Annotated in this window: 58 protein-coding genes, 1 other RNA gene and 1 pseudogene (2 of these 60 running past the window's edge); 18 read left to right on the forward strand and 42 right to left on the reverse strand. The window is 32.8% G+C overall.

Annotated features, from left to right (window positions below):
- Positions 1-1,025, forward strand: the 3' portion of a protein-coding gene (locus EB819_RS08685) for an efflux RND transporter periplasmic adaptor subunit (RefSeq protein WP_069798889.1). Its footprint begins 166 nt before the window's first position; 1,025 of the gene's 1,191 nt are visible here — the last part of the coding sequence; its start codon lies beyond the left edge, outside the window; its stop codon occupies positions 1,023-1,025.
- Positions 1,026-1,084: 59 nt separating this feature from the next.
- Here EB819_RS08685 and EB819_RS08690 read toward each other — a convergent pair whose 3' ends face one another.
- The 6 genes from EB819_RS08690 to EB819_RS08715 all read right to left on the reverse strand — a co-directional run bounded on the left by EB819_RS08690 (position 1,085) and on the right by EB819_RS08715 (position 7,646).
- On the reverse strand, positions 1,085-1,672 hold the full coding sequence (locus EB819_RS08690) for a hypothetical protein (protein WP_069798887.1): 588 nt from the start codon (positions 1,670-1,672) through the stop codon (positions 1,085-1,087).
- Positions 1,673-1,720: 48 nt separating this feature from the next.
- Positions 1,721-2,368, reverse strand: coding sequence for an HD domain-containing protein (locus tag EB819_RS08695; RefSeq protein WP_069798885.1), 648 nt, complete (start codon positions 2,366-2,368; stop codon positions 1,721-1,723).
- A gap of 9 nt (positions 2,369-2,377) precedes the next feature.
- Complete coding sequence (locus EB819_RS08700; protein ID WP_069798883.1) at positions 2,378-3,220, reverse strand: alpha/beta hydrolase family protein; 843 nt, start codon at positions 3,218-3,220, stop codon at positions 2,378-2,380.
- A gap of 99 nt (positions 3,221-3,319) precedes the next feature.
- Positions 3,320-4,210, reverse strand: a complete 891-nt coding sequence (locus tag EB819_RS08705) for a ribokinase (protein ID WP_069798881.1) — start codon at positions 4,208-4,210, stop codon at positions 3,320-3,322.
- A 93-nt stretch (positions 4,211-4,303) separates the two neighbouring features.
- A complete protein-coding gene (locus EB819_RS08710; protein ID WP_069798909.1) occupies positions 4,304-4,945 on the reverse strand; it encodes a DUF4241 domain-containing protein in 642 nt (213 codons plus the stop codon).
- A gap of 85 nt (positions 4,946-5,030) precedes the next feature.
- Positions 5,031-7,646: a valine--tRNA ligase gene (locus EB819_RS08715; protein WP_069798879.1), complete on the reverse strand. Its 2,616-nt coding sequence runs from the start codon at positions 7,644-7,646 to the stop codon at positions 5,031-5,033.
- Positions 7,647-7,847: 201 nt separating this feature from the next.
- On the opposite strand from EB819_RS08715, the gene EB819_RS08720 reads away from it, so the two are divergent.
- The 3 genes from EB819_RS08720 to EB819_RS08730 all read left to right on the forward strand — a co-directional run bounded on the left by EB819_RS08720 (position 7,848) and on the right by EB819_RS08730 (position 10,047).
- Positions 7,848-8,252 carry a DUF1573 domain-containing protein gene (locus tag EB819_RS08720; protein WP_069798877.1) on the forward strand — a complete coding sequence of 135 codons (405 nt, stop codon included), beginning with the start codon at positions 7,848-7,850 and terminating at the stop codon, positions 8,250-8,252.
- An 84-nt stretch (positions 8,253-8,336) separates the two neighbouring features.
- A complete protein-coding gene (locus EB819_RS08725; protein ID WP_069798875.1) occupies positions 8,337-9,212 on the forward strand; it encodes a polyphosphate kinase 2 family protein in 876 nt (291 codons plus the stop codon).
- 211 nt (positions 9,213-9,423) lie between these two features.
- A complete protein-coding gene (locus tag EB819_RS08730) occupies positions 9,424-10,047 on the forward strand; it encodes a CPBP family intramembrane glutamic endopeptidase (protein WP_158005955.1) in 624 nt (207 codons plus the stop codon).
- 13 nt (positions 10,048-10,060) lie between these two features.
- Here the strand turns inward: EB819_RS08730 and rnpB are convergent.
- An RNA gene (rnpB, locus tag EB819_RS08735) (RNase P RNA component class A) lies at positions 10,061-10,390 on the reverse strand.
- A 389-nt stretch (positions 10,391-10,779) separates the two neighbouring features.
- Between rnpB and EB819_RS08740 the strand changes: the two genes are divergently transcribed.
- A complete protein-coding gene (locus EB819_RS08740) occupies positions 10,780-11,316 on the forward strand; it encodes an RNA polymerase sigma factor (protein ID WP_069798872.1) in 537 nt (178 codons plus the stop codon).
- Positions 11,309-11,986 carry a DUF8845 family protein gene (locus EB819_RS08745; protein ID WP_069798870.1) on the forward strand — a complete coding sequence of 226 codons (678 nt, stop codon included), beginning with the start codon at positions 11,309-11,311 and terminating at the stop codon, positions 11,984-11,986. Before EB819_RS08740 ends, EB819_RS08745 begins: the two co-directional genes overlap by 8 nt.
- Before the next feature lie 38 nt (positions 11,987-12,024).
- Here the strand turns inward: EB819_RS08745 and rpoN are convergent, their stop codons facing one another.
- From rpoN to EB819_RS08785, 9 genes and pseudogenes are all read right to left on the reverse strand, one after another.
- Entirely contained in the window at positions 12,025-13,491 is a 1,467-nt protein-coding gene (rpoN, locus tag EB819_RS08750; RefSeq protein ID WP_069798868.1) for an RNA polymerase factor sigma-54, read from the reverse strand.
- Between the two features lie 78 nt (positions 13,492-13,569).
- Positions 13,570-13,845 (reverse strand): hypothetical protein, encoded by a 276-nt coding sequence (locus EB819_RS12890; protein ID WP_245993261.1) that lies wholly within the window; start codon positions 13,843-13,845, stop codon positions 13,570-13,572.
- Positions 13,846-13,890: 45 nt separating this feature from the next.
- Positions 13,891-14,115, reverse strand: a pseudogene (locus EB819_RS12895) (ORF6N domain-containing protein); the annotation flags it as partial.
- 69 nt (positions 14,116-14,184) lie between these two features.
- Positions 14,185-15,633: an asparagine--tRNA ligase gene (gene asnS, locus EB819_RS08760; RefSeq protein WP_069798866.1), complete on the reverse strand. Its 1,449-nt coding sequence runs from the start codon at positions 15,631-15,633 to the stop codon at positions 14,185-14,187.
- A 102-nt stretch (positions 15,634-15,735) separates the two neighbouring features.
- Positions 15,736-16,281, reverse strand: a complete 546-nt coding sequence (gene rimM, locus EB819_RS08765) for a ribosome maturation factor RimM (RefSeq protein ID WP_069798864.1) — start codon at positions 16,279-16,281, stop codon at positions 15,736-15,738.
- Between the two features lie 127 nt (positions 16,282-16,408).
- Positions 16,409-16,969 (reverse strand): 30S ribosomal protein S16, encoded by a 561-nt coding sequence (locus EB819_RS08770; protein WP_069798862.1) that lies wholly within the window; start codon positions 16,967-16,969, stop codon positions 16,409-16,411.
- 115 nt (positions 16,970-17,084) lie between these two features.
- Complete coding sequence (locus tag EB819_RS08775; protein WP_069798860.1) at positions 17,085-17,594, reverse strand: nitroreductase family protein; 510 nt, start codon at positions 17,592-17,594, stop codon at positions 17,085-17,087.
- Positions 17,595-17,694: 100 nt separating this feature from the next.
- On the reverse strand, positions 17,695-18,144 hold the full coding sequence (locus EB819_RS08780; RefSeq protein ID WP_245993127.1) for a GreA/GreB family elongation factor: 450 nt from the start codon (positions 18,142-18,144) through the stop codon (positions 17,695-17,697).
- Between the two features lie 100 nt (positions 18,145-18,244).
- A complete protein-coding gene (locus EB819_RS08785) occupies positions 18,245-18,763 on the reverse strand; it encodes an SRPBCC family protein (protein WP_069798856.1) in 519 nt (172 codons plus the stop codon).
- A gap of 84 nt (positions 18,764-18,847) precedes the next feature.
- On the opposite strand from EB819_RS08785, the gene EB819_RS08790 reads away from it, so the two are divergent.
- The gene (locus EB819_RS08790; protein ID WP_069798854.1) at positions 18,848-20,863 is read left to right on the forward strand and encodes a M3 family metallopeptidase; all 2,016 of its coding nucleotides are present in this window, start codon (positions 18,848-18,850) and stop codon (positions 20,861-20,863) included.
- 53 nt (positions 20,864-20,916) lie between these two features.
- Complete coding sequence (locus EB819_RS08795) at positions 20,917-21,297, forward strand: YchJ family protein (RefSeq protein ID WP_069798852.1); 381 nt, start codon at positions 20,917-20,919, stop codon at positions 21,295-21,297.
- Here the strand turns inward: EB819_RS08795 and EB819_RS08800 are convergent.
- The 5 genes from EB819_RS08800 to panD form a co-directional block, all read right to left on the reverse strand.
- Positions 21,294-21,536, reverse strand: a complete 243-nt coding sequence (locus tag EB819_RS08800) for a VF530 family protein (RefSeq protein ID WP_069798850.1) — start codon at positions 21,534-21,536, stop codon at positions 21,294-21,296. The two genes, EB819_RS08795 and EB819_RS08800, sit on opposite strands and share 4 nt — an antisense overlap.
- Before the next feature lie 51 nt (positions 21,537-21,587).
- A protein-coding gene (locus tag EB819_RS08805) for an IS3 family transposase (RefSeq protein ID WP_124878624.1) occupies positions 21,588-22,942 on the reverse strand; the annotation gives its coding sequence in 2 pieces (ribosomal slippage) (positions 21,588-22,468 and positions 22,468-22,942; 1,356 coding nt in all).
- Between the two features lie 108 nt (positions 22,943-23,050).
- Positions 23,051-23,551, reverse strand: coding sequence for an FKBP-type peptidyl-prolyl cis-trans isomerase (locus EB819_RS08810; RefSeq protein WP_069798636.1), 501 nt, complete (start codon positions 23,549-23,551; stop codon positions 23,051-23,053).
- Between the two features lie 193 nt (positions 23,552-23,744).
- Positions 23,745-24,776, reverse strand: a complete 1,032-nt coding sequence (locus EB819_RS08815; RefSeq protein WP_069798634.1) for a lysylphosphatidylglycerol synthase transmembrane domain-containing protein — start codon at positions 24,774-24,776, stop codon at positions 23,745-23,747.
- 11 nt (positions 24,777-24,787) lie between these two features.
- Complete coding sequence (gene panD / locus EB819_RS08820) at positions 24,788-25,138, reverse strand: aspartate 1-decarboxylase (protein ID WP_069798631.1); 351 nt, start codon at positions 25,136-25,138, stop codon at positions 24,788-24,790.
- Positions 25,139-25,540: 402 nt separating this feature from the next.
- On the opposite strand from panD, the gene EB819_RS08825 reads away from it, so the two are divergent.
- Positions 25,541-25,831 (forward strand): HU family DNA-binding protein, encoded by a 291-nt coding sequence (locus EB819_RS08825; RefSeq protein ID WP_069798629.1) that lies wholly within the window; start codon positions 25,541-25,543, stop codon positions 25,829-25,831.
- A gap of 48 nt (positions 25,832-25,879) precedes the next feature.
- Here the strand turns inward: EB819_RS08825 and pdxH are convergent, their stop codons facing one another.
- Positions 25,880-26,524 (reverse strand): pyridoxamine 5'-phosphate oxidase, encoded by a 645-nt coding sequence (gene pdxH, locus EB819_RS08830; protein ID WP_069798627.1) that lies wholly within the window; start codon positions 26,522-26,524, stop codon positions 25,880-25,882.
- Positions 26,525-26,549: 25 nt separating this feature from the next.
- Here pdxH and EB819_RS08835 point away from each other — a divergent pair, with 25 nt between their 5' ends.
- Entirely contained in the window at positions 26,550-27,098 is a 549-nt protein-coding gene (locus tag EB819_RS08835; protein ID WP_069798625.1) for a YqgE/AlgH family protein, read from the forward strand.
- Positions 27,099-27,233: 135 nt separating this feature from the next.
- On the opposite strand, the gene EB819_RS08840 is transcribed toward EB819_RS08835, so the two are convergent.
- The 9 genes from EB819_RS08840 to EB819_RS08880 form a co-directional block, all read right to left on the reverse strand.
- Complete coding sequence (locus tag EB819_RS08840) at positions 27,234-28,043, reverse strand: aminotransferase class IV (RefSeq protein ID WP_069798623.1); 810 nt, start codon at positions 28,041-28,043, stop codon at positions 27,234-27,236.
- 85 nt (positions 28,044-28,128) lie between these two features.
- Positions 28,129-28,515: an START-like domain-containing protein gene (locus tag EB819_RS08845; protein WP_069798621.1), complete on the reverse strand. Its 387-nt coding sequence runs from the start codon at positions 28,513-28,515 to the stop codon at positions 28,129-28,131.
- A 137-nt stretch (positions 28,516-28,652) separates the two neighbouring features.
- A complete protein-coding gene (locus EB819_RS08850; protein ID WP_069798619.1) occupies positions 28,653-29,828 on the reverse strand; it encodes an aspartate aminotransferase family protein in 1,176 nt (391 codons plus the stop codon).
- A gap of 316 nt (positions 29,829-30,144) precedes the next feature.
- Complete coding sequence (locus tag EB819_RS08855; RefSeq protein WP_069798617.1) at positions 30,145-31,890, reverse strand: OstA-like protein; 1,746 nt, start codon at positions 31,888-31,890, stop codon at positions 30,145-30,147.
- Positions 31,890-32,363, reverse strand: a complete 474-nt coding sequence (locus tag EB819_RS08860) for a Fur family transcriptional regulator (protein WP_069798615.1) — start codon at positions 32,361-32,363, stop codon at positions 31,890-31,892. Before EB819_RS08860 ends, EB819_RS08855 begins: the two co-directional genes overlap by 1 nt.
- Before the next feature lie 105 nt (positions 32,364-32,468).
- Positions 32,469-34,469, reverse strand: a complete 2,001-nt coding sequence (locus EB819_RS08865; protein ID WP_069798613.1) for a KUP/HAK/KT family potassium transporter — start codon at positions 34,467-34,469, stop codon at positions 32,469-32,471.
- A 132-nt stretch (positions 34,470-34,601) separates the two neighbouring features.
- Positions 34,602-35,609, reverse strand: coding sequence for a pyruvate dehydrogenase complex E1 component subunit beta (locus EB819_RS08870; RefSeq protein WP_317126158.1), 1,008 nt, complete (start codon positions 35,607-35,609; stop codon positions 34,602-34,604).
- A gap of 110 nt (positions 35,610-35,719) precedes the next feature.
- Positions 35,720-36,139: a DUF2147 domain-containing protein gene (locus EB819_RS08875; RefSeq protein ID WP_069798609.1), complete on the reverse strand. Its 420-nt coding sequence runs from the start codon at positions 36,137-36,139 to the stop codon at positions 35,720-35,722.
- Between the two features lie 114 nt (positions 36,140-36,253).
- The gene (locus tag EB819_RS08880) at positions 36,254-37,882 is read right to left on the reverse strand and encodes an ArnT family glycosyltransferase (protein ID WP_069798607.1); all 1,629 of its coding nucleotides are present in this window, start codon (positions 37,880-37,882) and stop codon (positions 36,254-36,256) included.
- 69 nt (positions 37,883-37,951) lie between these two features.
- Between EB819_RS08880 and EB819_RS08885 the strand changes: the two genes are divergently transcribed.
- The 6 genes from EB819_RS08885 to EB819_RS08910 all read left to right on the forward strand — a co-directional run bounded on the left by EB819_RS08885 (position 37,952) and on the right by EB819_RS08910 (position 42,522).
- On the forward strand, positions 37,952-38,905 hold the full coding sequence (locus EB819_RS08885; protein ID WP_069798605.1) for a glycosyltransferase family 2 protein: 954 nt from the start codon (positions 37,952-37,954) through the stop codon (positions 38,903-38,905).
- A complete protein-coding gene (locus tag EB819_RS08890; RefSeq protein WP_083250166.1) occupies positions 38,886-39,752 on the forward strand; it encodes a lysylphosphatidylglycerol synthase transmembrane domain-containing protein in 867 nt (288 codons plus the stop codon). Before EB819_RS08885 ends, EB819_RS08890 begins: the two co-directional genes overlap by 20 nt.
- Positions 39,749-40,459, forward strand: a complete 711-nt coding sequence (locus tag EB819_RS08895; protein WP_069798603.1) for a CDP-alcohol phosphatidyltransferase family protein — start codon at positions 39,749-39,751, stop codon at positions 40,457-40,459. Before EB819_RS08890 ends, EB819_RS08895 begins: the two co-directional genes overlap by 4 nt.
- A 37-nt stretch (positions 40,460-40,496) precedes the next feature.
- Positions 40,497-41,261 carry a 3'-5' exonuclease gene (locus EB819_RS08900; RefSeq protein ID WP_069798602.1) on the forward strand — a complete coding sequence of 255 codons (765 nt, stop codon included), beginning with the start codon at positions 40,497-40,499 and terminating at the stop codon, positions 41,259-41,261.
- 145 nt (positions 41,262-41,406) lie between these two features.
- Positions 41,407-42,015, forward strand: a complete 609-nt coding sequence (locus EB819_RS08905) for a fumarylacetoacetate hydrolase family protein (RefSeq protein ID WP_069798600.1) — start codon at positions 41,407-41,409, stop codon at positions 42,013-42,015.
- A 69-nt stretch (positions 42,016-42,084) separates the two neighbouring features.
- A complete protein-coding gene (locus EB819_RS08910; protein WP_069798598.1) occupies positions 42,085-42,522 on the forward strand; it encodes a universal stress protein in 438 nt (145 codons plus the stop codon).
- A gap of 72 nt (positions 42,523-42,594) precedes the next feature.
- Here EB819_RS08910 and EB819_RS08915 read toward each other — a convergent pair whose 3' ends face one another.
- A complete protein-coding gene (locus EB819_RS08915; protein ID WP_069798596.1) occupies positions 42,595-42,828 on the reverse strand; it encodes a DUF6341 family protein in 234 nt (77 codons plus the stop codon).
- Positions 42,829-42,870: 42 nt separating this feature from the next.
- Between EB819_RS08915 and EB819_RS08920 the strand changes: the two genes are divergently transcribed.
- Together EB819_RS08920 and EB819_RS08925 are read left to right on the forward strand one after the other, a co-directional pair.
- Positions 42,871-43,785 (forward strand): DUF6427 family protein, encoded by a 915-nt coding sequence (locus EB819_RS08920; protein ID WP_069798594.1) that lies wholly within the window; start codon positions 42,871-42,873, stop codon positions 43,783-43,785.
- 2 nt (positions 43,786-43,787) lie between these two features.
- Positions 43,788-44,369, forward strand: a complete 582-nt coding sequence (locus EB819_RS08925; protein ID WP_069798592.1) for a DUF3109 family protein — start codon at positions 43,788-43,790, stop codon at positions 44,367-44,369.
- Here EB819_RS08925 and EB819_RS08930 read toward each other — a convergent pair.
- The 10 genes from EB819_RS08930 to EB819_RS08975 all read right to left on the reverse strand — a co-directional run.
- On the reverse strand, positions 44,359-45,153 hold the full coding sequence (locus EB819_RS08930; RefSeq protein ID WP_069798590.1) for a hypothetical protein: 795 nt from the start codon (positions 45,151-45,153) through the stop codon (positions 44,359-44,361). The two genes, EB819_RS08925 and EB819_RS08930, sit on opposite strands and share 11 nt — an antisense overlap.
- Before the next feature lie 11 nt (positions 45,154-45,164).
- Positions 45,165-46,385 (reverse strand): hypothetical protein, encoded by a 1,221-nt coding sequence (locus EB819_RS08935; protein WP_069798588.1) that lies wholly within the window; start codon positions 46,383-46,385, stop codon positions 45,165-45,167.
- 29 nt (positions 46,386-46,414) lie between these two features.
- Positions 46,415-47,314 carry a hypothetical protein gene (locus tag EB819_RS08940; protein ID WP_069798586.1) on the reverse strand — a complete coding sequence of 300 codons (900 nt, stop codon included), beginning with the start codon at positions 47,312-47,314 and terminating at the stop codon, positions 46,415-46,417.
- A 12-nt stretch (positions 47,315-47,326) separates the two neighbouring features.
- Complete coding sequence (locus EB819_RS08945) at positions 47,327-47,860, reverse strand: hypothetical protein (protein ID WP_069798585.1); 534 nt, start codon at positions 47,858-47,860, stop codon at positions 47,327-47,329.
- Positions 47,861-47,872: 12 nt separating this feature from the next.
- Complete coding sequence (locus EB819_RS08950; protein WP_069798583.1) at positions 47,873-48,583, reverse strand: hypothetical protein; 711 nt, start codon at positions 48,581-48,583, stop codon at positions 47,873-47,875.
- 68 nt (positions 48,584-48,651) lie between these two features.
- Positions 48,652-49,302, reverse strand: coding sequence for a response regulator (locus EB819_RS08955; protein ID WP_069798581.1), 651 nt, complete (start codon positions 49,300-49,302; stop codon positions 48,652-48,654).
- On the reverse strand, positions 49,302-51,059 hold the full coding sequence (locus EB819_RS08960; RefSeq protein ID WP_069798579.1) for a tetratricopeptide repeat-containing sensor histidine kinase: 1,758 nt from the start codon (positions 51,057-51,059) through the stop codon (positions 49,302-49,304). Before EB819_RS08960 ends, EB819_RS08955 begins: the two co-directional genes overlap by 1 nt.
- A gap of 164 nt (positions 51,060-51,223) precedes the next feature.
- Positions 51,224-54,640, reverse strand: a complete 3,417-nt coding sequence (locus EB819_RS08965; RefSeq protein ID WP_069798577.1) for a M16 family metallopeptidase — start codon at positions 54,638-54,640, stop codon at positions 51,224-51,226.
- Between the two features lie 148 nt (positions 54,641-54,788).
- Positions 54,789-56,123 carry a trigger factor gene (locus EB819_RS08970; RefSeq protein WP_069798575.1) on the reverse strand — a complete coding sequence of 445 codons (1,335 nt, stop codon included), beginning with the start codon at positions 56,121-56,123 and terminating at the stop codon, positions 54,789-54,791.
- 141 nt (positions 56,124-56,264) lie between these two features.
- A protein-coding gene (locus EB819_RS08975) for a TonB-dependent receptor (RefSeq protein ID WP_069798573.1) crosses the window boundary here: on the reverse strand, positions 56,265-57,671 show its 3' portion. It continues 963 nt past the right edge of the window; only the last 1,407 of its 2,370 coding nucleotides appear in the window; the start codon falls outside the window, past its right edge; it ends in the stop codon at positions 56,265-56,267.

Genomic DNA, 57,671 nt, shown 5'->3' on the forward strand with positions numbered 1-57,671 from the left:
CTACTGGTAAAATAGTTCCGAGAGAAGAAGTAGAAATTAAGCCGAATATGTCTGGGATTATAGACAAAATCTTGGTAAAAGAAGGCGACCATGTTTCTGCGGGAGAACTTATTGCTACCCTTAAAATTGTACCGAGCGTTCCTCAGGTAAATGCTGCTCAACAAGAAGTGCAAAATGCAAATCTTCAAATTAACAATGCTAAAATTAATTTGGCAAATCAGCAACAGCAATTTGCGATGCAACAACGTTTGTACACTCAAGGTGTAATTTCTAAGCAAGAGTTTCTTACTGCTCAACAGCAATTGCAATCGATGCAAAATCAATTGAAAAACGCGCAACAACAATTGCAAACCGCTCAAAAAAATCTACAAATCGCTAGAACTGGTGTTGCCGAAGGTTTACAAAGTCTTGCTACTACTCAAATTCGTTCTAAAGCCACTGGAACGGTACTAGAAGTTCCTGTAAAAATTGGTTATCAGGTAATTGAAGCCAATCAGTTTAACGCTGGAACTACTATTTGTAGTGTTGCAGACCTTAACTCTCTTATTTTTGAAGGAAAAATAGACGAAGCTCAAGCTGGAAAAATTAAGGAAGGCATGGAGATGAACATCGTCATCGGTGCTTTACAAAATAAAACTTTCCCAGGAAGAGTAACCATGATTGCTCCAAAAGGAAAAGATGAAAACGGAACCATCAAATTCCCGATTGAAGGAGACGTTTTTAACCCGAGTAATGAATACATCAGAGCTGGATTTTCTGCCAATGGCGAAATTGTTTTGAGCTCTCAGAAAAATGCTTTGCTTCTAGACGAAAGTCTTATTCAATATGAAAAACAAAATGGTAAAGATGTTCCTTTTGTAGAAGTAAAACAGAAAGACGGAAAATTCAAAAAAGTGACCGTAAAACTGGGTGCATCTGATGGAATTAATGTTCAAATTCTTTCAGGAATTACTAAAGATTCTGAAGTAAAAGTTTGGAACCCATCTGATAAAGACAAAGAAGAATTGAAAGAAAAGAAAAAATAAAAACCGCTTAATAGCATCAATGAAAATAAAGAACTTCTAGAAATTTTAGAAGTTCTTTTTTATTTTTTCCTTGTTAAAAGCACTACATTTAAGAACAAAACCAATAAAGTAAGAGAGACAAAAATGCTTTGATTTACGTTTTCTAGTTTATTCTTTTCTATCACTTTTTCGGCGATGTCTGATAGTTTTTGACTTTGGTTTAAAAAGGTTCTCACCTCTATTTTTTGGTCTTCTTCTTTGTTCTGAACACTGTGTTGTGAGAAGTAAACCAGTTTATTTTTAATATTGTAAGCAGCCACCCAAAATTCATTAGAATTGCTCATCACAAAATAGTCTATTTGATAGTGATTGGTTCTTACTTTGCCTAAATGTTTGGTGAGAAATTTATTTTGGTCTTTGTCAATGACTTTTATGGCATAAATATCAAGCGGTTGGTTCACTCTATTGATGACCTGAATCGACATGGATTTTTCTAAAAAATTGCTAAAACTCTTTTGAAAAAACCAATATCCGAAAAATGCTAAACCTAAAATCACAATAAAAAATCTGATATTTTTAGCCCATTTCGCTCTAGCTCCTATTTTAAATAAACTTAAAATAAGAGCTAGAATTAAGAGAAAAAGTAAAACAAAATTGAGACTATTCATTCTAACAAAGATATTGTTTTTGGTTGACTTTTGAAAAAATCAGAAATTCTACAATTCCACATTCCATTCTTTATAAAATTCATCTAGAAATTGCAACATGAAATCGTGTCTTTCTGACGCGATTTTTTTTGCCGTTTCGGTGTTCATTAAATCTTTGAGCAACAATAATTTTTCGTAAAAATGGTTGATGGTGGTTCCGTTTGATTTTTTGTATTCTTCTTTGTTCATGCCTAGATTCGGCTTGATTTCTGGATGATACATCAAATTATTCTTGAATCCACCAAAATTGAAAGTTCTTGCAATCCCAATTGCACCAATCGCATCCAAACGGTCTGCATCTTGTACAATTTGTAATTCTAAAGGAGGATTTTCTGGAGCTTCTGCTCTATTTTTGAAGGAAATATTTTTGATAACAAACAACACTTGCTCTATTAATTCACCCTCTACATGAATTTCTTCAAGAAAATCTTTAGAAATTTTGAGCGCCAAAGTTTCATCACCGTTGTGAAACTTAGGGTCTGCAATATCGTGCAATAGCGCAGAAAGTTCTATTACTTCTAGATTTCCGCCTTCTTTTTCGGCTATTTTTTTAGAGATTTTCCAGACGCGTTCTATGTGAAACCAATCGTGTCCTGCTTCTGCACCTTCTAGTTTTTCTTTAACAAAATTTATGGTAAGGGTAATGTGATTTTTCATGTTCCAAAACTACGAAAACCAATCGAAAACAATGCTCCAAAGTTTACTGTGTTTTGCTCTAAAAAAATTAATGTGCCCTATTTCTTCTCCATTGCTTTCGTGAGGATGCACGGTTCTGTAAATAGGTTTCATATTGACATAGGTTTCGTTCATGAGCAGTTTCATTCCCGTTTCTGTAATCCAATCATCATCTTGCATGTTGAGATATAAGACTTCTTGATGTAAATTTTTAGAGAAATTCTCCGTTTTTTCGAGTAATCGATTTACGGATTTTCGATTCATGATGAGAGTTCGCCAATCATCTGAAACACCTTTGGGTAAAGATTCGCCTAAATTCACAAAATACGTCTTGAAATATCCTTTTACCCGAGTAAGTAATGGTTGATACAAGCCAAAACCCAATAATCCCAACATTTTAATTCTTGGAGAAAGATGTCCAAAATAAGTATTTTGAGTGGCCACGAAACAGAATTTTTCAAAAATTTCTGAACCTTTATTCATTCCGAGGATTAAAGCGCCCACAGAATGACCGATTAGAAATTTTCGGTGATTTGGATAATGCTCCTCTATAAAATCTGTAACGGCTTTATAATCTGTATTTCCCCAAGTTATCATGCTCGCTTTAAAACCTCTGAGCTGGTCTGGTTTAGAAAGCGCCACTCCTCTGTAATCATAGGTTATCACCACAAATCCCAATTCTGCAAAATGTTGTGCAAAAGCATAATACGTTTGTTGCTTCACGCCAGTTGCAGAATTCACCAACAGTAGTTTCCCATTCGCATTTTCTGGCTCAAAGAGAGTTGCGATAATAGGATATTGGTCTTGAGTATGGATGGTAATGGTATTATTCATAAGAGAAAATCTATTGAAATTCTGTTTCCAAAAATATCTAAAAAAAGAAGAGAATTCCAAAAATTTGAAATTCTCTGCATATTATTCTATGGTTTACTGCTACAATCCGAAATCTTTTAATTTGGGCAATCCTGTTTGAGAACCTCTTTTTTGTGCCACTTTTAACGAAACATCATTCCCGAATTTCACACAATCATCTATCTCATTTCCATGACATAATGCGATGGAAAAACCAGAAGTGAAAGCGTCTCCCATTCCCATTTTATTGGGCATGTCTTCTGGGTCGTTTCTGTGGTATTTCATCTCTGAACCATTGTGATAAATGGTAGAATTAGCATCATCTCTTACAAAAAGTTTATTGGGATATTTTCTCAGAATTTTTTCTCTAGATTCTTCTCCAAAAATAATGGAAAGTTCATTGCTTTTTGCCACGATAAAAGAAGCATACTCTAGAATCTCTTCTGAAATTCTGGCAGCTGGAGAAGCATAAATTCCCAGTTTCTTGTTGTATTTTTTGGCAAATTCATACGTTTTTTCTACCACATTCATCGGAATTTCTAACTGAGTTAGTACTAAATCTGCTGTAGAAAAAAATCTTTCTGCGCTCTCTAAATGCTTTGGTTCTAGGCAATAATTGGCTGAAGGAACTACTACGATGGCGTTTTTACCGTGCGCTGCAGTTACATAAGCCGTTCCTGTAGCGTGGTCTAAATCTTCGTGTACAAAACCTACATTTACATTTTCATCTACTAAATTTCTAAGAATTTGTTGACCATAAGGATCCATTCCTACGCAACCAATAAAAAACGTACTTGCGCCTAATCTCGCTGTTCCTACTGCTTGATTGGCGCCTTTTCCTCCAAAAAAAGTTTCAGATTTTTGGGCGATTACCGTTTCATTAGGTTCTGGGTGAAATGATGTATTGAGGACTAAATCAATAGAAGAACTTCCTACTACTATAATTTTGGGCTGTTCTGCACTTACTTTCATTGAAGTTTAATTTTTAGAAATTTTGAAATAGGTTTAAAATTTCAGTGTTAGGTCTACAACAAAATTAGTCTTTTTTTGTTTCGATAAGAATAATTATTCAGATTTTATTTCAATAAACTCCGTTATAATTTTAACCGGTTGATTTTCTGCACCAAAACCAATATAGCTTGCATAAAAACCTTCTCCATATCCTGTTTCGAAAGCAAAAATATTTCCTGGTTTTTCTTCGTCTGGTTTTAGGAAAGCAAATTGGTCAATCGCTCCATTTTCATCAAAGAAATGCCCATGGAAAAACTCTTCATAAATGCCCATAAAATCTGCTCCTTTTCTATGGAACAGTCTATTTTCTAGATGATTAAGAGCATCCTGAGTTTCTGCATCCATAAAACAACCCATCCCCGATTCTACAGGATACCCGAAAACTTCTTCTCCTTGTAAATCTTCAATATGTTGACCTTCTGTAGTTGCCATTTTAAAAGAATCTACGTGTTCATTACTGAACACTATTTCTACATAAGCAATACAATTACTATCTCTTTCTTTGTGTACAAAAACAGGAAAATCACCTACAGGAAAATGAATCACAAATTCCTTCATGTCATGGGTAATCAATGGGTCACAAGCGACTAACTTTCCGCTAGGAAGATGAATTTTTCCTGCCTCAAAAGTTTCTAGCATTGGATTTTCTACAAAATTTTTAGAAAAAAGTTTTGATATGTTTTCTAGGTGTGACATGATAATGATGGATGTTTGATGAAAGGAAGTTGGGTGTGGTCTCATGCAAAATGCAAAAGAGCACCTCACATCAGACTTCCAATCCCTACAATGTTTTTAATTTTTCTTCTAAAATTGCAATTTTATCTTGCGCATCTTTTTGTTTTTTGCGCTCATTTTCTACTACTTGAGCAGGAGCACCAGCAACAAATTTTTCGTTAGATAGTTTCTTTTCTACCGAAATTAAGAATCCTTTTAAGTATTTTAGTTCTTCTTCTGTTTTTGCTTTTTCTTCGCCTAAATCAAGGTTTTCACTCAATGGAATAGAAACTTCTGTAGCTCCTACTAAGAACGTGAAACTTGGTTTATCTGTTTTATTTCCGAAATTAATTTCAGAGATGTTGGCTAATTTTTTTACCACCGCTTCATTTTCAAAAGCAACAGCATTGGTAAATAATTCTACGGCTTCTCTAGGCGAAATCCCTTTGCTTTGACGGTAGTTTCTAACGCCAGAAATCAATTCTTTAGCCGTTTCAAAGGCTTTTATATTTTCTTCGCTGAAAGGTTCTGCTTTTTTCTGTTGAGCAATCACCAAAGCTTCTTCTGCGCTTCTTTCCGAAATTGCCTGGTACAATTCTTCCGTTAAGAAAGGCATGAAAGGATGCAACAATCTCATTAATTCCTCAAAATAAACGATGGTTTTATCATAAACTTCTTGAGAAATTCCTTCTCCATAATTGGGTTTAATGGCTTCTAAGTACCACGCACAGAAATCGTCCCAAATCAGTTTATAAATCAAATGCAACGCATCAGAAATTCTGAATTTTGAGAATTGGTCATTGATTTCGGCAATGGTTTTATTCATTTGATTTCCGAACCATTCTATGGTTTGCAAATCTGCTTCATTGGCTGGTTTGTCTTCTTTTTTCCAACCTTGAATGAGTCTGAAAGCGTTCCAGATTTTAGTCGCGAAGTTTCTTCCTTGCAACATTAAGTCTTCATCAAAAAGCAAATCGTTTCCAGCAGCAGAACTCAATAAAATCCCAACTCTAACTCCATCTGCACCATATTTTTCTATCAATTCAATTGGGTCTGGCGAATTACCAAGAGATTTAGACATTTTTCTGCGTTGCTTATCCCTTACAATTCCTGTAAAATATACATTTTTGAAAGGAACTTCGCCTTTAAATTCTAATCCTGCCATAATCATTCTGGCTACCCAGAAGAAAATAATATCTGGACCTGTTACCAAATCAGAAGTCGGATAATAATACTTGATGTCTTCATTGTTTTCGTCTAACATTCCATCAAAAACGGACATCGGCCATAACCAAGAAGAGAACCATGTATCGAGTGCGTCTTCGTCTTGTTTTAAGTTGTCAGTTGTTAGTTGTTGGTTGTTGGTTTTTTCTTTGGCTAAAACCAAAGCTTCTTCTATATTTTCGGCAACTACATAATCCTCACTTCCTTCTCCGTAATAATACGCTGGGATTTGTTGGCCCCACCACAATTGACGAGAAATATTCCAATCGCGGATGTTCTCCATCCAATGTCTGTATGTATTTTTGAATTTTTCTGGGTGGAATTTCACCTCATCATTCATTACTACATCCAAAGCTGGCTTCGCAATTTCAGACATTTTCAGGAACCATTGTTGAGAGATTTTTGGTTCAATTACAGCTCCAGTTCTCTCAGAAGTTCCTACTTTATTTACATAATCTTCGGCTTTTACCAAAAGATTATTTTCTTCTAATTCTTTAGCAATCAGTTTTCTAACCTCAAATCTATCTTTTCCGTTGTAATGCAATCCGTGTTCATTGAGTTTACCATCGTCATCTAAAGAATCAATCATTGGCAAATTATGCTTTTGACCAATTTCGTAGTCATTGATATCATGTGCAGGAGTGATTTTCAACGCTCCAGTTCCGAATTCCATGTCTACATATTCATCTTCAATAATTGGAATGACTCTATTTACAATCGGAACGATTACGTTTTTACCTTTCAGATGAGCATATTTTTCATCATTTGGATTTACGCAAACTGCAACGTCTCCAAAAATAGTTTCAGGACGAGTCGTTGCCACAGAAATAAACTCTTCAGAACCTTCAATTTTATATTTAAGGTACCAAAGTTTCCCGTTAAGTTCTTTGTAAATTACCTCTTCATCAGAAATATTGGTTTTGGCTTCTGGATCCCAGTTCACCATTCTATAGCCTCTGTAAATCAAACCTTTATTGTATAAATCAACGAAAGATTTGATGACTTGAGCAGATAGTTTCGGTTCCATTGTGAAACGCGTTCTGTCCCAATCACAAGAACAACCTAATTTCTTTAACTGTTCAAGAATTGTTCCGCCATATTTATGCGTCCAATCCCAAGCGTGAACCAAAAATTCATCTCGGGTAATATCAGATTTATTAATCCCTTCAGATTTCAGTTTTGCCACCACTTTAGCTTCAGTAGCAATAGAAGCGTGGTCGGTTCCCGGAACCCAAAGTGCATTAAACCCTTGCATTCTGGCTCTTCTGACCAAAACATCTTGAATGGTATTGTTTAACATGTGTCCCATGTGAAGAATACCCGTCACGTTTGGTGGCGGAATTACAATCGTATAAGGAGGTCTGTTATCTGGAGTAGAATGAAAATAATTATTTTCTAACCAGTAATTGTACCATTTCTGTTCTGTTTCCTGAGGATTATATTTTTCTGAAATTTGCATAAAATTTTAAATAAAAATGAGTTTGGCTTGTAATTTGCAAAAATACGATAAAATGTGAATTTTTAAATGGTTAAAAGTCTTCTTTTTGAGAATTTTGGAATAAGAATGAGACAATGTAAAATAAAAAAAAAGAATTTGAATTTAATTACAGAATTTATTTATAATTTTGAACTTTAATTTACAACAAAAAACTTTCTAAATATGAAAAAATTTATTGGCGGTTTGTTGCTTATCGGAGGTTTTGTTTTCTCTTCTGCACAAACTATTTCTTTTGAAAAAACAACTATTGATTACGGTACTGTTCCTGTGAATGCAGATGGAAACAGAGTTTTTACTTTTAAAAATACTGGTAACAAGCCTTTGATCCTTTCTAACGTACAGCCTGGATGTGGTTGCACCGCTTCTGAATGGCCAAAAGAGCCAGTGATGCCTGGAAAATCTGCACAGATTAAAGTTCATTATAGCACTGCAAATGCTGCACCTTTCAAAAAATCTATCGATGTATTTTCTAACGATCCAGTAAACGGAAGAGTGGTTCTATACATCCAAGGAACGGTAGATGCTAATGCTAAAACTGAAGAAAAAACTTTAGCTCCAAAAAAATAATTCTTTTTAAAATTATTATACAAAAACCGACTGTAACCAGTCGGTTTTTTTTATTATCTTTAGTTGAACAAAATTTTTCAAAAAATGGACACCAATTTCACCGATAACTTTCTTGTGAAAGAAAATCAAAAATTTAATCTCAAAGATTTTAACACCGATTATAAAGGCGACCTCACCAAAGAAGAAGGTCAAAAAATGCTCGATGCAGAGAAGAAAAAACTCTACGAACTTCAAGAAAAGCTTTACGCAGATGGCAGTCAATCACTTTTGGTAGTGATACAAGCGATGGATGCTGCTGGAAAAGACAGTTTGATAGAACATGTTTTCGGTGGAGTAAATCCGCAAGGTTGCGAAGTGACCAGTTTTAAAACGCCAACTTCTAAAGAATACAGTCATGATTTCATCTGGAGGCATTATTTGGCTTTACCAGAAAAAGGGAAAATAGGAATTTTCAACCGAAGTCATTACGAAAGTGTTTTGGTGTGTAAAGTGCATCCTGAATATAATCTAAGCGAAAAAGTTTGGAAATCTACTGACGAAATAGATGAAAAATTCTGGAAAAATAGATACGAAAGTATCAAAGATTTTGAAAAACATATCTCAAGAAATGGAACGAAAATCGTGAAAATTTTCCTTCACGTATCCAAAGAAGAGCAGAAAAAACGTTTCCTAGACCGAATTGCTGAACAAGAAAAAAACTGGAAATTTTCTATTGGCGACTTAAAAGAACGTGCTGTTTTCGACCAATACATGAAGGCTTACGAAGAAGCCATTTCCGAAACCAGTAAAGATCACGCACCTTGGTTTATGATTCCTGCTGACCAAAAATGGTTTGCCAGACTTACGGCGCTACAAATTATCATTAATGCATTAGAAGAAATGAATTTGAAATTTCCTGAACTTTCTGCCGAAGATAAAGCTGGACTTGCGGAAGCAAAAAGACAATTGGAAAGTGAATAATAGGTAGAGGTTAAGGAAAAGGTTAAGAAAGTAGATTTTTATGAATTTTTGGAAGGCATTACTTTACACTTTCATTCTAATAATTTTAATGAATCTTATAGGTTTTATGATAAGTAGCATTAGTTATTTTCTAAAAATTCCTTATATTATTTCATTTATAACACAAAGCATACTAACTGTTTTTTGTTATTATTTTTTCTTAACAAAATTTTTGAAGAACAAAACCATTATTCGATTTAAAAATGTTTTTATTCCATTTAGTGAGAGCTTAATTTTACCAATAATTTTATCAGCTATTGGTTTGAAAATTTTGCAAGAACCATTCTTCGAAATATATAAAAGAGTTACAACTCCAAATGATTTCCCTCTAAATATTGTAAATATGAATTCAGAATTAAATTTTGAATTCATAATTAGAGCAGTTCCTGCATTAATTATTGCACCATTTTTTGAAGAATTAATTTTTAGAAAAATTTTTATTGATAATCTCTCAAAATTATATTCAGTGAAAAATGCTATTATTTTTTCATCAATTTGTTTTTCATTATATTATCTTCCAAATTTCTCTAATTTAATACCAACTTTTCTTTTAGGTTTAGTAGCAGGATACTTATATATAAAATCAAAAAAAATAATAATTCCAATGATTTTTCATTTTTTGTGTAATTTAATTGTTGGGTTATTAAAGCTCTATGGAAAAACTCTTTTGGATAATATTGACAAATTAAATTTAAATATATATTATTGGATGTTTATTTTTTTTGGGGGTATTTTACTAATAACAGGTTTATACACTATAAACTCAAAACATAAAAATTCGAAATTAAGGGCTTGAAACTAAAAAAGAAACCACGAGAAAAACGATAAGCCGGATTCTGTTTCCCGATGAAACGGGACGCTTGTTATTTATCTACGGTTTACATTACTGCAAACCTTGAGCTGGTTACCCCTCGATTTTCGGAGCGAGCTACTCCTATTTTTAGATTGCTCTAAAAAGCATCGATATACTTACCATTGCATCGCATAGAGTTTACCTGGTTTCACTACAGCCGAACTGTACTTGCTTTCTGTTGCACTTGTCCTCGTCTCACGACGGAAGGTTGTTAACCTTTATGCTGCTCTGTGATGTCCGGACTTTCCTACCCCAATTTCTTGGAATCAACAAGCTGTTTTTCTCGTGGAGTGCAAAGATACGGAAATTTTGAATGTTAGATGTTAGATGTTAGATGCTAGATGTTAGATGTTAGATGATGGATGATGGAATATTGTGGAATGTATTTTTATTATTCTGAACCCTTTCTGCGTTTTACAGATTCCTCAAAAAACGCAGAAAGGGTTGGTTGTATTTTTCACTGAAAGTTATTTTAAAAAAATTGGTTTCTAAAAATCCCTAAACTTGCGCCCCGAGTTGAGCGGAGCTCTTTTTGTTTTTTGTCATTCTGAGCGAAGTGGAAGAATCTAAAAAACAAAAAAGCGGGAGCGGAACGAGAAACCTAACGAAGTGGTTCGATGACTTTAGGAGTCAAATTTGGCGCCCAATAAAAAAAATATGTTTTGGCATTCATTAATGAGCGCATTTTCTTATCTTCGTTCTTTAATTTCTAAAAAATTGGATTCTAAACAAAAAGAATTTTCTAAGTTGGTAAAGGAAAATCAGGGGCTTATTATAAAAGTCTCCAGATTATATACCAATTCTCTGGAAGATGAACAGGATCTTTTTCAAGAAATTGTGTTACAACTTTGGCGCAGTTACGACTCATTCAAAGGACAGTCCAAAATTTCTACTTGGATGTACAGAGTAGCGCTCAATACGGCCATTACGCTTTTCCGAAAGAAAACGAAATCTCCTCAGACTGATGAGTTGATGGATTTTCACCACAGAGATTATGTAGAAGATGATGACGAAAAGCAACAACAAATCACCCTGCTTTATAAGGTGATTAAAATGCTCCCAAAAGTAGAACGTGCGATTGTGATGATGTATTTAGACGATTTGCCTTACCGTGATATTGCAGAAAACCTAGGGATTACAGAGGTAAATGCCCGTGTAAAAATGAACAGACTCAAAAAAACACTTAAAGAATTGATGACTCAACATGCTTAATGAAGATTTCAATATAGACCAATTTAAAAAATCTTGGCAGGAACAACCCGTTTCTGATGTGTATAACACGTCTGAAATAGAAGGAATGCTCAACAAAAAATCTACCAACTATGTGAAATATATTTTCTGGATAAGTTTGGCAGAATTTTTATTTTTCGCCATCGTTGGGATTTGTACGATTTTTTCTACTCAAAGAAGCAAAAGTTTTACTAATATTTTAGAAAAACTAGGCGTACAAATGAATGATGATGTGGAAATGAATTTTGAGCATCTTTATTTTGCCTTGAAAGTCTTTAGTTTACTGATTACCGCGATTTTTGTTTTTCTTTTTTACAGAAATTACCTAAAAATTAAGGTAGAATGCAATTTGAAAAATTTTATTCTCCAAATTATCAAGTTCAAAAGAACCGTTAACCTGTTTATCTTTACTAATATTGGTTTATTGATTGTTTTTTCGGGGATTATTACTTATTTCATTATGAATGTGTTGCAAGCTCAAAACATTCATTTAAATCAAGCCACTTTAATAGGATTTATCACTGGAATTGTAATAAGTATTGGTTTAGGTGTTCTCATGATTTGGTTGTATTACAGAATTGTTTACGGAATTATTATGAGCAGACTGAGCAGAAATCTAGAGCAATTGCAAAAAATAGAACAGGAACAATAAACAACAAAAAACCTTCAGAATTCTGAAGGTTTTTTTTATTATAATTCTTTTCTCAATCTCGCGACTGGAATATTGAGTTGTTCTCTGTATTTTGCGATGGTTCTTCTGGCAATATTGTATCCTTTTTCCTTCAAAACATCTACCAAAGCGTCGTCTGTAAGAGGTTTTCTCTTGTCTTCTTGACTGATGACTTCTTGTAAGTGGTTTTTAATTTCCTTGGTCGAAACTTCTTCACCATCATCATTCGTCAATGAATCTGAGAATAAATTTTTGAGCAAAATAATTCCACTTGGTGTGTCTGCATATTTGCTTTTCACCACTCTAGAAATGGTAGAAATATCAAATCCTGTGATATCTGCTACGTCTTTCAGAATCATCGGTTTGATGTTTTTTTCATCTCCAGTTAAGAAATATTCTTTCTGTAATTTCACAATTGCAGAAATGGTTTGCATCAGCGTATTTTGTCTCTGGTTAATGGCATCTATGTACCATTTTGCAGCATCTAACTTTTGTTTGATGAAAAGTGCGGCTTGTTTATGTTCAGCAGAGTTTTTATCATGAGAATAGGTGCTTAAAATTTCTTTGTATTCCTCAGAAACTCTAAGTGTAGGTGCATTTCTACTGTTGAGAAGCGGTATAACTTGTCCATCTTTTATTTGAATCACAAAATCTGGAATAATTTCTTGATTGATGGTGATGGTTTGTGTATCAAAATTACCGCCAACTTTTGGAGACAATTTAGAAATCACTTCCAGTGCTTCTTTTAAATCTTCTTCTTCTATATCATATTTGTTAATGATTTTGCCGTAATGCTTATTGATTAAAGCATCAAACTGATGTCTTAAAATATTTCCTGCAAGAATTACCGCTTTATCACGGCTCACTTTTTTCTCTATCTGTAGCAACAAGCATTCTTGTAAATCTCTCGCTCCTACTCCAGCTGGATCAAGTTTTTGAACATAATTTTCTAGAATTTCCTTTACTTTTTCTTGAGTGGTATAAATCCCTTGCGAAAAAGCCAAATCATCTACAATAGCTTTAATCTCACGTCTCAAATATCCGTCATTATCTAGATTTCCGATGATGTATTCTGCAATTTTCAGGTCTTCATCGTCTATACTAGACAAGTGAATTTGCTCCATCAAATAATCATACAAAGATTGTCCTTCTGTTAATAAACTTTCGTTATCAAAATCTTCGTCATCTGCAGAAAAATTGCTAGAAGCGGTTTTATAAGAAGGCTCATCATCATACAAATATTCATCTACATCAAAATCAGTATCTATGCTTTCGCTTCCTTCACTTTCGTAATCCGAGTCTAAACTGCTAAAATCGTCCTCATCACCACTATCTTCTTTAACGACTTCCAAGGCAGGATTTTCTTCTAACTCACGCTCTAACTCTTCCTGAAATTCAAGCGTGTGAAGCTGTATCAACTTCATCAACTGAATTTGCTGAGGAGCTAATTTTTGTCCTAATTTTATTTGTAGGTTTTGTTTGAGCATTGTTTATTATTTAGAAATTCAAAATTATCAATTTGAATTTTTGGAGTGTTATATTTTTAAAAATTATTTTTATAAAATTTATTTATCGGTTTTTCTTTTGATGGTATGTTTAAATTTCAATACCGCAAAATTGAGTTCTACTGTGGTTTCTGTATCTGTAGTTTTCAATTCTTCTCCCAATATATCAGAAATAATTTCACCACTTTTCTGCATCAAAGATTTTTGTTCACTTTCATCTTTCACTTCTGCCAATTCTGAAACAGTACGAGATAATTCTCTAATTTTTGTAAAAGTTTCAATAATAGCGATGGTCGTTTGTGTTGCTTTTTGACTTTTCAAAATTGTAGCCAACATATATAAACCCTTTTCTGTAAAAGCTTTTGGCAAAACTCTAGATTTTGACGACCATTTTGTGGTCGAAAATTTCGACCGCAAATCTTCAATCTCTGTTTTGTCAATCTCTAAAATATATCAATGCGGAAATTTTTCAGGATTGTTTTTTACCGCTTCATTTATTCTTTTAGTTTCTACTCCATACAATTCTGCTACATCACTATCGATAATTACTTTTTCATTTCTCAAGGTAATTATCTTTTCCTCGATGTTGTTAAATTTTATAAGCATTTGGTTATTAGTTTTATGAAATTTTAAGGCTGTAGACTAAAAAACATCTAGACACAACCTTAATCCCCCTTAAAACTCAGCGTTTTTCGGAGTTCTAGGGAAAGGAATTACGTCTCTAATATTGGTCATTCCCGTTACAAAAAGGATTAATCTTTCTAGACCTAAACCGAAACCAGCATGTGGAACAGAACCAAATTTCCTAGTATCTAGATACCACCAAAGTTCGTGTTCATCTACGTGCATTTCTTGCATTTTAGTTTTCAAAACATCTAATCTTTCCTCTCTTTGTGAACCACCAATGATTTCTCCAATTCCTGGGAAAAGAACGTCCATTGCCGCTACGGTTTTTCCATCTTCGTTTAATCTCATGTAGAATGCTTTGATTTCTTTAGGATAATCAAATAAAACTACTGGAGACTCAAAGTGTTTTTCTACCAAATAACGCTCGTGTTCTGATTGTAAATCTGCGCCCCATTCTTCAATTGGGAATTGGAATTTTCCTTTTTTATTTTCTTTAGAATTCAATAGAATTTCGATGGCTTCAGAATAAGAAACTCTCATGAAACGCTTTTTAATTACGTTTTCTAATTTTTCTATCAAACCTTCTTTTGCTCTATCTTTTTCTGGTTTTTGTTTTTGTTCTTCAGCAAATCTCTGGTCTAAGAATTTCAAATCATCTTTGCAATTTTCTAGAACATAACCGATTACATATTTCAAGAAATTTTCAGCCAAATCTATATTATCTTCCAAGTTATTGAAAGCCACTTCTGGTTCTACCATCCAGAATTCTGCCAAGTGTCTTGTCGTATTAGAATTCTCAGCACGGAAAGTCGGCCCAAAAGTATACACTCTACCCAATCCCATCGCTGCGGTTTCCGCTTCTAACTGACCAGAAACCGTCAAATTGGTTTTTTTGCCAAAGAAATCTTGTGCAAAATCGATGTCTCCGTTTTCATCTCTTGGAATTTGGTTTAAATCAAAATTCGTCACTCCAAACATTTCACCAGCGCCTTCTGCATCAGCACCTGTGATGATTGGCGTGTTCATATAGAAGAAATGATTTTGGTTAAAGAACTGGTGAATTGCAAAACTCACCGCACTTCTCACTCTGAAAACCGCTCCGAAAAGATTGGTTCTGAATCTAAGATGCGCCTGCTCACGAAGAACTTCCAAAGAGTGCTTTTTTGGTTGAAGAACAGTTTTTTCCATTTCTTCAGAGAAATTATCACCAAGAATTGTAATTTTCTTCGCAATGATTTCTATATCTTGACCTTTCCCTTCACTCTCTACTACCTCACCAGTAATTTTAAGCGAAGAAGCAGTTTTAATATTTTTGATGATTTCTTCGTCAAAATTTTCGAAATCTACTACAATCTGTATGTTGTTTATCGTAGAACCGTCATTCAACGCGATGAAACGGTTAGAACGGAATGCTCTTACCCAACCTTGAATGGTAATATCGTGATGTAAAAGTTTTTTATAATCTCCTAAAATTTCTTTAATGGTCTTCTTACTCATGACTTCATAATTATTCAGCAAAAATAAGAAATTTTGGCGTAATTTTTGATGTAACGCGGAGATTTTTACGGTTTTAAAAATTAGTTTTCGAAAAGAATAATTTTATTGCTCGTCATTCTTGGATGGCGTTAAGAAAACATCCATCAAACCTTCTGGCAATTGCATTTTGATAAATTTTTCTTCACGGTTTACTTCTAGAATCCAACCTTTAATAATCGGAATGATGATTTCTTTGTCTGCTAATTTTAGAATAAAGTAATGCTGTGCAGTTTGGTCGTTTATTTCTACAATGTTTCCGCAAGATTTTCCATCTTCTTCTCTGATTTCATACCCAATGACTTCGTGATAATAAAATTGATTTCCTGAAAGTTTAGGCAAGGTAGAAAGTGGTAAAAAAACATTCTTTCCAATAGATTGTTCTACCAATTGTTCAGAAGAATTCTTGAAAGTAATGATTTTAGAGTTATCATTTCCCCATTGTTGCTTTTCCACAAAAAAAGGCACGAGAAGTCCGTTCACTTCCACAAAAATCCCTTCCAGTTTATGGTATAATTCTGGTTGGTCTGTATCTAGTTTTATGATTACATTTCCCTTTAGACCGTGTTTTCTGGTAATTTTTCCTAAAAAATAGCAATCTTCTTTTTTCATGGGTTGATATTTTTAAATTTTAAAAACCAAAAGAATTTTATTTGGTTTTATGATGCAAATATACTTTGTTTTAAAAGAATAAAGACGCAATAAATTGCGTCTTTAGTACATTTTATTTCTAAAATTGTTATGCTTCTGCTTCAGTTCCTTCAGCTTCAGCAGCTGGAGTTTCTTCAGTAGTTTCTTCAGCTACAGGTTCTGCGTTTGCAGCTTCTTCAGCAGCTTTAGCATCAGCTTCTGCTTGAGCAGCAGCAGCAATTCTAGCTTCGTTTACTTTAGCTTCAGCTTCTAGAGCAGCTTTTTTAGCAGCTTCTTTAGACTGAGTTAAACCGTCTTTTTTAGCATTTACAGCAGCTTCTTTAGCTTCTAACCAAGCGTTGAATCTTTTTTCAGCTTCAGCTTCGTCGAAAGCACCTTTTGCTACACCACCTTGTAAGTGTTTTTTGTATAAAGCACCTTTGTAAGAAAGGATAGCTCTAGCAGTATCAGTTGGTTGAGCACCATTGTTTAACCATTTAACAGCTGAATCTACATCTAGTTCAATTGTTGCAGGGTTAGTAATTGGATTGTAAATTCCTAATTTCTCGATGAATCTACCATCTCTTCTTGCTCTAGCATCTGCTACTACGATGTGGAAAAAAGGTTTTCCTTTTTTACCGTGTCTTTGTAATCTAATTTTTACTGACATATTGTTGTGAATTTATGGGAACTCGTCCCTGTTAATATTTTTAAGTGTGCAAAGATAGTAAAATATTTTGTTTTAAAAAAAAATTTGCCCAGCGTTTGTTATTGGAAGGTGGAACTTAAATTTTCCCTAAATAAAAAAATCCAAGACAACGTTGATTTTCTTCTAAATTCAGAAACTCTCCGAGATGATTTATTACTGTGTGAGAACTCCAATAACAACCTATTTGATTTGCCGTACAGGTTAAATACATATTCTGAACCGCCATCGAAGTGGCTGCAATTTCTTCCCATTCTGGAAGCAGACCACTGAAATTTACAGAAATGGTAACAACTGTATCTGTTTTGGCAATTTTTTCAGCAAAATCAAGATATTTTTTCTCTAAAAACAAGTGTTCTGGCGTCGTTTCTTTATAAATTTTCTGAATTTCTTTTGCCAGTTGCTGCTTTTCTTCTCCTCTAAAAATACGGAATCTCCAAGGTTTTGTTTTCTTATGATTGGGCGCAAACTGTGCAGAACTTAAGATTTCATCTAAGATTTCCTGAGAAATTTCTTCGCCAGTATAATCTTTGGGATACGTACTTTTTCTGCTTTCTATGATTTGTTTTAAAATTTCTGAATTGTTCATTTTTTTTTAAAGCTATTAAGTTTTGGCTAAAGCCAAATGGAATGATTGATTATTACTAAGCGGACTAAAGTCCGCTCTTATTGATATTTGACAAAATTAATTAAATAATTTTTTCAATTTTTTGGTGAATTCTATTGAGAACAAATTCTTCGCCTTCGGTTTTACCGAGCATGATTTTCGCCATCGGACTTTCTTCGGAAATCGCATAAAACCGATCGCCTTCATAAAAAAACTCGCCCAGAGAAACCGAAAGATAAAATCTGGCTTTATTGGTAATGACCAGCGAACCGAGTTTTACTCTATCCGAAGAATGATGAAGCACCTGATTCATCTTCTTTTGCATGGTTTTGAGCGCAAACATTTGTTTATCTAAGTGATAAATTTCTTCTTGCATTTCTTCTCTTATCGAATCATATTTAGACGTTTTCTTTACTTCTCTCGTTGCTTCCAAAGTAAAGTTGAGATAAAACTCCAGCGTTTTTATCTTCCCAAAAATCGTGTCTTTCACAAAATTCCTCAGTGCAGTTTTATCATAATCTTTGACCAACATCTTCATTAAAATATTCAGCGAAGATAAAATTCTCTTTTGAAATACCGAAAAATAAAAAAACGGGAAATTTCCCGTTTTTAATATTTCTAAAATTTTTACATTAAGGTTTTTCTGAAAGTTTTTTCAAATTTTGGAGCCCTTCTTCATACGATTTACCCATCCAGTAATCCATCATTGGCTTCATAAGATTAGAAGGATATTCCTTTTCTGCATCTAGCGTCCAAACCACTTTTGTAGCATTTCCTTCTTGTGTCAATACAATATCAGAAGTGGCTTCACCTTGACCTTCAAAAGCCATCTTAGTGCTTTGTTTCTGATTTGGAATAAGTGCTGTGATTTCTTGGCAACCATTTCCTACATCTTTTTTATCACTTTTCCAGCAATGTTGATCACCAATCTGACCAGAAACTCCAGAATAGGTAGATTGCAACTGCGGGTCTAATTTCATCCAAGGATTCCATTCATTAAATGCTTTCATAGAATTGAGATGTGAATACACTTTTTCTGCCGGAGCATTAATGACAATCGATTTTTCATAATGGTATTTTTCACCAATGACAAACATGGCAATTACCAAAACGGCTAGAACTACCAAAAGGATTTTTAAAAACTTTTTCAAAGTGTTATAATGTTTATTTTGTGATTCCTTAAAGATAAATATTTTTAATTTAACTAAATTTACAGTCCAAAATTTTAACAGACAATGACAAATCCACTTTTACAATCCTTCAATACTAAATATAATTCAGCTCCATTTGCAGAAATAAAAGAAGAACATTACTTACCTGCATTCAAAGAACTGATAGACCAATCTTTGCAAGAAATACAAGAAATCACTCAAAATCCTGAAACGCCTACTTTCGAAAACACCATCGAAGCATTGGCTTATTCAGGCGAACAATTAGATGTGGTTTCTAATATTTTCTTTAATCTAAATTCTGCCGAAACCAATGACGAAATTCAACAAATCGCACAAGAAGTTTCGCCTTTATTGACTGAATTTGCTTCTAAAATTTCGCAAAATGAACAACTTTTTTCAAGAATTAAAAAAGTTTACGACGAAAAAGACCATTATTCGCTTAACGAAGAGCAAAAAATGCTTCTAGAAGAAACCTACAAAGGTTTTGTAAGAAACGGTGCATTGCTGAATGACGAGAAAAAAGAACAACTCAAAAATATTAATATTGAGCTTTCTAAAAAATCTTTGCAATTCGGACAAAACGTTTTGGCAGCGACCAATCAATATTATAAACACTTGACCAACAAAGATGATTTGGCTGGAATTCCAGAGGCTATTCTTGCGCAGTATGAAGAAGAAGCAAAAGAAAGAAATCTAGAAGGTTATGTGATTACGCTACAATTCCCGAGTTTATTACCCGTTCTTACTTATGCGGAAAATCGTGAGTTGAGAAAGGAATTGGCAATTGCAAACGGAAAAAAATCTTTTGACGGCGGTGAATTTGACAACCAAAATCTCATCAAAGAATTGGTACAACTTCGTCAAGAAAAAGCGCAATTGTTAGGCTACAAATCTTTTGCAGATTATGTTTTAGAAGAAAGAATGGCAAAATCTCCGCAGAAAGTGTTAGAATTTTTGAACGAATTATTGACTAAAGCAAAACCTTTTGCTCAAAAAGATGTGGAAGAGCTTTCCGTTTTAGCAAAAGCTAATGGAATTACAGAAATGCAAAGTTATGACCACGCTTATTATGCCGAAAAACTCAGAAAACAAAAATTTGATTTCAATGATGAAGAATTGAAACCTTATTTCCAGTTAGACAAAGTACAAGAAGCAGTTTTCGGGTTAGCTGGAAAACTTTTCGGGTTAGAATTTGTAGAAACTGCTGATATTCAAAAATATCACGCTGATGTAAAAACGTACGAAATCTATGAAGGTGAAAATTTTAAAGCGTTGCTTTATGCCGATTATCATCCAAGAAAGGGAAAAAGAGCGGGAGCATGGATGACGAGTTTTAAAAATCAATACATCAAAAATGGTGAAAACCACAGACCGCATATTTCTGTAGTTTGTAATTTTACCAAACCTACCTCAGAAACACCAAGTTTATTGACCTTCAATGAAGTAACCACACTTTTTCATGAATTTGGGCATGCTTTACATGGTGTTTTGGCAAACACTCAGTATCCAAATCTTTCTGGAACTTCTGTAAAATGGGATTTCGTAGAATTGCCTTCTCAATTTTTAGAAAATTACTGTTACGAACCAGAATTCTTAAAAACATTTGCAAAACATTATCAAACGGGTGAAGTTTTACCAGATGAAAAAATTCAGAAAATAGAAGATTCTAAAAACTTTATGGAAGGCTATCAAACCTTGAGACAACTCAGTTTCGGAATTTTGGACATGTCTTATCACGCCGAAAACGTAAAAGTAGAAGATGTAAAAACCTTTGAAACCGAAACCATCAAAGCGACTCAAGTTTATCCTACTCTATCAGAAACAGCTGTTAGCACAAGTTTTTCACATATTTTCCAAGGAGGATATTCGGCTGGATATTATTCTTACAAATGGGCAGAAGTTTTAGATGCAGATGCTTTTCAATATTTCAAAGAAAATGGAATTTTCAATCCTGAAATTGCAGCAAAATACAAAGTTTTACTTTCTAGTGGCGGAACAAAAGACCCAATGGAATTGTATAAAAATTTCAGAGGAAGTGAGCCGAAAGTAGAAAGTTTGTTGAAGAGAGCTTTTGGTTAATGGAAAATGGAAAGTTGAAAATTGAAAATGACAACCAATCTAAAATCTAAAATTTGAAAAATCTTTGCCCTTGTTGTTCAGGAAAATTATACGAAGAATGTTGCGAACCGTTTCATTCTAAAAAGGAATTTCCAAAAACTGCGGAAGAACTGATGCGTTCTCGTTATGCTGCATTTGCCATTCCGAATGGTGAATATTTATGGCAAACCACATTGCCCAGCAAAAGAAAATTCCATGACAAAAGTGAATTGGAAGCTTGGGGAAAAGAAAACACTTGGACAAAACTGGAAATCATCAATTCCAGCGAAAAAGAAGTAGAATTTAAAGCCTATTTCACAGATAAATTCGGGAAAGAAAACATTCATCATGAGTTATCCACTTTTAAAAAGGTAGATAAAAAATGGTATTATGTTTCGGGAAAATTTTTAGATTAAAGTAAACCTTTTTTCTTCTTTTGTCTTAAAACATAGAGATAAAGGCTTTCTACTTTTTTCCTTGCCCAATCTGTTTTTCGTAAGAATTTAAGCGAAGAATTGATGCTTGGATTTTCGTTGAAACAACGGATGTTTATTTGTTTTCCTAGTTCTTCGAAACCATGATAATAGTCTACCAATTCTTCCAGAATGGCATCTAATCTTTTCCCATGTAAAGGATCTTTAGAATTCTGTTCCATGTTATAAAATAAAATCCCGAAAATAGACTGCACCCAAAAGTTTAGACAAAATTAAACAATATTCTCAAAGGAAAGAGTTCGGTACTGTACCGGACTCTTTCCTTTGAGATTGAGTCTTATTCTATCATTGTTGTAATAGTGAATGTACTTCACTATTTCGATCTTAAGTTCCTGAATGGAACCAAACTTTCTGGTATAAAACATTTCTGATTTTATCGTTCCAAAAAAGTTTTCTATCACCGCATTGTCCAAACAGTTTCCTTTTCGGGACATACTTTGAATAATACCTTTTTCTTTTAACAAGTTTTGGTAATGTTTCATTTGATATTGCCAACCTTGATCAGAATGTAGAATGATGTTCTGTGTAGATTTTACTTTTCTGAATGATTTCTTTAGCATTCTGATGATTTGGCTAAACACAGGTCTTTCAGATAAGTCAAAACTGACAATTTCACCATTAAATAAATCGATGATTGGAGATAGGTAAAGTTTATTACCCGATACATTAAACTCTGTAACATCGGTTGCCCATTTCTGATTAGGAGCGTCCGATTTGAAATTCCTCTGTAGAACATTGGGCGCAATTTTCCCTTGCTCTCCCTTGTAAGATTTATATTTCTTCACTCGGATAATACTCTTTAAACCTAATATTTTCATAAGTCGTAAAACAGTTTTGTGATTAATCAAAATTCCTTTTTCTTTCAAAAGCAAAGTAATTCTTCTATAGCCCAACCTTCCTTTGTGACGATGATAAATCTGCTTAATCATTTCTTTTATTTCCGCATATTTATCTTTCATTTGAAAGCGTTTTTGATAGTAATAAAAACTGCTTCTTGCCATCGATGTACAATGCAGTAGTACTGCTAAATCAAAGTCCTGCCTTAACTCTTCGATGGCTTTGGATTTTTCCTTTCCTGAATTAAGGCGTCTAACTTTTTTAAAATGGCGTTCTGGGCTTCTAAATAATAAATCCTCTCCAACAGTTCTTCCTCCCTTGTTAAGGGCTTGCCTGTTTTCTTTTTTTTTCGCTTGTAATTACTCATGGTTTTAGGTCTTCCTTTGGGTCTGTTTTCTAAACCTAAAATACCATTTTTTTTGTAATTACGCTGCCAACTAAGAATACTGGACTCCGCAGGAATATTAAACCTTCTCGACGCTTCTTTTAAACTTAAATTCTCTTTCTCAATTACTGATAAAATCTTTAATTTAAAATCTTTTGTGTAATGCGTATTGGAAAGCCGAACAAGTCCTGAAACTCCATAAAGTTCATAAAATTTTATCCATTTACGAACCAATGAACCACAAACTCCAATGCGTTTTCCTAAATCGTCTGTTCCAATATCCCCTTTGTGATATCTCTTTATAGCTTTTAATTTAAAGTCTAATGAATATTTACTTTTTCCCATAAAAAATACCCCTAAAAAGTGTCTAACTTTTTGGGGGCAGTCCAAAATTTCGGGATTTTTTATTTTAAAAATTTATTTTAAAGTATAATTTCAAAAATAGATTAGAAATTAGTGACCAGAGTTACCATCAATTCCGTGTGCATGTCCATGCGCTAGTTCTTCTTCAGTAGCTTCTCTATGATCTACGATTTCTACATCGAAATATAAAGTTTTTCCAGCCATTGGGTGATTAAGGTCTGCTACTACCACTTCTGGAGTAACTTCTACCACTACTGCTTGGAAATTATTTCCTTGATTGTCTGAAAGTGGAAGAATTGCACCTACTGGTGGCATTCCTGATTCATTGAACATTTCTAAAGGCAATTGTGCTACTGCTTGAGGATTTCTTTCGCCGTAACCTTCTGCTGGTAAAATTGTGAAAGAAGCTTTATCGCCAGATGTTAATCCTTTGATGCTTTCTTCAAATTTTGGAATCATCATTCCTACTCCATATAAAAAAGTAAGCGGATTTCCCGCATCTGATTTTTCTACAAGAACTTTTTCGTTATTCTCTCCATCTGTGTGAAGAACGTAGTTGAGTGCAACTACTTGTTGGTTGTCTATTGTCATAATATTTTATTTTTTAGAGAATGCTCTCTTTTTATTCTATTGGTGTCAATTTTCTTGCCTTTGGAGAAAACAAAACTTTTAACTGCCAAATTGACCTGTTTTTTTTTTTTAAACTCTTATCTAAATTGAACCAATAAATCTTTCAAAAAAATTAATTCTTTAGAATTCGACAAAAAAAGTTCTTTTCTATCAATTAATGTGATATTTCTTTTGATTTCACCGCTTCATTTCTTGCTTTTGCAAGCATAGGAATAGAAATAAGTCCCATCACAAGCATAATCACCAATTGCATGGTATGAGAAATAAAAGCATAGCTTAATCCTACTTCACCTCCCAATTTAGCATCTTTTCCCATAGAAAGAAATAGGGCAGAAATACCTAGTTTCATGGCAAGGTGAAATGCTCCAATTCCTCCAGAAGCGGGAACCATCATTCCTAATGTTCCTACTACAATTAAGAAAAATCCGTCTGCAAATGTAAAACCTGAAGTTTCTGGCAATGCAAAACACACTAAATACGCTGCCAAATAATAAGCAACCCAAATCGCGATAGATAATATAATAAATTTACCTTTTTGCTTGAGTTTGAAAATGGTAGTTAATCCATGAAAAATCCCTTCTACAAATTCAATCACTTTTCCAATGAGAGGAAGATGGGTAAACTTGTCTTTGAATTTAAAAAAAATGAAAGTTCCTATAACCAAAACTGCGATTCCACCAATGATATAGGTAGGATTTACTTTAATCCCTGATTTTTGGTAAAAAGTAACAATAGCGTCTTCTTTAAAAACCACTGTAAGAACCAAAAATCCTAACATACAGAATAAATCTACTACTCTTTCTAAAATGATGGTTCCGAAAGATTTATCTACCGGTACTTTTTCTACGCCATATAAAGCAGTAGAACGCGCTAATTCACCACTTCTAGGAATGGTAAGATTCATGAGATACCCGAAAGAAATCGTCCACAATGAATTAGAATTAGAAATTTGGTAACCCATAGGTTCTAAAAGTAAATTCCAACGAACCGCTCTGAACCAATAGGCTAATAACCCGAAAATCATAGCGGCAAAAACCCAAAGATAATTGGCTTTAGCTAAAGAGGCTTTGATATTTGTAAAATCTAATCCTTTTAATGCGAACCACATAAAAAGGGCTGCAAAAGCAATAGATACCAGTATCGTAGAAACTGTTTTAAGAGACGATGATTTTTTTTGATTTTCCAAAAGAATAGCGATTAAGTAAGAAGATTGGTTTTTTCGTCTGGGAAAATAATTTTTGGCTGGAAGTTTTGTGCTTCCTCTACAGACATTTGCGCGTAAGAAATAATGATGATTACATCTCCTTTTTGCACTTTTCTAGCGGCTGGTCCGTTGAGACAAATTTCACCAGATTTTCTTTTACCTTTTATAACATAAGTATCAAAACGTTCGCCATTATTTACATTTACGATGTAAACTCTCTCTCCTACCACTAAACCTGCGGCATCAATAAGGTCTTCGTCTACTGTAATACTGCCGATGTAATTAAGGTCAGAAGCAGTAACCGTAACACGATGAATTTTTGATTTAAAAACTTCTATTAACATGGCACAAATTTAAAATAAATTAATTGATTAGTAAAGAATTATCTGAGATTTAAACAAATATAATATTTCGCCAAATTCCCTTTAAAAAAAGACATTTTAGCAGATAAACAAGTTAAACATTATATTTAATTACAAAAAAGAGTAAAAAAAATATAAAATTAACAAATTCATAATTTAGAAATTCATTAAACGCTTATTTAAAAAACACTCTATTCAAAGCATATAAAAAGAATTTCAATGCTCGGAAAAGCCTATTCTGTGTAATAGATAACAATTATCATTTTCTCGTTAATTTATAGAAAAAACTATAATTATTATTAATATTGTGAAAAAAATTTGCACAATATGAAAATTGTTATATATTTGTCTTACGTAACAAATTAACAATTAATATTTATAACTATGAACAAGTCTGAATTAATCGACGCAATGGCAAAAGATGCCGGTATTACTAAAGTTGCTGCTAAAGCTGCTCTTGAGTCTTTCGTTGCTAACGTAACTGCTACTCTTAAGAAAAAAGATGGTAAAGTTGCTTTAGTTGGTTTTGGTACTTTCTCAGTAGCTGAAAGAGCTGCAAGACAAGGTATTAACCCTGCAACTAAAAAACCAATCAAAATTGCTGCTAAAAAAGTTGCAAAATTCAAAGCTGGTGCTGATTTAGCTGCTGCTGTTTCTGGCGCTAAAAAGAAATAATTCAAATTATTCAAAAGAATTAAGCCTCACCTTTCGGTGAGGCTTTTCTTATGGAGCTAATCTTGAGATTTTCCAATCGAAATTTTCATCAAGCTCATAGATAATTCTATCATGCAAACGGTTAGGTCTTCCTTGCCAAAACTCTATCTGATAAGGTTTTGCGATGAATCCTCCCCAGTTTTTAGGTCTTGGAATTTCTTTTCCTTCGTATTCTTTTTCTAATGCTGCCAATTTATCTTCTAAATATTCACGATTAGGAATTACAGAGCTCTGTGGAGAAACTACTGCACCTAACTGACTTCCTCTTGGTCTTGAACCGAAATAGCCATCACTTAAATTCTCGGCCACTTTTTCCAAATCCGCTTTTATGATAATCTGCCTTTCTAAACCTGGCCAAAAAAAGTGAAGACAAGCCTTATTATTTTTTTGAAGAGCCTTTCCTTTTTTGCTATCATAATTGGTGTAAAAAATAAAACCTTCCCAAGTATAAGCCTTTAGTAAAACCATTCTGGTTCTAGGGCAACCATCCTCATCTACCGTAGAAATCGCCATCGCATTCGCTTCAGAAACAGAAGGACTTTCTTCTGCATCTAGAAACCAATCTCTAAACATTTCGATAGGATTTTCTTTAATTTCACTTTCTAATAATTGTGACTTATCGTATACTTTTCTTTTATCATGAAGATTTTCCATCAAAAATTTTTTTTAAATTTGAGTAATGAATAATTCTTACAAAGGTAAAATTTTAATTTCTACACCTGATATTTCGGGTGACATATTTTCTCGCTCCGTAGTTTTAATTATAGAGCATGATGCTCATGGTGCTTTTGGATTTATTTTAAATAAAAAAAATTACTTCTTGAGCGAAAATATGAAGCATTTATTAGGACATGAAATTGACGTTTATGAAGGTGGGCCCGTAGAAAATGACCGAGTATTTTTTTTGGTTAAAGGGAAACCTATCACTTCTGAATATTTGCCAATAGATGAAAATTTCTATCTCACCGAACAGCAAGAAGAAATCGTTTCTGCTATGGTGAACCAAGACATCAGCAAAGAAGAACTCAAAATATTCACAGGTTATTCTGGATGGAGTCCTTATCAATTAGACCAAGAAGTTCAAAATAAAATGTGGACGGTAGTAGATCTTTTTCAATTGGATTACACCTCACCCAATGATCATACCCTCTGGAAAAAAATCATGCAAAATCTAGGCGGAGATTATTTGCTTTGGGCCAATTCTCCAGAAGATGTGAGTTTGAATTAACAGAAAAAAGTTTTAACAAAAATTTAGGATTTCTTTTAGAAATAATTATCGCTTAAACTAAGTTTTTATGTAAACTCTCAATAAAAGAACTCGGTAATTGACTCCAAAAAAGGTTGATTGCCGAGTTCGTCAATTTTAAGCGAAACTATTGCTCCAAGATTCTACCATTGCAGAGAATCTTTCGTTGCCAAATTCTTTATTTCTAATTTTTGATACCGAGAAAACTCCTTTATCATCAGAAATTACGAGAATTTCTTCTGCTTTTTGTGTTTCGAAAGCACTTAATTCTGCTTCTTCTATCATCACAAAAGCATTTTTATGAAGGAAAGTCACGAAATTTTCCATTAACGGAGAAATATAAGCACCTTCTGATTGTTTCGGAATTTTAATCGTATTTTCTTCCAGCAACAAGAGATTTCCAGAGATGGTTCTCGCTACTCTTTTATCTGGATTGAGCAAAATTACATCGTCTAAATCATTTTCTGCAGCGTAGATTTCTGCATAAATATTTTCTGGCGAATGTGTTCTGATATTGCTCAAAATATTGGTATTTACTGAAATTTCTTTAAGCAAATCTATTTCAATATTTTTATGAATAGACAGTACATCTACATCTGCATTCAACTCAAAATAATATTGCACTGGCGTTCTAGAAGAAAGCACATCTTCTCTGTTTCTAAACGCCATAAAAGTAATCACTCCCAGTTCTAAATTATTTTCAGAAATGGCTTTATTAAAGGTTTCTGTGAAAAATTCAAGCGTAAAAGAAAGCGGAATATTCATTCTCATTTTTCGCATAGAAGCCATCAAAAAAAAGTAGCATTCTTCTGCCATAATCAACTGATGATTCTTAACAAAAAAATGAACTTTTACGGCATCACCATTTAAAAAAGCATTATTCTGAAGTACTATTTCTTGTGTTTTTTGTCCGTTTAGATAAATCATGTTGTAATGATTTTTAGTTATGAAAATTGCAAAAAAAATGATAACTGAAATTTCAATTATCAATCTTTTTACTTGGGTTGAAAGATTAAGCCGCGCCTAGTTTGATTTGTAGATTTTCGATGAGATTATCCCAATATAATCTGGTTTCCTCTTCATCTCCTTTTTCGCAGAAATCTGTGATATTCAGAGAAAGATCATTGGTAATTTCATCAATGACAATAGTCATTTCGAAGAAATATTTTGTTCCTTCGTCTTCTTCCCAACGGAAACGCACAAAAGATTCAGGTTTATATCTGATTAATGTCGCTTTTTCTGCGGGACCACCATTCCAACTGAAATAAAAGTCATCACCTCTTTCTACTACTTCATCTGCAAACCATTCTGAAAGGCCTTCTGCAGTTGCCATATATTCATACAAAATCTCTGAAAGACAATGCATTGTATATTCAAACTGTACCTTATGTTTCGTCATATTTTTACCATTTTTGGTGTCGCAATATATAAATTAATTTTATATATCTGCAACTATTTTTCGATAAAATCAATAATTTTTATATGAGTTTTCACATAAAAAAAAGAGTTTTAAAAATTTAAAACCCCTTTTTTTGTTTATTTCTCATTTAAAGCTTCTAAAATAATTTCGCAGCCCTTTTTAATCTCTTCTTTGCTAATGGTTAACGGTGGAGAAATCCTCATAAATTCATTTCGGTAGAGTTGCCAAAAAACAATGAGTTCTTTTTCCATACAGCGCTTCGCTACGTCTAATGTATATTCTGGAGATTCTAATTCTACTGCGAGCATTAAACCTCTTCCGTTTACTTTTTTAATTTTTGGGTGAACCAACAATTCTCTGAACAGTTTTTCTTTTTCTTCTACTTCATTCATTAAACCACTCTCTAAAACTTCTTTTAAAGTTGCATAACTCGCAGCTGCAATCAAAGGATTTCCTCCAAAAGTAGTAATATGTCCCAATTTAGGAGAATGCTGCAGAGATTTCATTATTTCTGCAGAGCTCATAAATGCCCCAACTGGAACTCCGCCTCCCATTCCTTTTCCCATCACGAGAATATCTGGAACCATATCATAATGTTCAAAAGAAAATAATTTTCCTGTTCTCCCAAAACCCGGCTGAATTTCGTCTAGAATTAATAAAGCTCCAACTTCCTCACATCTTTTTTTCAAATTTTTAAAATAATTTTGAGAAGGTGTCAAAAAACCAGCTGCTCCTTGAATCGTTTCTGCAATTACACAAGCTGTTTTTTCGGTAATTTTAGAAAATTCTTCTTCGTTATTAAATTCAATGAAAGAAATCATTGGCAATAAAGGACGAAATTCTCTCTTGTGAAACTCATTTCCCGAAACCGACAAAGCACCATGCGTATTGCCATGGTAAGAATTTTTCATGGAAATAATTTCTTCTCTTCCTGTATATCTTTTTGCTAATTTCAGTGCTCCATCAATCGCTTCTGCACCAGAATTTACCAAATAGGTAACTTCCAAAGGTTCTGGAGTCGCTTCTGCAAGAAGTTTACACAATTCCACTGGTTTTTCTTGTGCATATTCTCCGTAAACCATTACGTGAAGATATTTATCTGCCTGTTCTTTAATTGCATTCACCACTTTAGGATGAGAATGCCCCAAAGTATTGGCAGAAACTCCTGCTACAAAATCTAAATAAGCTCTACCATCTTTTCCATAAATATAACTTCCTTCTGCTTTTTCTACTTCGAAACCTGCTGCATAAGGTGTAGTTTGTGCTTGATATTTGAAAAATTCTTGTTTCATTTTGCAAAGATAAAGAAGATAAAAGTTGAAAGATGGAAGTTTTTGAAAAATTTTTTACAGAAATCACAAGATAATTTCATATTTCCAAATTCTAAATTTAAAGGTTTTTCCGTTTTTTTACTCTCGCAGATTGAGCTGATTCAGCAGATGAATAGATGCTGAATTTTTATCTGCAAAATTTGCGTAATCAGCGAGAGATTAAAGTTTTGCCGATATGTAACTAAGTTGTGACCTCTTATTTTAATTAACAGTTTTTGGTTAAAGTAAAAATTGATTTCAAAAATAAAAAGTCGGACTAAAGTCCGACTCTATTGATTTATAATTTTCTATCTCTTTTGATGGTTTTTGGTTTTTTCTTGGCTTCTTCTTTTTTACGAAGTTCTTCCGCTTTTTGGTACAGCGTATCATCTGTTTCGTATTTCACTTCTTCGTAATTAGGTGTATCGAGGAAAATATCTTCCCATTTCCGTGGTCGGTCTTTGGTATTCCAATTAAAATCTGTGAATTTTCGTTTATCTGGAGCAATCATACTCATCGGATAAATATCAGAATTAGCTCCAATGTTACAAGAAATAATCTGAATTTTTCTTTCTTCAAAAAGTGCTTCAATTTGTCCACAAGTAGAAAGCGCAATACCAATTCTGTCTAGCTGTTTTGTCTTTGCATCTTCAGAATCTGCATAAGTAATGGCTTGAGCGTTTCCTGTTACTTTGGCAATTTTAATTTCGTTGTTTTGATAAAAAATGGTCATTAAATTCCCTTTCACTTGGTTGAACTCATCTTTCAACGTGAGAGAATCTGCTTTAGAAATTGCAAATGCATTTCCAATGACTTTTAGAGAGTCTATATTTTGTTCCGTTGTGTTGAAATATGCTTCAATTTTGTCTCCAGAAATTTGTTTTTCTCCACTCCAGAAAAGAGGTTTCACATTAAGGTGAAGAATACCATCCGTTTCATTAAAACTCAAAGAATCTGCTCTACCTTGCGCTTTGGTCATGAACAATCTTACTTTTTTATATCCACGAAGGAAACTTTTTTTCTTTTGGGTAGAATCTAATTTTTGGTAACTTAAAAATCTTTCTGCAGCGATGTAAGCTGTATCTTGATTCATAATTTTCACCGCATAAGGTTTTTGGGTAATCATTGCCGAATCTATTTTTTCGTAGATTTCTCCATAACCACCTATGATGTAACGATTTTCTTTCGGGTCATCTAATCTTACATTTCCTTCTGCTTTACCAAAACCTGTGAGTTGATTAAAAAACATTTTATCTCCTTTCAGAATTTTACCATTGTAATAAATTCTAGAATTTTTATTGAGATACACTTGTTTTTCGTTCATGAGATACTTTCCGTTTTCCGTGTAGACGTAATTAGAAGGTTTTTCTTTATTGATAATGGTTGTAGGCCCGAAAAATTCTGCAATATTGGTATTTTGATAATGTTTTATATTTTTTCCTTCTACTCTATATTGGGCATTATCAATAGTGTAATTATTGGTAAATTCATTGGTTTTAGAATCAATGAAATAAGTAGCAGACTGAGTCCACATAGTATTTCTGCCATCATTAATGGTTCCCCCAGAATTGAAATAAGCGGTATTTTTTACTCTATCATAATATAAAACATCTGTAGAAATGGTTTGTTTCGCATCAGTAAGCACCACTTTTCCACGGGCAATTCCTCGTTGAGTATTTCCGTCATACTCCATTTCATTTGAGGTAATTCTGTTTCCGTCTGAAGTAACAAGCAAAACGTTTCCAATGGCTTTAGCGAAATTTTCTTTTTCGTAAAAAATCACTCGATCTGCCGTCAACATGGCACCTTGGTGTTCGAATTGTACATTTCCTGTGAAGAAAGGATTTCCTCCGTACATGTCTTGTTTTCTTTCGAATAAATCTGAGTGAATGAAACGTACTTTTTGACCGGGCTGAACCGCTACATTGGTTTCTTTTTTGAAATAAGGGTCTTTTACTAAAGGTTCTTTGGAATTGAGTTTATCAATCTGCGAAAAACCTAAAGCATAAATAAAAATGAAGAGTACGAAAAGGATTTTTTTCATTATTTTTTTTTGTGGCCGTAAAAATATAATGAATGATTGTCAATTTTCACGCCAAACGCTTCTTCGATAGATTGTTTGATGCCCTGAATTCTAGGGTCGCAAAATTCTATAATTTCTTCAATCTCTTTGTCTGAGCCATCTTTGTAAATCACCAAATGGTCATGTTGCTTATCAAAATAAGATTTTTCATAAGAAGAGGAAGAAAGTGTCTTTTCGCCGAACTGGTGTTTACGAATCAAGCCTGCATCTAGAAAAATTTCTATAGTATTATAGATGGTTGCCTTAGAAACATGATATTTTTTATTAATCATGATGAGATATAAATCATCTACATTAAAGTGATGATCCATATTATAAATTTCTTCTAAAATGGCATATCTTTCTGGAGTGTTTCTGTAGGCTTTATCTTGTAAATATTGCTTCAGAACATCTTTTATTACACCTATATTTTTTTCTTTTTGAGTAGCTTCCATTGTTTTAATTGAAAAGCAAATTTATTAATTTTTAACTAATAAAAGGTAAATTTTAATGAGAGACAAAATCTAAAAACCTCAATTGCTTGAGGTTTTCATTTTATATTAAGAATCGTAACGTTTAAATTCTTCTAAAACAATTTTTTTCTCTCTAATCGGGTTATTGATAAGCGGTACAGATTCTACCAAAACATTATGTGGTGCCAAACCATACGCTTTGAAATCACTACTACCGATATATTTCACGAAATTATAGATATTCAAGGTTATTTTTTGTTTTACCGTCAACAAGAAGTCATTAATGTAAACATTGTCAATAATCACATATTTTAAATCTGGCGGAATATTATGATTTCTAAGAGAAGGGTAACTACTTCTATCCGGAATAATGCCTTCTTTCATCATATCAAACAACACTTGATTGAAATAATCATTGATTTTTCTATCAATTTTGAATCCTAAAAGGAAATTAATTTTATATACCGTTCCTGGCATTACCTCATCAATAGAATATTTATAGGTAAAAGGATCTTCTTGGTTGATGATATTTAAAATAAAATAATGGTCTGCTCTTTTTGGCTGAGAACGCATGATGGAGTAAATAATTTTAGATTCTACCTCATCATCTCTTTTCGCACGGCTTAAGAAAGCAAGATTGGTCGCATATTTAGGAATAGACTCATCTAGTTTAATGTCCTTGATGGTAGAAACATAATCTTTCAGTTTTACAAACTTGATGAAATTCTGCTTAATCATTCTACCATTATACCAAGCATACATACAAACTGCCACGAAACCTGCTAAGAAAACGGTAATCCAACCACCTTCGAAGAATTTAATGATATTAGCACTGAAAAATCCTATTTCTATAGACAAATAAACCAAGGCAAAAATTGCTATAAAAATTTTATTCACTCTATTTCTCCATAACCATGCAATCAATAAAATGGTAGTCATCATCATGGTAACCGTAATAGATAAACCATAAGCTGCTTCCATATGTACAGATTCTTTGAAATAGAATACTACAATAAGACAGAAAATAAGTAAACCCCAATTGATTCTTGGAATATACATTTGACCTTTTAAACCAGAAGGATATTGAATCTGCTGGAATGGCCAAAAATTAAGAGACATTGCTTCTGAAAAAATAGTAAACGAACCTGTAATCAATGCTTGAGAAGCAATAATTGCCGCTGCAGTTGCTAAAATTACTGCTGGAATAATTAAATAATGTGGTAACATTCCGAAGAAAGGATTTGTTCCTGTGAAAACCATTCCGTAGTTATTTAGTAACCACGCACCTTGACCTAAATAGTTTAAAATCAACATGATTTTTACAAAAACCCAACTTACTCTGATATTTTTATAACCGCAGTGTCCTAAATCTGAATACAAAGCTTCTGCTCCTGTAGTACAAAGAAAAACCGCCCCTAAAATTAAAATCGCGCTCGGTGAGGTTACAATTAATTTATAGGCGTAATAAGGATTAAAAGACTTTAGAATTTCTGGATGCTCTAATAAATTTACTACACCAAATCCTCCTAAAAACAAGAACCAAATCACCATTACTGGTCCGAAAAACTTTCCAATAAAACTGGTTCCAAATTGCTGAACAACGAAAATAATGACCAGAATTACAGACGTCATTGCTAGAATAGAATTGATTCCTAAATCTAATCCTTTGATTTGTTTAAGACCTTCTATAGAAGCCATTACCGTAAGAGAAGGCGTGATTACTCCATCTGCAATTAATGCAGACGCTCCTACAATTGCAACGAGATACAACCATTTCGTTTTCATTCTTTTTACCAAAGAAAATAGGGCTAGAATCCCACCTTCACCTTTATTATCTGCTCTTAGAGAAATAAGAACATATTTAATGGTAGTTTGCAATGTTAGTGTCCAAATAATACAAGAAAGTGCTCCTTCTATATATTCTTCAGAAATCATTTTGGCTTCTTTTCCAGATTTAATAATGGCGCTCATTACATAGAGTGGTGAGGTACCAATATCTCCGAAGACAATTCCTAATGAAACTAAAACACCTATGAAAGTTAATTTTTTGGTGTCAAAATGATGACCTCCAGCTAAAACGTCTGACATTTTTCAAGTTTAAAAATAAATGCAAATTTAATCTAATTTCTAGAGGAAATACTTTTTCCTAAGAAAATTTTACATGAAATTAAAAAAGCGCAACCAAAAATGATTGCGCTTTTTTAAAATATGATTAAAGTTTTAAGATTTTACGTATAAAACGTTTTTAATCTCTTGTTTTACTTTTTCTAATTTCGGGAACCACTCTGCAAATAACGCTGCTGAATATGGAGCAGGTGCATCTGGAGTTGTAATTCTCTTAATTGGTGCATCTAAATAATCAAATGCTTTTTGCTGAACCATGTATGTAATTTCTGAAGCTACAGAACCAAATGGCCATGCTTCTTCTAAAACTACTAATCTATTGGTTTTTTGTACAGAATTAAGAACTGTCTCATAATCTAAAGGACGAATTGTTCTTAAGTCTATTACTTCTACAGAAATTCCTTCTTGTTCTAAATCAGCTGCTGCTTGCATGGCTAATTTTAAGATTTTACCAAAAGAAACCAAAGTCACATCTTTACCTTCTTTTTTGATATCAGCTTTACCAATTGGGATATAGTATTCTTCTTCTGGAATTTCCATTTTATCTCCGTACATCTGTTCAGATTCCATGAAAATCACAGGATCATTATCTCTAATTGCAGATTTCAGTAATCCTTTTGCATCATATGGATTAGAAGGAACAATTACTTTAAGACCTGGGCAGTTTGCATACCAACTTTCAAAAGCTTGAGAGTGTGTAGCTCCTAACTGACCTGCAGAACCAGTAGGCCCTCTAAAAACGATTGGCACATTCCACTGTCCACCACTCATTTGATACATTTTCGCTGCATTAGAAATAATTTGGTCAATAGCCACCATAGAGAAGTTAAAAGTCATAAACTCTACTATAGGTCTATTTCCGTTCATTGCAGCTCCTACAGAAATCCCAGCAAAACCTAATTCTGCAATGGGTGCATCTATTACTCTTTTTGGACCAAATTCTGCTAACATTCCTTTTGAAGCTTTGTAAGCTCCGTTATATTCTGCTACTTCTTCGCCAATGAGATATATCGATTCGTCTTTACGCATTTCTTCGCTCATTGCTTCACAGATAGCCTCACGAAATTGTACTTCTTTCATTTTGATTAATTTGTTGAGTTGCAAATTTAAGGAATTTTTATCAAACTATTATGTATCAATTATTACTTTAGTCAACAAATAAAAAAGACACATCTTTTAGGACGTGTCTCGTTTGTTTTTATCTCTAAAATAGATTAATCTACTCTATGCCAAGTTTGGTTTCTACCGATTAATGAGATTCCTACGTAACCTCTTACATTCAGTTTATCACCACTTCTGGTCACTGTACAGTTGTACGTTTTTCCTTTTTTAGGATCTGTAATGGTTCCATCAGTAAATTCTGAACCATCTTTCTTTAAACCTCTGATGATTTCTAAACCAACTAATGACTTATTTTTTCTATCATCTGTACATTTTACACAGTTGTTATTTTCTGGTTTTTGTAATAATTGTACAATTTTGCCATAATATTTACCGTCTGATTTTTTGAAAATTTCTACGATAGATTTAGGCTTCCCTGTTTCATCATCAATTGTTTTCCATTTCCCTTCTATTTGAGCATATGAAAGAACACTGAAGAATAAAGAGAAAAATGCGAATGCTAATTTTTTCATGTTTCTAATTTTAAATTTTTGCTAAAAGTAAATATTTTTTATTAAACAACAAATTTATTGTTATTCTTATCATACTAATAACAAAGCAGGTGCCAAAATTCAGAAAATTAAACACTAGTTTAATATCTCTAATAAATAAAGCTTTTTCAACTTTTCATTTCTGGTTTTAGGATTCAGAAATTTTAGGGAAAGTTTAGTGATTTTAAAATGCTTTTCCTGATGGAGAATTTCATACGGTTGAGTAATATTTTGTAAATCATTTTCGTATACCAGAACTCTATCCCCTTTTTTCAACAGAGAAACCTCTTTTCTAGGTGTGTTTTGTTGAGTATAAAAATCAAAAGACCAGATTTCGTAATCTTTCGGCATGAATAGATTTTGGGTTGAAAGTTGATTTTTTTCAAAATATTGAGCCATTTTTAAACCACCTTGATATTGCGTCAAAACAGGATAAAACTGCGAATTGAGAAAAATATTAATGGTTATAGCAAAAAGCAAAGAGACCCAAACCCATCTTCTCACCATATTTTCTTTTTTGAAAATGTAAAGCAGTAAAGTTCCCACAAAAAACAAGCCTACCACAAATAAAATCACTTCATGAATTCCTGTAAAATAATATGTGAGCATTAAAACGCCTACTAAACTTATCGAAATCACCACCAACTGAATCACCCAAAAAACTCTGGCTTTTTTCCATTGATTTTTTTCGAAAATTTCAAAAATATAAGAAGCGGTAAAAACAGAAAGAATGGGAATTAATCCGTTTAAATAATGAGGCAACTTAAATTTAGAAAAACTAAATACCAACATCACCAACCAGAATCCGCCTAAAGTTAAAAATTCTACACCTTCTACTTTTTGAAACCTTACTTTAATCAAATTTTTAGTTCTTTCGAAAACACCCGTGTAAAATGCGATTGAAAAAGGTAAAAATGCCCAAAGCAATGTGTGAAAAAAGAAAGAATAATCAGGACTATTTTGCTCAAAACCTTTGGCCTGTAAACGATTTACACTTTGATTAAACAAAATAAATTCTACACCTTCGTTTCCAAATTGATGATAATATGCGTACAAAATCGGTAAAATCCCCACTCCGAAACTGAGCGCGGCAAAAATTATTTTCAGATTAAAAAATTTCAGCCATTCTCTTGAATACAGCAAATAAGAAAATACCGAAAATCCTATAATCACAATCGCCATCAAACCTTTTGAAGAAAAAGCCAATGCAGTGAACAATCCTGCTAAAACTACATTGTTAATTTTTTGTGTTTTGATAAAAGCTAAAAACTGCCAAACAGAAAGTGCAATAAAACCCGTCAAAACAGCATCTGTTCTTACATCGTGTGCAGAAAGAATAATGGTTTGAGACGCTAAAAATATCAATGAAGCGGTATAACTTAGATTTTCATTTTTATACAATAAATCAGCTATCTTTTTTACAGAAAAAGCGGCTAAAAACAAGCATAAAATCGCTGGAATTCTATATGCAATATGACTAATTCCAAAAAATTTCATCGATAAAGCTGCGAGCCAAAAATGCAAGTGCGGTTTGTCTAGATAAGGATTATCTCCTTTATAAATTTCTAGAAAATTGCCAGAATTGGCCATTCTCATCGCCATTGTAGCATGTTGAGCAGAATCATTTTCCATGAGTGGAATAAATAGCCCAACTAAGTACACCAAAATAAAGCCTACAAAAAGAAAAAAGATTTGATTTCTAGAAAGTAATTGATTTGGATTCATTATAAAAATCAGGTTTTTTAGTATTTTTGCAAAAATTTGCATTGCAAAGGTAACAAATCAAGCGCTAAAATGGATAAAAATAAATTCTACTCTCTCGTTATTCCTATGTATAACGAAGAAGGAAATGCAGGAATTTTAATCGACAGAATTTCTGATGCTATGAATGGATATCACTACGAACTCATCTTAATAGACGACAATTCTTCGGATAAAACCATACAAGAAATCAAAGAAAAAAAACATCCAAATGTAGTGTTGATTGAGCTCAAAAAAAATTACGGACAAAGTTCTGCAATGATGGCTGGTTTCGATTATGCAACTGGTGATTACGTGATTACACTTGATGGAGATTTGCAAAACGATCCTTCAGATATCCCTGCAATGGTAGAGCTTTTAGAAAATGGAAAATTCGATTTGGTGGTTGGGAAACGTCAAAAAAGAAAAGATTCTTCCATCAGAACCATTCCTTCAAAAATTGCGAATTTCATCATCAAAAAATCTACAAAACTCAATATTTCTGACCAAGGTTGTGCGCTGAAAGTTTTCACCAATGAAACGGCAAAAGAACTGAATCTATACGGCGAAAACCATAGATTTATTAGTTTAATGGCGCATTTAAATGGTGCTAAAATTACAGAAATTCCCGTAAAACATCACCCAAGACAACATGGCGTTTCTAAATACGGAATGAACAGAACTTTCAAGGTGATTAATGACTTGCTTTTGGTTTTATTCAATAAAAAATACCTTTCTAAACCGATTTATCTTTTCGGAAATATCGGTTTATTCACTTTTACATTGGGAGTTTTGGTTAATATTTATTTATTGGCGCTCAAAATTTTAGGAAATGACATTGGCGGAAGACCTTTACTAATCCTAGGTGTTTTACTTATTTTCATTGGCATTCAGTTTTTCACCACAGGAATTATTGTAGACATGTTGATGAAAACCTACTACGAATCTCAAGAAAAAAGACCTTTTAACATCAGAAATATCACAACATTTGGAGAAAGTCAATCTTAAAAAACTACTCATCAACTTTGCTAAAATTTTCATTAGCATTGCTTTGTTGTATTTCGTTTTTCAGAAAATTCCTTTTCGGGAAGTAACCGTTTTATGGACAAAAACGAATGTTTTTTATCTCGTGATGGCTGCTATTCTTTTCTTGGCATCTCAAATTATTTCTACCAAAAGACTTGAACTCTATTTTGAAGCCAATGATTTCCATTTGAGCTTCAGAAGCAATTTAGAACTCTATTTTTTGGGAATGTTCTATAATTTTTTCATTCCAGGTGGAATTGGTGGAGACGCTTACAAAGTCTATCTTTTGAATAAAAATTTCGGTTGGAGTGCCAAAAAAATTACCTCATCACTTTTTAATGACCGATTAAGCGGACTTTTGGCAATCTGCGTATTGATTTTAGTATTTTCATTCAATTTGCTAGAAGCCAAATTCTTCCCCATCTTATTTGTTCTTTTAGTGGTAGGATTTTTCTTCACTTATTTTTTGACTAAAAAGCTTTTTTCTATCTATACCACAGTTTTTTTTAAAGCTTTTTCCTATTCATTTTTAGTCCAAATTTTACAAGTCATCAGTTTTATATTTTTATTAAAAAGTTTAGATGTAACTGACAATTTCACTATTTACGCAGTAGTATTTTTAGCAAGTTCAGTGCTCAGTTTAATTTCTTTTGCAGGAATTGGAGTGAGAGAAATGCTCTTTTTACAAGCTTCTAAATGGTTTAGTTTTCAGCCAGAGATTTCAGTTTCTGCGTCTTTACTTTTTACAATGATTACAGCATTTTTTTCACTTTTTGGAGTGATATTTCAAATAAGAAAGTTAAATTTGAAGCTTACCGAAACGCCATGAATTTTATAAAAAATAATTTAGCCAATGCTTTCACTCTCGGGAATTTATTTTCTGGAAGCATCGGTGTTATCAATTTAGTAGACGGAAATTATAAAGTTGCCGCACTTTGCATCATTATTTCTTTGGTTTTAGACTTTTTAGACGGATTTGTTGCAAGAGCGCTTAAAGCCAATTCTAATCTTGGCGCACAATTAGATTCTCTAGCAGACATGGTAAGTTTCGGACTTTTGCCTGGCGTAACGATGTTTAAAGCACTAGAAGGTTTCGGCAATCAATTTATGGATTTCGAATTGCCATTTCAGTTGAAATATTTAGGACTTTTCGTGGCTTTATTTTCATGTCTCAGATTGGCTATTTTTAATTTAGATGAAGAGCAAAGTTATTATTTCAAAGGACTCAACACACCGAGTAATACGGTTTTACTTTTCGGAATGTATTACGCATTTCAAGAAACAGGAATGTTCTGGCGAACGTTTGAAAATCCTGTATTTTTAGTAGGACTCATCGCAGCAAGCTGTTGGTTACTTGTCAGTCCCATTAAAATGATTGCGCTCAAATTTAAATCAATGAAACTGAAAGATAATTACCCAAAACTTATCTTACTTTTGGGAGGAATTCTACTAATTTCTATTTTAGGATTGGCGGGAATCCCGATGGTTATCGTTTTTTATATAATCGTTTCCCTAATTTTTCAAAAACAAATGTAAGGACAAGTCACGACTTGTCTCTACCAAAATAAATTTTATGAATCTAAAACTCCATAAACCGCTCTGTATCTTTGATTTAGAAACAACTGGAATCAATATTTCTAAAGACAGAATTGTAGAAATCTGCATTCTGAAAGTTTTTCCAGATGCTTCTAGAGAAAGTAAAACTTGGTATGTAAATCCAGAAATGCCAATTCCTACAGAAGCTACCGCAGTTCACGGAATTTCTGATGAAGACGTAAAAGATTCTCCTACTTTTAAAGAACTGGCTCCGAAAATCATTGACATGATTAAGGATTCTGATTTAGGAGGTTTTAATTCGAATAGATTTGATATTCCACTTTTAGCAGAGGAATTGTTGAGAGCTGGTTATGATTTTGATTTATCTAAACACAGACCAATTGATGCTCAAACCATTTTCCACAAAATGGAACCTAGAAATCTAAGTGCAGCGTACCAATTTTACTGCGGAAAATCTCTAGAAAATGCCCATTCTGCGGAAGCAGATACATTGGCAACCTTCGAAGTGTTGGATGCTCAAATCGAAAAATATGCAGATTTACCAAATGATATTGCTGCTTTAAGCGAATTTTCATTCCATAATAAATTTGCAGATTTGGCAGGATTTATCGCCTTTGATGATAAAGATGAAGAAATTTTCACTTTTGGAAAATACAAAGGTCAAAAAGTGAAAGATGTCTTCACAAAAGATGTAGGATATTTCGGTTGGATTCAAAATGCTGATTTCCCACTTTACACTAAAAAGGTTTTGACTAAAATTCAGTTGAGAAGTAAATTTTAAGATTTTTCACAAAATTTTTCACGCGATGGCGCAAAGATTTACGCAGAGAACGCAGATTTTTGTAATTTTAGACAACTAGCTAAACGTTTTTAAAAATTTTAACGACGCAAAAACATCCATCACCCAACATCTAACATCTAACAAAATGAAAATCATTTGCATAGGAAGAAATTACGCAGAACACGCGAAAGAATTAGGAAACGAAATTCCAGAAAATCCAGTTATTTTCATGAAACCTGACACTGCTGTATTGAAAAAAGGCAGTGATTTCTATATTCCAGAATTTTCTGATGATGTGCATTATGAATTAGAAGTAGTGCTCAAAATTTCTAAAGGCGGAAAATATATCCAAAAAGAAAATGCACCTAAACATTATGACGAAATTGCGCTCGGAATAGATTTTACTGCGAGAGATTTACAGTTTCAGCTCAAAGGAAAAGGTTTGCCTTGGGAATTGGCAAAAGGTTTTGACGGAAGCGCTGTAGTTTCTGATTTTTTCCCAAAAGAAAATTTTGATTTAAAAAATTTGAATTTTCAACTTCAAAAAAATAAAGAAATCGTACAAGATGGAAATACCAATCTGATGATGTTTTCGCCAGATGATATTATTGCTTTTGTCTCTCAATACTTCACTTTAAGAGTGGGAGATTTAATTTTCACAGGGACGCCAAAAGGTGTAGGAAAGGTATCAGAAAACGATGAGCTAGAAATGTTTCTAGAAGGCGAAAAAGTTTATAGTCTGCGCATACAATAAATCATTTCTAAAAACTTTTATTTCCCGTTTAAAAATTGTAAATTAGTACTGTTATTAAAAACACACGCCATGAAAAATATTATTTTACCTATCGATTTTTCTGACACTACTGATATTCTTGTAGAAGGCGCTGTAGATTTTGCAAAAGAAATAGCCGGAAAAATTTATTTAATACACGTAGCTCCTGCAGATATAGGTTTTGCTATAGGAGATATGGGATTTCAATATTTCCCAGAGATAGAAAAATCTGAAATTTCTGAAGAACTCGCCGAGTTGAATGAAATTGAAAAAAGAATAAAAGCAAAAGGTGTAGCTTGTGAACATTTGCTGAAACAAGGCATCGCTGCTGAAATTATTTTAGATTATGCTAAAGACAAAAAAGCCAACTACATCGTCATGGGAAGCCATGGAAGAAGCGGCATTTACGATGTTTTCGTAGGAAGTCTTACCAAAGATATCACGAAAAAATCTCCTATTCCTGTTTTAGTAGTTCCTTGTCACAATTAATTTTTAATAAAAAAGAATAAAAAAATCCCGAAATTTTACAATTTCGGGATTTTATATTGTTAAGAAATCTGATTAATCTTCTTTAGTGTGTAATTCTGGGTTGTAGTATGGGAATTTACCTTCTGTAGGTGAATAATATTCTTTATCTTTATTATTCCCTAATGTGGTTACTAAAACATAACACCAATAGCAAAATAAAGTACTAGCTACAATAAATAGAATCCAGTTCAATACGTTTCCTGCGAAATCATAGAATCCGAAAGACCATATGAACAAATCACTTAAGAATAACCAAAAAGACGTCATTTTTTTCTTATTTTAAATTAACTTTGCACAAAATTAATAAAAATGTTCAGATTACTATCAAAAGAAAGCAATATTTTTTCGATTCCTGTCTATATATTTTTTTTATTTCTTTTGATAATATCATTTAATATATTGGATTTCAAAACATTAGGTGTTTTTTCTAGCATCATTACGTTTTGTGGATTTGCGTTAGGATATTTTCTTTTTAATGCTATCGGTCTGAATTACAATACTCATCTTCCTCTTTTTCTGTATACTTTTTTTGTATTTGCATTATATCCGGGAAGTTTAGACATAGGAATTGCGATGTCACTCTTTACCAATTCTTTTGTAATGGTTTTATTGACCAGCAATCAAGATGAAGTAAGGAAAAATTCATACCTGATCATTGGAGCAATTTTGGCGGTGAATTTCTTGTTTTTGCCTACAACATGGCCTATGTTTATTTTCGTGTTGATTCACCTTATTTCTACTTCAGATCATATTTCGTTGAATATTTTCAGATTATTTTTTGGGAATACATTGGTTTTTGGAACTTATTTCGGCGTGATGTATCTTATTGGTTATCATGATTTTGACGAAAGTTATATTCCTTATGTAGAAGATTCTTTCTTGCAAGATTATTATCCGTTACATCTTCTTTTACCCGTTGCTTTATACGTTTTGTATGCTGTAATGGACCATTTTGCCAATTTTAATAAAAAAAGTCCTTCGAGTAAATTTAAGTATACTTTTATGCTTATGTTTTTCTTTGCACAATTGGTGACTGTTTTTCTTTACATGGGCAAAAATTATGAATATTTACTTTTATTGGTTTTACCGAATGTGATTATTCTTTCTAGAGCCTTGAGATTTTTGAAAAAATATTGGATGAAAGAATTTGGGCTATGGATAATTATTCTCACTTTATTACTTTTTAAACTTAGCACTTATGTAAACATAGGTGAATTGATATAGATATGATTCAAATAGATGATAAATTAATTTCTGAAGATATTTTTTCTGAAGAATTTGTATGTAACCTCAGCAAATGCAAGGGAATCTGCTGTGTAGAAGGAGATGCGGGAGCTCCGCTTGACAAAAATGAGACTAAAATTTTGGAAAGAATTTATCCAAAAATTAAAAGTTATCTTAGACAAGAAGGAATTGCTGCCATCGAAGAGCAAGGAACACACGTTACCGATATTGATGGAGATTTGGTAACGCCACTCGTAAATGGTGGAGAATGCGCTTATGTAATTTTTGATGAAAAAGGCATCACCAAATGTGGAATCGAAAAAGCATATGAAGATGGTGTTGTAGATTGGCAAAAACCTATTTCTTGTCACCTTTATCCTATTAGAGTAACAGAATATAGAAATTTTTCAGCCATCAATTATCATGAATGGGACGTATGTAGCGACGCTTGTACCTTAGGTAAAGAATTGCAAGTTCCTGTTTATAAATTCTTGAAAACGCCACTGATTAGAAAATACGGCGAAGATTTTTACAAAACTCTTTGCGAAGCAGCAGAAGAATGGGAACGCGAATTTAATTCGTAGGAAAAGTAGAATATGTATTATTGATTACCAAAACATAATTTCCTTGATTCTGGGAATTGGTTTTGGTAACTTTTATAGGATTTCCCTTCTCATCTACTTCATAAGTAAAGGTATTTTCTACCACTTCACTATTGCTGAACACTTCTTTTACAATCCAACCTTCTTTATTATAAGTATTTTTAACATTGGTTTTCAGGTTGTACATTTCATAATTGGCTTCTACCAATAATTTATTTTCATAGATTTCTTCGGTGGTTTCTACCACTTTTCCATTTTGAAAATCCTTTATCAATTTGGTGAAAAAATCGTCATTTTTGTAGTTTTTGTACTCTACTATTCTGGTCACTTTATTTTTAGCATCTTTTTCTATTTCTTTTATCAATCTATTGTTCTTGTCATAGAAATATTGAGTTTTAGAAAACATTTTACCATGCATCCAAAGTTCAGAATTCTGCAACTGAAGATTTTTATAGTGAAAAACCTCTTTTTCCTTCTCGCCAGAATGAACATGCTCCGTTTCTATTTTCACCAATTGATTATCAATATTGTAGTAATATTTTTTCACGGTAACATAATCTCCATCTTTGGTTTTTTGCTCTTGTAAAAACGTGTTGTAGAATTTCAATTCTTCTGTAAAAACTACATTCGATTGGTCATCTTCCCAATATTGCTTAGAAATAACGGTTTCTGTGTTTTTATACAAGCCAAAATCTTGAGTGGTGAGTTTTTCTTGAGAAAAACCGAAAGTGGAAATGAATGCGGTTAAAAATATTACTTTTTTCATCTGTTTTAATTTTAAAGAGCCAATATATAAAGCGGATAAAACTTCAAGAAAGTAAGTTTGTCCAAATTCGGAACAAAATATTTCGGCACACCATTTTCTTGAATGACTAAATTTCCCATATCTTGAGCCAATTTCATACTCGAAGTATCGATTTGTTTTCCGTTATCAAAAATGATAAATTGGTAATCATTATTGATGACAATATATCTTTTAGAAGGCACATTATAAGGCTTCATCGTCACGAAATTTTCACTAGGTTTCATATCTTCCACCAATGCAACTTCTCCATTATTAGGGTCAAAATAAATGAAATCTGTTTTGTTAGGACTGATAAAACCTTTACTTAAATCTGGAATAGGCTGATTTGCTTGATTCTCCATTTTAAATTTTCCGTCTTCTCCTAATCTGATTTTATAGGTAGATTTAGGGTTTTTATTTTCTGGAAATTGAGAAATATCTCCATTAATACCTTCGGTGAAATAGGGATTATATTCTGTACTTCCTGTAATTTCTCCATTGGCATAAGTGAGTTTTCTAAAAAAATAATTTTTCCCGAAAACCGCGTTGTTTTCTCTAATTTTAAAAACATTTCCGTTTGGATCTTTTCCTTCTAACCAAGCTTCTTTTCTCATAGGTCTTTCTCCGTTTACCAAACTTTCTTTTAACTCAAAAACTTTTTTACCATCATTAGCCGAGTAATTTTCATCAATATATTGATAATTTTTTTCGTCTTGATAAGAGGTGAAGTTCCATCTAGAATCCAATTTTCCATTGTCAAAAATTTCTACGGCAGCCAATGTACCATCAGATTTATATTGATATTTATATTGCCAATGAAATCTAGGATTAGAAGGTTTAATTTCTATAAGTTTTCCGTTTTTGTCATAGCTAAATGTAGAAATGTTTTCACTGGCTTTGTCTGTTCCTGTAGAAATATATAAAAATCTTACAGGCTTTCCTTTCGCATTGTATTCGAAAGTTTCGATGACTTTATCTTTAGAATATTGTGTTTCTATAGAAATTACTTTTCCGTTTTTGAAGGTATAAATTTTGGTTTCCTTTGGTTCAAATTTACCAGAAGTAAATCCTTGAGAATACTTCACTTCTTCTATTTTTGCTACATCTTTATTGACGCCCCAGTTTTCGGAGAGAAATTTTATAACATTATCTTTTTGGGCAAAAGAAAATTGCACGAACAATAGCACTAAAAGTTGAATTATTTTTTTCATCATGGTATGTGTTTATTCCAAATATAAAACAATTACTTTAAATCATCTACAAAATCATAAGATAAAACACTCATATTAAACGATTTAGCAAAGTCTTTATCAAAAGTTCTGCTTCCTTCTTTCGTGCCATCTTCGTAGGTAATTTCCGAAAATTCAAAATAATTAACGATATCAAATTCTAGGTCATCATAAAGTGTTTTTTTGCTTTTAATTACCGCGCCTGTTTTCCCATAAACATAGTGCTTATCTAAGTTAGTTACTCCGTCAAATTCTAGGGTTTCATTGCCTTTGTCATCATATTGATAAGTGTAAGAAATTTTAGCAGCCGGATCATCTACTTCTTCAGAAATTTTCAAATTATTTTGATAAACGGCATCAACCATTTTTCTAGAATTGTCATTAATAAAAACCACTTTTTTGGTAGTGAAATTTTTATCAGAAGTGTAATGATAATCTACAGTAGACAGCACCAGTTTGTCATCTTGATATTTTTTTTCCTTCAAAATTCTGCCTTTTCCATCGTAGGCAAAATCGGTAAAAACTCTCTTGTTCCCGAAAATTTCTGAAATTTTCGTCAATTTTCCTTTTTCATAATAAAATTCTTGATAAGGATAATATTGTGGATTTTCGAAATCTTCTGCTTCTTCTATAGAAATCAATTGGTTTTGGTCGTTATACTCTAACTTTTTTAATTGAGAAAATCGACCTAAATAATTATCCAAAACATAATCATATTTCAACAAGCCTTTTTCAAAAATTCTAATGTGTTTTTCGATGACAAAATACTTGCCTAAATCCACATCATATTTATAAATAAAAGTGTTGTAGGATTTTACATTATTGGGCAGTGAATAATCTGATGCCTTGTATTTTTCTTGAGAAAAAAGGGTAATGCAAATGAGAAATAGCGTGATAAATAGAGATTTTTTCATTGTATAGGTGTTTTAATATTTTTGTTTCCAAGGATTATAATTCATATCTGTGGTGTAATACACTTTACTACCAGATTTTGCATAACCTTGATTGTCTAAGGTCACTCCTTTTAGCAAGAAAAATCCTGCATGATCTTGGTCTCTATAAACCGTGACTTTAAACTTCCACAACTCCCAATTCATTCCGTCTAGTAAAGTATCATAAGAAGCAAAACTGTCATCATTCACATAGAGTGTTTTGTCTTTTAGATTAAAAACTCCACTCACATTTACTGTGGCAAAATATGTTTTGGTTCCAAAATTATTCGTATAAATAAATTCCACCTGATTGGTTCCATAAAAAGGATATTCGGTTTTGCTGCCATCGATTTTTTCATTAAAAACCAATTTCATGTAAACGCCAGTATTTACTTCTCCCATGTTTCGAATTTGTTCACTCGAAAAACCTTTCCAAGGTCCTGCTAAAATATCATTCAATGTTTTTTCTTGGGCAAAATTTAGCGTAAAAACCAATCCAAGAATCAAAGAAAACAGACTTCTTATCATGATTTTAAAATTTTAGAAATGATATTGAGCACCAAATCCTACTGTACTCATTTTAAAAGACGATGTGTTTCCGTTTCCGTTCGTCCATTTAAATTTCCCGAAATCAAACATTGCATTTACAGACCATTTTTCACTTTCAGAATTGTAAATAACAGGCTGAAATCCCCAACCAAAATAATTCATGGTTCTATTAGTAGTAGTTTCTACAAAACTATCATCATAAATATTTGAGGATTCTTTGAGTTTTCCAAAACCAACTCCATAATCAAAGTGTAAACTATTCACCGTAGAAATTAAAATTAAATACACAGGAATATCCAGAAAACCAATTCCCAAATCTTTTTCTTTGGTTACTAATCCTGCAAAATCAAATGCAGAACCTTTAAAACACAAAGGATAAATTCTACCTTTAATATTCGGAATAGACGTCTTAATTTGAGTAATCGCATCACTAGAAAGAATGTGTGTATTGTCATAACCTACTACTGCTGCAATTCTAAAACCTAATTTAGAGTCTTTTTTATAATTGAAAAATCTTGCACCTTCTGCACTTACAGAGAGTTGCATGTTTTTACCATCCATTGCTACCGTTGCAAGTTCATCACCAGGTTTGGAAAAAGAAGTTCCTAAGTTAAATTTTACAGAATTATTTCCTTCTTGCGCAAAAGTAAATGCCGAAATCATCAATGCTGAAACAGCAGATAAAATAAATTTCCTTCTCATAGTTTAATTTTTTTTGGTAAAAATACTCGGAAGAAATAGGCAAGTAAATACGAATAAAATCGTATCTTTTAAATTAATTTATTCTTCTTAGCAATCTGCACTGCTTCTAACTTATTATGAACCTGCAATTTAGCGTAAATATTTTCCACATGTTTTCTAATCGTTCCTTTAGAAAGAATGAGATTTTCTGCAATAGCATCATATTTTAATCCTTTGCTCAATTGTTCCAAAACCTGAATTTCTCTTGCAGTAAGTGTAATTTTTTCTTTTTCTTCTTCCGTTTCGAAAACTTGTGGCTCTCTGAGCAATTTCAATGTTTTCAGCGCGATAGACGGCGTCATTGCAGCGCCTCCAGAAAGCGTTTCTTTGATGGAATTGTATAATTCTTGAGGATTAATTTCCTTCAGCAAATAACCATCGGCTCCAGCTTTGATGGATTTAAAAATTTTTTCATCATTATCAAAAACCGTAAGCATTAAAATTTTGATGTGCGGATAACGCTTTTTTACTTCGGCAGTTGTTTCTACTCCATTCATTTCTGGCATTTCTATATCCATCAAAATCAAATCTAAGTTGGAGTTTTTTTCTAATTTTTGGAGCAATTCTTTTCCGTTCAGAGATTTTGATTTGATTTCTACATTTTCAAAAAAAGACAGTTTCTCTTGAACCGTTTTTTGCAAAAAAAGATTATCGTCTACTATCGCTACTTTTATCATGATTACAGTTTTTCTAATTCTACATTTATACTAGTTCCTTTCCCTATTTCTGAATTGATGGAAAAATTTCCCCCGATTTCTTCCATTCGTTTTTTCATATTGAGCAATCCGTTTCCTACATCTACATTTTCGGTTTCAAAACCTTTTCCATCGTCTTTGATTTCAATTTTTAAACCTTCCTGAAATTTTTCTGCATTGATGACTATATGATGAGCATTAGCATATTTCATGGCATTATTCACAGATTCCTGAATCGTTCTGTATAAATTTACGCCTACCAAAGAAGAAAATTTCAGGTTTTTTAGGTTTTCATCAATGCTGAAATTGAACAAAATATTTTGATTGGCAGATTGCGCATGTTCCACAAAATTGAAAATTCTAGAACTCAAATCTTCCATGGCGAAATCTGCTTTATTAATTGCCCAAATCGTGTCTCGAAGTTCTACAATCGTATTTCTGGTAAAGTCACTGATTTTGTCTAAACGCTTTTCTACCGCAGTTTCTAAATTCGGAATTCCAAATTTCGTATTTTCTAAAGACGAAATAATGAAGGTTAATTGTGCGCCAATATTATCATGTAAATCTCGGGAAATAGACAAGCGTTGTTCTTGCAATTTATTTTGACTTTCGATTTGCGCCATTGCAGATTTCAATTCAAATTCCTGATGCTGTTGCTTGTTTTTCAATCTTTGTTGACGATAAAAAAGAAAGCCAATAATAGAGGCTAAAATCGCAAATACAATCGCCACCGAAAATTTAATTCTAGAAGTTTCTACTTCGGCTTGTTTCTGAAGCAGTTGTTTTTCTTTTTCATTGGTATCAAATTTCACCTCTAATTCGGCAATTTTAGAATTGGTTTCCTGATTGATGAGGCTGTCTTTGAGTGCTGAAAATTTCTTGAAATTCTGCAAAGCCTTTTGATGTTCACCTAAATTTTCATAACATTCTGAAATCTTGCGATAAGAATCTTGCGAAAGTCCTAAATACTTGTGTTTATCTGTAATTTCTGTTGATTTTTGATAAAACCCAATTGCTTTTTTGAAGTCTTTTTTCATCAAATGCAAATCTCCTAGGTAAGAGTAATTTTCTGCAATTCCTACCGTATCATTTATTTTTTTTCTGATTTCAAGGGCTTTTTGATAGTTTTCCTCCGCTTTATCAAATTGTTTTCTCAAGACAAAAACCCCTGCAATATTATTCAAACTATAAGGAATGCCAACTTGGTCATTAATTTTTTGTTTCAAGGCGAGACCTTTTTCGTAGTAGAAAAGTGCGCTGTCATATTCTACTTTCATTTCTTTGAGCACACCATAATTGTTATAAATGCTCAATAAGGGTTTCTGAAGGTTATTCTTTTCTGCAATTTTTTTAGATTTCTGCATGTACTGAATCGCTTTCTCTAGATTTCTTTTCTTCATTCTATACCCTAATTCTCCCCATTCTAAAGAAAGACTCTCTAAGTCGTTTAATTTCTCGAAAATATGAATCGCTTTCAGAGAATACGCCAAATCTTTCTCATATTTCCCTTGATAATAATAGACCAAACTGAGGTTGCTGTAAGATTTAGCTTCACCTAAGTCATAATGAATTTTAGCAGACTCTTCTGCATTTTTCAGATAAACTTTATCCAAAATTGCGGCATCTTTTAACCTTACTTCAAACGGAAGATTATTAATAGAATCTATTTTTTTATGGTTTGATTTTTGTCCAAAAGTCAAACTCAGTGTAAAAATTAATACAAAAGATAAAATTGATTTCATGCAGAGACTTTTCTAAGTCTAAATTTATAAAAATTTATGAATAATGATTTTTACAAATTTGGAGTTTAAACTTCTACCAATAAATACGAAAAAATTCGTATATTCTGACATAAAAAATCCGTCTCGAAATTCGAGACGGATTTATATTTCTATGAAATTAATTTTTATTTGAAGTCTTCTACTGACACTTCTTTATTAACGATAACTTGACTATTGGTCATTTCCATGTTTTGTCCCATCATGGCTAATTTGATATTTTTAGGAAACTTAATTCCGTCTACTTCCATGTAATCTAGAATAACCATATCTCCTTTGTCAGAAGTGCTTTTCACCAATAAATTGGTTTTGGTATCAAAATATAATTTTTTACCAGCACCAGCTAAAAGGTATAATTCCTTTCCTTCTTCCGTTACTTTTTCTACTGTTTTGAAATCTGCTGCATTGTAAGAAAGCACTTCGAATAGTCTTTTTTTCTTTGCTTCTTCAATTGCAGGAGCTGGTAAATCCATTCTCTGACCAGCTTGCATCATGTAACCTTTCTCGCCGTCAAAAACTTGAACCATTTCTTGTCCCATAATTTTTTGAACTGATTTAGATTTATTCGGTGCCATTTCTAAAGTAGTAGCTTCCATTTCCATGCCCATTACTTTAATCGTAGAGAGTGTTTTCACGGTTTTTACTGCTTCTAATTTAGATTTCCCACCCAAAGCTGCGGCATAATTATCAATCACTTGTTGAGCCGTTACATTCGCAGAAACTGCTGCTTTTGGAGCATCCGTTTTCGGAGTTTCTACTTCTGGCATTAAAGTAAATACCATTCTGTTTTTCTCGGTTAAATATTTTTTACCAACTGTCTGTAAATCTTTTACTGTAAGCGCTTTTACTTTAGTTAAATAATTAAGAACGCTGTATTTATCGCCACCTTGAGTTTGGTAACTCGTGATGTTTTGTAGCCAATAATTATTGTCTTTCATATTGGTTACATCATCATTCGCTTCTCCTTCTTTAAATTTATCTAAATCTTTTTGTTCTGGCCCGTTGTCAATCATTTTTTGAAGTTCGGCCAAAGCAATTTTGGTTAATTTTTCTGCATTTTCTGGTCCACAAGGGAAATTAATGCTGAAGTTGTAGCTTCCGTAAGGAACTTTGTTTAAACTTCCTCTTGCTCCACCTCCGTAAATTCCGCCTTCATCTTCACGAAGTTTTTCGATGATTTTAATCGTAGCAACTTCACCTAAAGCTCTCATGGCAAGATCTTCTTTCTCATTATATTTGGTTTCTCCACTGAATCTAATCATCACCATACTTTTAGGATCTTTTCCTTTTTTAATCACTTTTTCTGTAGAAGTGAAAAGAGGTCTGTATCCTAAATCTTTATACGTTTCTGATTTTTTGGTAGAAGGTAAACTTGCTAAATATTGTTCAGAAAGTTGTTTGATTTGGTTTTCGTCTACATTTCCTACAAAATAGAAATGGAAGTTTCCAGCATTAGCGACTGATTTTTTGTAAATATCGTACGCTAATTTATAGCTTGTTTTTTCCCAAGCTTTAGCATCTGGTAAAATTCCGAAGAATCTAGGATTTTTTTGGTTCAAATATTTCTGAACTTCGCTTTGGAAATACGTTTGAGGATTTGCCAAAAGGTTATCTAAAAATCCTTGTTGTTTCGCTTTATAAGAATTGTAGCTTGCTTCGTCATAATTTAGGTTGGTAAAATAACCATAAATCATTTGGAAAAGCGTTTCGAAATCTTTTTTGGTAGAATTCCCGTTAAATCCTGTAGAAATCCCTCCTAGATAAGGCATTACAGAAACTTGTTTCCCAGAAAGGAATTTGGTAATATCATTTTTAGAATATTTATTGAACCCAGATTCTGAAAGCGCTGGAAAAGCCCATTGTGTTTTTTCGATGTCTTCATTAGAAATTAAAGAACTTCCACCTAAACTAATCGCTGAGAAAACAATTTCGTCTTCTTTGAAATCTGTTTTTTTGTAAGTTACTTTTGCGCCATTGCTCAATGTAAAAGTAGTGGTTCCCAACTTAGCATCTGCTTCGGTTTTTACAATTTTACCATTTGATTTAAATGGCTCTACCAAAGTTTTAATAGCAGCTTTGTCTTCGTAAGGTTTTAACTGTGCATTTTTTACATCATCTACAGTTGCCAATAACTGCGCATCTGTAGGAAGTACTGCATTTTCTTTTTTAGGACCAGTTACCACAATCACTCTGCTATCATCTTTGATATAATTTTTCAGAATGTTATTCACTTGGTCTAAAGTTACGCTTGGCAAATATTTTTTGTGCAATTCATATTCCCATTCAATTCCCGGAATTGGCTCTTGGTTAAGGAAATTTCTTACATATTCCATTACCAATCTTGCACTTTCTGTTTTATCTCTATTGTTATAAGATTTTTCTAAGTTAGAAAGGGTTTCAGATTTTGCTCTGTCTAATTCATTTTGAGAAAAACCGAATCTTTTTGCTCTTTCTACTTCTTCTAAAAGCACTTTAAGCGCATTTTTTTGTTCGCCTTCTTTAGTCATTGCATATGCTTGAAAAGCATCTTTGGTTCTCAAGAAATTGCTATGAGAAACATACCCGAAAATAAAAGGTGGCTTCTCAGAATTGGTTAATTCTTGTAAACGGTTATTCACAATGGTAGCAGCCAATTGCTCTACAATGCTTTTTTGATAATCATTTACGGTAACATCTGCTTTTGCAGGACCATCATCTTTGATATAAAATTGTGCCGAAGACGAAGTTGCATCTGCATCAGTAGCAATAGAAATCAAGGTTTCTTTATGATTTGGCATATCATAATCTACTCTTTTTCTAGCATTTGTAGGATTTTGATACTTACTGAAATTGGCTTTAATTTTTTGCTCCATTTCATCTATATTAACATCTCCTACTACCACCAAAGCCATTAAATCTGGTCTGTACCAATCTTTGTGAAATCTTCTCAGCGCTTCTGGTTTGAAATTTTGTAGAATTTCTTTTTTACCAATTGGTAATCGGTCTGCATATCTAGAATTATACGCTAATTTAGGAAGATATTGGTCTAACATTCTTTTGTCTGCTCCTAATCCTAAACGCAATTCTTCTAAAACTACGCCTCTTTCTTTTTCTATTTCTTTATCGGTAAGTAATGCGTTAAAAGCCCAATCTTCCATTACTTTAAGCCCTGAATCTAGGTTTCCAGGCTTGTCAAGAGGAACGGGTAACATATAAACTGTTTCGTCAAAACTGGTATACGCATTAAGGTGTTGCCCGAATTTAATCCCGATAGATTGTAGAAAATCTACCAATTTATTGTCTGGGAAATTTTTAGTCCCATTGAAATTCATGTGCTCCATAAAGTGAGCAAGACCTCTCTGGTCTTCGTCTTCATTGATAGAACCCGCATTAATCGCTAAACGGAATTCTACTTTTTTTTCTGGTTTTACGTTTTTCTTGATGTAATACTTCATCCCGTTAGAAAGTGTGCCAGTTCTAACACTAGGATCAAGAGGAATGTTCTGTGCAAATGCATTGGCAATCAGGAAGAAAGACAACACAAAAGAAAGAAATTGTTTTCTCATGGTTTTAATTTTGATTAATAATAATTTGATTTTATAAAAATATAAAGAAAAACCTTATCTAGACAAGAAAAATCAGTTAAATCTGTGTTAAAAAAAATCCGTCTCGAAATTCGAGACGGATTTATATTTCTAAGAAATTTCTAGAAAATTATTTTTGTAATTCTGCTAAAAATTCTTCGTGTGTAATTTTAGTTTCTTTTTTGCTTGCTTTTTCTAGGATAACATCTTTTAGTTTACCCATTGCAACTTCTTGAGAAATTTGTCTTACTTGCTCTTCTTGTTTTAGCATTTCTACCGCATATTTCTGCACTTCTTCTTGTGGAAGATTGTGGATTCCGTACATTGCTAATTGGTTGTTTACTAAAACTTCAGCTTGAGCTAAAACATCTGCATAATCTACTTTCACATCATAATCTTGGAATAATTTTCCTTCGATGATTTGGTTTTTGATGATAGATTTTTCTGCTTCTAGAATTTCTTTAGCTTGTTCTTCAGAAGTAATGTTTGGATTAGAGAATAGTAACCATTTCACTAAGAATGCTTCTGGTAACTGAACTTCAGTTTTTTCTGAAACGTTTTCTAATACTTTATTTACAAAGTGAATATCTGCATTTTGTTGGAAATATTCGTCTAATTCAGTTTTTACTCTTGCTTTTAATTCTTCTTCAGAATTAATATTTCCTTCACCATACACTTTATCAAATAATTCTTGATCTAGTGGTGCTAAGTTTAATTTATAGATTTCTGTAACAGTAGCTTCTAAATCTTCGTGATGAATGTGACCTAGTTCATGCTCGTTGTAATTTAAATCTTTAGCCAAAGTTTCGTTTTCAGTTAACTGAGTTTTAGTTAACTTCACTACATCACCTACTTTGTGAGATTTTACCAAACCGAAAGCTTCTTTTTGCTCAGCAGAAACTACTACATTTTTCGGTGGATGATTGTGCTCTCCCTCTGCATCAGCTTCTACTACTTGTGCAATAGAAAGTGCTACATAAGAATCTTTAGTCGCTTTATCTTGGGCATCTTTATCAGCAAATCTTTTTTGCATGTTTTCAATGCTTTGGTTGATTTCTTTATCAGTAGCTTCTACTTTGTAGTGAGGAGCTTCGTAAGAAGATAAATCAATATTAAAATCTGGCTCAAAACCAACTTCGAAACCTACAGAAACTTCTTCTGCATTGTAATCTAGTTCGTTCATAGGAACTGGAACTGGCTGACCAACTAATCTTAAATTGTTTTCGTTTACATAGTTGTTTAACGCTTCAGAAATTTGTTTGTTAATTTCTTCAAAAGCAATACCCGCTTCAAATTGTTTTCTCACCATGCTCAATGGAACTTTTCCTTTTCTAAAACCAGGAACAGTAGCATTTTTAGCATAATTGATCAGTTGTTTTTCAACTTTATCTTTGTAATCAGATTTATTTAAAGTTACTGTAAGCAAAGCACTTACTTCGTCATGATTGGTTCTTGTAACATTCATCTTGTTAAAAATTTTGAGTTGCAAAAATAGTGTTTTTTTATGAAAACAGAAAGCATTTTTTATAGGTAAATTTTCCTTATAAAAAGTCCATTCGCTTTACAGAGAATTTCATCATCTCAAGAAAGTAATTTTCTTGGATTTTTAGAAATTCATCATCAGTTTCACACTGAAATTTCTGCCCATGTTAAAAACGCCCATTCTTCCTGTTGCTGAGTTTTCTGGAGCATATTTTAATCTGCTCAAATGGTTCTGATACGCTACATCTGTTAAATTTTCTCCGCTAATGAAAACATTGAAAAAGTCTTTTTTGCCAAATGCTTTAATGTCTGCACCAATTCCTACACTCAAAAGTGTGTAAGCAGGAGTAGCTGTTTCTGTATCAAAAGCGCTATAAATATTATTTTGTTTGAAATAATGGTCTACTGAAAATTTAGCATAAAAATCAGAAAAAGTATTATTCACCTTCTCAAAATTGGTTTTAATCTCTCCACGATATTTTGGCGCAGGAATAAATGGCAAGAACTTTTCGTTTTCTGGACGATTGTTCTGCGTAGCTCTTACATAAGAAAATGAATTTTCTACATGCAACCAGTCAAATGGATGTGGGTGAAAATCCAAGAAAACTTCTCCACCGAAAAGCTGAGCGTTTCCTTGAGTAAATTTAAATGCAGGAACTGGATCATTTGGGTCAATAATTACATCATTTCCGTTGGCATCTTGCATTTTTTCGGTATAGATATAATTAGAAATGAAGTTCACAAACGGTGTAAATTCAAAACTAATATGGTCTGAATTTAAGAAATAAGCAGCATCAATTTGGTGACTGATTTCAGATTTCAGGTTAATATCACCAATTTCGTATCTGAAAGTTCCTTCGTGAATTCCGTTAGAAGAAAGTTCTGCAATATTCGGTGCTCTAAAACCTCTAGAAAGATTTAATTTTAAAGTAGATTGCTTGTCTAATTGATAAGACAAACCTAAACTTCCAGAAATTCCGCTGTAATTTTTATTAAATTGCGCAAATTTCACATCGGTATCTTCGAGCATTTCTTGAGCATCTACATTTCTATTATCAAATCTCAATCCTCCCGCTAAAGTCAGATTTTTGTTAAAAGTTTTCTGCGTGTAAACAAACGCTCCCGCATCGAAAAATTGATAATTAGGAACAAGCGCTTCTACTCCTTTATTGGTATTCGATTGTTGCATCCCTCCAATTCCGAAAGAAGTTTCCCAATTATTGGTTTCTTTCACGTTATATCTTACGTTATAGTTGAAGGTATTTAAATCAAAGAACAATTCTTTTTCATCAGGATTGGTTGCATCTGCAAATTCTTTTCTTTTATTGTTTTGAAAAGCAAAATCAGCATTGATGGTTCCGTTTTTCAATAAAAAATAATTATTTGAAGTTAATCTCAAGTGATTGATTTTCTGATGCGGAAATCCTATTTTATATCCTTTGTAATCTTCATCTGTCGCAGTAACATCATCGCCATTACTATTGATGAACGTGAATTTTCCATCAGCATCTCTTTCTCCTTCTACAATATT

The organism is Cloacibacterium normanense (assembly GCF_003860565.1).
In the GTDB taxonomy this organism is placed as follows: Bacteria; Bacteroidota; Bacteroidia; order Flavobacteriales; family Weeksellaceae; genus Cloacibacterium; species Cloacibacterium normanense.

Coding starts and splice junctions, on each gene's coding strand:
- EB819_RS08790 (WP_069798854.1), top strand. CDS start 18,848: ATGACAAATCCACTTTTACAATCCTTCAATACTAAATATAATTCAGCT.
- EB819_RS08920 (WP_069798594.1), top strand. CDS start 42,871: ATGTTCAGATTACTATCAAAAGAAAGCAATATTTTTTCGATTCCTGTC.
- EB819_RS08885 (WP_069798605.1), top strand. CDS start 37,952: ATGGATAAAAATAAATTCTACTCTCTCGTTATTCCTATGTATAACGAA.
- rimM (WP_069798864.1), bottom strand. CDS start 16,281: ATGAAAAAAGAAGATTGCTATTTTTTAGGAAAAATTACCAGAAAACAC.
- EB819_RS08835 (WP_069798625.1), top strand. CDS start 26,550: ATGAATAATTCTTACAAAGGTAAAATTTTAATTTCTACACCTGATATT.
- EB819_RS08910 (WP_069798598.1), top strand. CDS start 42,085: ATGAAAAATATTATTTTACCTATCGATTTTTCTGACACTACTGATATT.
- panD (WP_069798631.1), bottom strand. CDS start 25,138: ATGTTAATAGAAGTTTTTAAATCAAAAATTCATCGTGTTACGGTTACT.
- EB819_RS08710 (WP_069798909.1), bottom strand. CDS start 4,945: ATGTCACACCTAGAAAACATATCAAAACTTTTTTCTAAAAATTTTGTA.
- EB819_RS08840 (WP_069798623.1), bottom strand. CDS start 28,043: ATGATTTATCTAAACGGACAAAAAACACAAGAAATAGTACTTCAGAAT.
- EB819_RS08725 (WP_069798875.1), top strand. CDS start 8,337: ATGGACACCAATTTCACCGATAACTTTCTTGTGAAAGAAAATCAAAAA.
- EB819_RS08960 (WP_069798579.1), bottom strand. CDS start 51,059: ATGAAATCAATTTTATCTTTTGTATTAATTTTTACACTGAGTTTGACT.
- EB819_RS08915 (WP_069798596.1), bottom strand. CDS start 42,828: ATGACGTCTTTTTGGTTATTCTTAAGTGATTTGTTCATATGGTCTTTC.
- EB819_RS08945 (WP_069798585.1), bottom strand. CDS start 47,860: ATGATAAGAAGTCTGTTTTCTTTGATTCTTGGATTGGTTTTTACGCTA.
- EB819_RS08850 (WP_069798619.1), bottom strand. CDS start 29,828: ATGAAACAAGAATTTTTCAAATATCAAGCACAAACTACACCTTATGCA.
- EB819_RS12890 (WP_245993261.1), bottom strand. CDS start 13,845: ATGTTGGCTACAATTTTGAAAAGTCAAAAAGCAACACAAACGACCATC.
- EB819_RS08950 (WP_069798583.1), bottom strand. CDS start 48,583: ATGAGAAGGAAATTTATTTTATCTGCTGTTTCAGCATTGATGATTTCG.
- EB819_RS08880 (WP_069798607.1), bottom strand. CDS start 37,882: ATGAATCCAAATCAATTACTTTCTAGAAATCAAATCTTTTTTCTTTTT.
- EB819_RS08825 (WP_069798629.1), top strand. CDS start 25,541: ATGAACAAGTCTGAATTAATCGACGCAATGGCAAAAGATGCCGGTATT.
- EB819_RS08875 (WP_069798609.1), bottom strand. CDS start 36,139: ATGAAAAAATTAGCATTCGCATTTTTCTCTTTATTCTTCAGTGTTCTT.
- EB819_RS08700 (WP_069798883.1), bottom strand. CDS start 3,220: ATGAATAATACCATTACCATCCATACTCAAGACCAATATCCTATTATC.
- asnS (WP_069798866.1), bottom strand. CDS start 15,633: ATGAGTAAGAAGACCATTAAAGAAATTTTAGGAGATTATAAAAAACTT.
- EB819_RS08745 (WP_069798870.1), top strand. CDS start 11,309: ATGCTTAATGAAGATTTCAATATAGACCAATTTAAAAAATCTTGGCAG.
- pdxH (WP_069798627.1), bottom strand. CDS start 26,524: ATGGAAAATCTTCATGATAAAAGAAAAGTATACGATAAGTCACAATTA.
- EB819_RS08895 (WP_069798603.1), top strand. CDS start 39,749: ATGAATTTTATAAAAAATAATTTAGCCAATGCTTTCACTCTCGGGAAT.
- EB819_RS08810 (WP_069798636.1), bottom strand. CDS start 23,551: ATGACAATAGACAACCAACAAGTAGTTGCACTCAACTACGTTCTTCAC.
- EB819_RS08695 (WP_069798885.1), bottom strand. CDS start 2,368: ATGAAAAATCACATTACCCTTACCATAAATTTTGTTAAAGAAAAACTA.
- rpoN (WP_069798868.1), bottom strand. CDS start 13,491: ATGCTCAAACAAAACCTACAAATAAAATTAGGACAAAAATTAGCTCCT.
- EB819_RS08845 (WP_069798621.1), bottom strand. CDS start 28,515: ATGACGAAACATAAGGTACAGTTTGAATATACAATGCATTGTCTTTCA.
- EB819_RS08720 (WP_069798877.1), top strand. CDS start 7,848: ATGAAAAAATTTATTGGCGGTTTGTTGCTTATCGGAGGTTTTGTTTTC.
- EB819_RS08855 (WP_069798617.1), bottom strand. CDS start 31,890: ATGAAAAAAATCCTTTTCGTACTCTTCATTTTTATTTATGCTTTAGGT.
- EB819_RS08935 (WP_069798588.1), bottom strand. CDS start 46,385: ATGATGAAAAAAATAATTCAACTTTTAGTGCTATTGTTCGTGCAATTT.
- EB819_RS08940 (WP_069798586.1), bottom strand. CDS start 47,314: ATGAAAAAATCTCTATTTATCACGCTATTTCTCATTTGCATTACCCTT.
- EB819_RS08715 (WP_069798879.1), bottom strand. CDS start 7,646: ATGCAAATTTCAGAAAAATATAATCCTCAGGAAACAGAACAGAAATGG.
- EB819_RS08705 (WP_069798881.1), bottom strand. CDS start 4,210: ATGAAAGTAAGTGCAGAACAGCCCAAAATTATAGTAGTAGGAAGTTCT.
- EB819_RS08970 (WP_069798575.1), bottom strand. CDS start 56,123: ATGAATGTTACAAGAACCAATCATGACGAAGTAAGTGCTTTGCTTACA.
- EB819_RS08865 (WP_069798613.1), bottom strand. CDS start 34,469: ATGTCAGACGTTTTAGCTGGAGGTCATCATTTTGACACCAAAAAATTA.
- EB819_RS08900 (WP_069798602.1), top strand. CDS start 40,497: ATGAATCTAAAACTCCATAAACCGCTCTGTATCTTTGATTTAGAAACA.
- EB819_RS08860 (WP_069798615.1), bottom strand. CDS start 32,363: ATGGAAGCTACTCAAAAAGAAAAAAATATAGGTGTAATAAAAGATGTT.
- EB819_RS08905 (WP_069798600.1), top strand. CDS start 41,407: ATGAAAATCATTTGCATAGGAAGAAATTACGCAGAACACGCGAAAGAA.
- EB819_RS08690 (WP_069798887.1), bottom strand. CDS start 1,672: ATGAATAGTCTCAATTTTGTTTTACTTTTTCTCTTAATTCTAGCTCTT.
- EB819_RS08775 (WP_069798860.1), bottom strand. CDS start 17,594: ATGAACAATTCAGAAATTTTAAAACAAATCATAGAAAGCAGAAAAAGT.
- EB819_RS08930 (WP_069798590.1), bottom strand. CDS start 45,153: ATGAAAAAAGTAATATTTTTAACCGCATTCATTTCCACTTTCGGTTTT.
- EB819_RS08780 (WP_245993127.1), bottom strand. CDS start 18,144: ATGTTGGTCAAAGATTATGATAAAACTGCACTGAGGAATTTTGTGAAA.
- EB819_RS08925 (WP_069798592.1), top strand. CDS start 43,788: ATGATTCAAATAGATGATAAATTAATTTCTGAAGATATTTTTTCTGAA.
- EB819_RS08965 (WP_069798577.1), bottom strand. CDS start 54,640: ATGAGAAAACAATTTCTTTCTTTTGTGTTGTCTTTCTTCCTGATTGCC.
- EB819_RS08800 (WP_069798850.1), bottom strand. CDS start 21,536: ATGGAACAGAATTCTAAAGATCCTTTACATGGGAAAAGATTAGATGCC.
- EB819_RS08740 (WP_069798872.1), top strand. CDS start 10,780: ATGAGCGCATTTTCTTATCTTCGTTCTTTAATTTCTAAAAAATTGGAT.
- EB819_RS08770 (WP_069798862.1), bottom strand. CDS start 16,969: ATGTCAGTAAAAATTAGATTACAAAGACACGGTAAAAAAGGAAAACCT.